At 70.4% G+C, this 43,765-nt stretch carries 41 protein-coding genes, 1 tRNA gene and 2 pseudogenes (1 of these 44 only partly in view); 15 read left to right on the top strand and 29 right to left on the bottom strand.

Going from position 1 to position 43,765, the window contains the following annotated elements:
• Positions 1-373: 373 nt before the first annotated feature.
• The 6 genes and pseudogenes from I6A81_RS44700 to I6A81_RS05110 form a co-directional block, all read right to left on the bottom strand.
• Positions 374-499: a hypothetical protein gene (locus I6A81_RS44700; protein WP_285222826.1), complete on the bottom strand. Its 126-nt coding sequence runs from the start codon at positions 497-499 to the stop codon at positions 374-376.
• Positions 500-831: 332 nt separating this feature from the next.
• The gene (locus I6A81_RS05130; protein WP_203007411.1) at positions 832-2,112 is read right to left on the bottom strand and encodes an ABC transporter substrate-binding protein; all 1,281 of its coding nucleotides are present in this window, start codon (positions 2,110-2,112) and stop codon (positions 832-834) included.
• 1,007 nt (positions 2,113-3,119) lie between these two features.
• Positions 3,120-3,584, bottom strand: a complete 465-nt coding sequence (locus I6A81_RS05125) for a hypothetical protein (protein ID WP_238430956.1) — start codon at positions 3,582-3,584, stop codon at positions 3,120-3,122.
• Between the two features lie 260 nt (positions 3,585-3,844).
• Positions 3,845-4,414, bottom strand: a pseudogene (locus I6A81_RS05120) (cytochrome P450); the annotation flags it as partial.
• A 663-nt stretch (positions 4,415-5,077) separates the two neighbouring features.
• The gene (locus tag I6A81_RS05115; RefSeq protein WP_238430955.1) at positions 5,078-6,133 is read right to left on the bottom strand and encodes an integrase core domain-containing protein; all 1,056 of its coding nucleotides are present in this window, start codon (positions 6,131-6,133) and stop codon (positions 5,078-5,080) included.
• A gap of 375 nt (positions 6,134-6,508) precedes the next feature.
• Positions 6,509-6,958: a hypothetical protein gene (locus I6A81_RS05110; RefSeq protein WP_203007410.1), complete on the bottom strand. Its 450-nt coding sequence runs from the start codon at positions 6,956-6,958 to the stop codon at positions 6,509-6,511.
• Between the two features lie 352 nt (positions 6,959-7,310).
• Here I6A81_RS05110 and I6A81_RS05105 point away from each other — a divergent pair, with 352 nt between their 5' ends.
• The 3 genes from I6A81_RS05105 (at position 7,311) to I6A81_RS05095 (ending at position 8,245) form a co-directional block, all read left to right on the top strand.
• Positions 7,311-7,547 carry a hypothetical protein gene (locus I6A81_RS05105; protein ID WP_203007409.1) on the top strand — a complete coding sequence of 79 codons (237 nt, stop codon included), beginning with the start codon at positions 7,311-7,313 and terminating at the stop codon, positions 7,545-7,547.
• A 33-nt stretch (positions 7,548-7,580) separates the two neighbouring features.
• Complete coding sequence (locus tag I6A81_RS05100; protein ID WP_203007408.1) at positions 7,581-7,871, top strand: hypothetical protein; 291 nt, start codon at positions 7,581-7,583, stop codon at positions 7,869-7,871.
• Between the two features lie 236 nt (positions 7,872-8,107).
• On the top strand, positions 8,108-8,245 hold the full coding sequence (locus tag I6A81_RS05095; RefSeq protein ID WP_238430954.1) for a hypothetical protein: 138 nt from the start codon (positions 8,108-8,110) through the stop codon (positions 8,243-8,245).
• Between the two features lie 304 nt (positions 8,246-8,549).
• Here I6A81_RS05095 and I6A81_RS05090 read toward each other — a convergent pair.
• The 4 genes from I6A81_RS05090 to I6A81_RS05075 form a co-directional block, all read right to left on the bottom strand.
• Positions 8,550-8,622: transfer RNA gene (locus I6A81_RS05090), tRNA-Lys, on the bottom strand.
• Between the two features lie 329 nt (positions 8,623-8,951).
• Positions 8,952-9,863 (bottom strand): hypothetical protein, encoded by a 912-nt coding sequence (locus I6A81_RS05085; protein WP_202999505.1) that lies wholly within the window; start codon positions 9,861-9,863, stop codon positions 8,952-8,954.
• A gap of 552 nt (positions 9,864-10,415) precedes the next feature.
• A complete protein-coding gene (locus I6A81_RS05080) occupies positions 10,416-11,540 on the bottom strand; it encodes a SpoIIE family protein phosphatase (RefSeq protein WP_202999504.1) in 1,125 nt (374 codons plus the stop codon).
• A 481-nt stretch (positions 11,541-12,021) separates the two neighbouring features.
• Complete coding sequence (locus tag I6A81_RS05075) at positions 12,022-12,678, bottom strand: ester cyclase (protein WP_238428164.1); 657 nt, start codon at positions 12,676-12,678, stop codon at positions 12,022-12,024.
• Positions 12,679-12,779: 101 nt separating this feature from the next.
• Here I6A81_RS05075 and I6A81_RS05070 point away from each other — a divergent pair, with 101 nt between their 5' ends.
• Together I6A81_RS05070 and I6A81_RS05065 are read left to right on the top strand one after the other, a co-directional pair.
• Positions 12,780-13,433 carry a TetR/AcrR family transcriptional regulator gene (locus I6A81_RS05070; protein WP_307874484.1) on the top strand — a complete coding sequence of 218 codons (654 nt, stop codon included), beginning with the start codon at positions 12,780-12,782 and terminating at the stop codon, positions 13,431-13,433.
• Positions 13,434-13,503: 70 nt separating this feature from the next.
• The gene (locus I6A81_RS05065) at positions 13,504-13,722 is read left to right on the top strand and encodes a hypothetical protein (RefSeq protein ID WP_407661249.1); all 219 of its coding nucleotides are present in this window, start codon (positions 13,504-13,506) and stop codon (positions 13,720-13,722) included.
• On the opposite strand, the gene I6A81_RS05060 is transcribed toward I6A81_RS05065, so the two are convergent.
• The 4 genes from I6A81_RS05060 to I6A81_RS05045 all read right to left on the bottom strand — a co-directional run bounded on the left by I6A81_RS05060 (position 13,674) and on the right by I6A81_RS05045 (position 17,770).
• Positions 13,674-14,798, bottom strand: a complete 1,125-nt coding sequence (locus tag I6A81_RS05060; RefSeq protein ID WP_202999502.1) for a hypothetical protein — start codon at positions 14,796-14,798, stop codon at positions 13,674-13,676. The two genes, I6A81_RS05065 and I6A81_RS05060, sit on opposite strands and share 49 nt — an antisense overlap.
• Positions 14,799-15,110: 312 nt before the next feature.
• Positions 15,111-16,412, bottom strand: coding sequence for a TolB-like translocation protein (locus I6A81_RS05055; RefSeq protein WP_202999501.1), 1,302 nt, complete (start codon positions 16,410-16,412; stop codon positions 15,111-15,113).
• Positions 16,409-17,131, bottom strand: a complete 723-nt coding sequence (locus I6A81_RS05050) for an RNA polymerase sigma factor (protein ID WP_238428163.1) — start codon at positions 17,129-17,131, stop codon at positions 16,409-16,411. Before I6A81_RS05050 ends, I6A81_RS05055 begins: the two co-directional genes overlap by 4 nt.
• Positions 17,132-17,266: 135 nt before the next feature.
• Entirely contained in the window at positions 17,267-17,770 is a 504-nt protein-coding gene (locus tag I6A81_RS05045; RefSeq protein ID WP_202999500.1) for a hypothetical protein, read from the bottom strand.
• Positions 17,771-18,296: 526 nt separating this feature from the next.
• Here I6A81_RS05045 and I6A81_RS05040 point away from each other — a divergent pair.
• The 3 genes and pseudogenes from I6A81_RS05040 (at position 18,297) to I6A81_RS05030 (ending at position 23,357) form a co-directional block, all read left to right on the top strand.
• Complete coding sequence (locus I6A81_RS05040) at positions 18,297-20,750, top strand: lamin tail domain-containing protein (RefSeq protein WP_202999499.1); 2,454 nt, start codon at positions 18,297-18,299, stop codon at positions 20,748-20,750.
• A gap of 468 nt (positions 20,751-21,218) precedes the next feature.
• Positions 21,219-22,096, top strand: a pseudogene (locus I6A81_RS05035) (SAM-dependent methyltransferase).
• Positions 22,097-22,496: 400 nt separating this feature from the next.
• Entirely contained in the window at positions 22,497-23,357 is an 861-nt protein-coding gene (locus I6A81_RS05030; protein WP_202999497.1) for a helix-turn-helix domain-containing protein, read from the top strand.
• 126 nt (positions 23,358-23,483) lie between these two features.
• Here the strand turns inward: I6A81_RS05030 and I6A81_RS05025 are convergent, their stop codons facing one another.
• The 4 genes from I6A81_RS05025 to I6A81_RS05010 form a co-directional block, all read right to left on the bottom strand.
• Entirely contained in the window at positions 23,484-24,305 is an 822-nt protein-coding gene (locus tag I6A81_RS05025) for a hypothetical protein (RefSeq protein ID WP_202999495.1), read from the bottom strand.
• Positions 24,302-25,213 carry an ABC transporter ATP-binding protein gene (locus I6A81_RS05020; RefSeq protein ID WP_202999494.1) on the bottom strand — a complete coding sequence of 304 codons (912 nt, stop codon included), beginning with the start codon at positions 25,211-25,213 and terminating at the stop codon, positions 24,302-24,304. Before I6A81_RS05020 ends, I6A81_RS05025 begins: the two co-directional genes overlap by 4 nt.
• The gene (locus I6A81_RS05015; RefSeq protein WP_202999493.1) at positions 25,210-25,602 is read right to left on the bottom strand and encodes a GntR family transcriptional regulator; all 393 of its coding nucleotides are present in this window, start codon (positions 25,600-25,602) and stop codon (positions 25,210-25,212) included. The genes I6A81_RS05020 and I6A81_RS05015 overlap by 4 nt, the downstream gene beginning before the upstream one ends.
• Before the next feature lie 88 nt (positions 25,603-25,690).
• Positions 25,691-26,014, bottom strand: a complete 324-nt coding sequence (locus tag I6A81_RS05010; protein WP_202999492.1) for a hypothetical protein — start codon at positions 26,012-26,014, stop codon at positions 25,691-25,693.
• Between the two features lie 100 nt (positions 26,015-26,114).
• On the opposite strand from I6A81_RS05010, the gene I6A81_RS05005 reads away from it, so the two are divergent.
• Positions 26,115-26,312, top strand: coding sequence for a hypothetical protein (locus I6A81_RS05005; RefSeq protein WP_202999491.1), 198 nt, complete (start codon positions 26,115-26,117; stop codon positions 26,310-26,312).
• 43 nt (positions 26,313-26,355) lie between these two features.
• Here the strand turns inward: I6A81_RS05005 and I6A81_RS05000 are convergent, their stop codons facing one another.
• Positions 26,356-26,838 carry an SRPBCC domain-containing protein gene (locus tag I6A81_RS05000; protein WP_202999490.1) on the bottom strand — a complete coding sequence of 161 codons (483 nt, stop codon included), beginning with the start codon at positions 26,836-26,838 and terminating at the stop codon, positions 26,356-26,358.
• Positions 26,835-27,170: an ArsR/SmtB family transcription factor gene (locus I6A81_RS04995; protein ID WP_202999488.1), complete on the bottom strand. Its 336-nt coding sequence runs from the start codon at positions 27,168-27,170 to the stop codon at positions 26,835-26,837. The genes I6A81_RS05000 and I6A81_RS04995 overlap by 4 nt, the downstream gene beginning before the upstream one ends.
• Before the next feature lie 216 nt (positions 27,171-27,386).
• Between I6A81_RS04995 and I6A81_RS04990 the strand changes: the two genes are divergently transcribed.
• A complete protein-coding gene (locus I6A81_RS04990; RefSeq protein ID WP_202999487.1) occupies positions 27,387-28,403 on the top strand; it encodes a CobW family GTP-binding protein in 1,017 nt (338 codons plus the stop codon).
• A 198-nt stretch (positions 28,404-28,601) separates the two neighbouring features.
• Here I6A81_RS04990 and I6A81_RS04985 read toward each other — a convergent pair whose 3' ends face one another.
• From I6A81_RS04985 to efeU, 4 genes are all read right to left on the bottom strand, one after another.
• Positions 28,602-28,997: a DoxX family protein gene (locus tag I6A81_RS04985; RefSeq protein WP_202999486.1), complete on the bottom strand. Its 396-nt coding sequence runs from the start codon at positions 28,995-28,997 to the stop codon at positions 28,602-28,604.
• An 85-nt stretch (positions 28,998-29,082) separates the two neighbouring features.
• Positions 29,083-30,333: an iron uptake transporter deferrochelatase/peroxidase subunit gene (gene efeB / locus I6A81_RS04980; protein ID WP_202999485.1), complete on the bottom strand. Its 1,251-nt coding sequence runs from the start codon at positions 30,331-30,333 to the stop codon at positions 29,083-29,085.
• Positions 30,330-31,523, bottom strand: a complete 1,194-nt coding sequence (efeO, locus tag I6A81_RS04975) for an iron uptake system protein EfeO (RefSeq protein WP_202999484.1) — start codon at positions 31,521-31,523, stop codon at positions 30,330-30,332. Before efeO ends, efeB begins: the two co-directional genes overlap by 4 nt.
• Entirely contained in the window at positions 31,520-32,419 is a 900-nt protein-coding gene (efeU, locus tag I6A81_RS04970) for an iron uptake transporter permease EfeU (protein ID WP_202999483.1), read from the bottom strand. The genes efeO and efeU overlap by 4 nt, the downstream gene beginning before the upstream one ends.
• A 361-nt stretch (positions 32,420-32,780) precedes the next feature.
• On the opposite strand from efeU, the gene I6A81_RS04965 reads away from it, so the two are divergent.
• The gene (locus I6A81_RS04965; protein ID WP_202999482.1) at positions 32,781-33,719 is read left to right on the top strand and encodes a DUF3710 domain-containing protein; all 939 of its coding nucleotides are present in this window, start codon (positions 32,781-32,783) and stop codon (positions 33,717-33,719) included.
• 128 nt (positions 33,720-33,847) lie between these two features.
• Here the strand turns inward: I6A81_RS04965 and I6A81_RS04960 are convergent, their stop codons facing one another.
• Complete coding sequence (locus I6A81_RS04960; protein ID WP_202999480.1) at positions 33,848-34,747, bottom strand: tetratricopeptide repeat protein; 900 nt, start codon at positions 34,745-34,747, stop codon at positions 33,848-33,850.
• 495 nt (positions 34,748-35,242) lie between these two features.
• Positions 35,243-35,974: a DUF4332 domain-containing protein gene (locus I6A81_RS04955; protein WP_202999478.1), complete on the bottom strand. Its 732-nt coding sequence runs from the start codon at positions 35,972-35,974 to the stop codon at positions 35,243-35,245.
• Between the two features lie 647 nt (positions 35,975-36,621).
• Between I6A81_RS04955 and I6A81_RS04950 the strand changes: the two genes are divergently transcribed.
• The 3 genes from I6A81_RS04950 (at position 36,622) to I6A81_RS04940 (ending at position 38,986) form a co-directional block, all read left to right on the top strand.
• Positions 36,622-37,161: a DUF5994 family protein gene (locus I6A81_RS04950; protein ID WP_202999476.1), complete on the top strand. Its 540-nt coding sequence runs from the start codon at positions 36,622-36,624 to the stop codon at positions 37,159-37,161.
• A gap of 144 nt (positions 37,162-37,305) precedes the next feature.
• The gene (locus tag I6A81_RS04945) at positions 37,306-38,106 is read left to right on the top strand and encodes a GAF and ANTAR domain-containing protein (protein WP_238428162.1); all 801 of its coding nucleotides are present in this window, start codon (positions 37,306-37,308) and stop codon (positions 38,104-38,106) included.
• A gap of 196 nt (positions 38,107-38,302) precedes the next feature.
• Complete coding sequence (locus I6A81_RS04940) at positions 38,303-38,986, top strand: ANTAR domain-containing protein (RefSeq protein ID WP_202999472.1); 684 nt, start codon at positions 38,303-38,305, stop codon at positions 38,984-38,986.
• 141 nt (positions 38,987-39,127) lie between these two features.
• Here the strand turns inward: I6A81_RS04940 and I6A81_RS04935 are convergent, their stop codons facing one another.
• Positions 39,128-40,459 carry a PP2C family protein-serine/threonine phosphatase gene (locus I6A81_RS04935; protein ID WP_202999470.1) on the bottom strand — a complete coding sequence of 444 codons (1,332 nt, stop codon included), beginning with the start codon at positions 40,457-40,459 and terminating at the stop codon, positions 39,128-39,130.
• Positions 40,460-40,645: 186 nt separating this feature from the next.
• The gene (locus tag I6A81_RS04930) at positions 40,646-40,873 is read right to left on the bottom strand and encodes a hypothetical protein (protein ID WP_202999468.1); all 228 of its coding nucleotides are present in this window, start codon (positions 40,871-40,873) and stop codon (positions 40,646-40,648) included.
• Between the two features lie 439 nt (positions 40,874-41,312).
• On the opposite strand from I6A81_RS04930, the gene I6A81_RS04925 reads away from it, so the two are divergent.
• Positions 41,313-42,560: a hypothetical protein gene (locus I6A81_RS04925; protein ID WP_202999466.1), complete on the top strand. Its 1,248-nt coding sequence runs from the start codon at positions 41,313-41,315 to the stop codon at positions 42,558-42,560.
• A gap of 240 nt (positions 42,561-42,800) precedes the next feature.
• Here the strand turns inward: I6A81_RS04925 and I6A81_RS04920 are convergent, their stop codons facing one another.
• Positions 42,801-43,765 carry the 3' portion of a 1-acyl-sn-glycerol-3-phosphate acyltransferase gene (locus tag I6A81_RS04920; RefSeq protein ID WP_202999464.1) on the bottom strand. Its footprint extends 52 nt past the window's final position, so 965 of the gene's 1,017 nt are visible here — the last part of the coding sequence; its start codon lies beyond the right edge, outside the window; its stop codon occupies positions 42,801-42,803.

Raw genomic sequence — 43,765 nt, 5'->3', positions numbered from 1 at the left:
GTCCGGGCCGCTCGGCGCGACCCACTCGCCGCCGATGAACAGTTTTTCCTGTACCTGCATGGTGCTTCCTCCGGTGGGAGCGGGATGCGCTGGCGGGGTGGCGCACGATGGGGCGGGTTGCCCCGGCCTCGTCGTTGCTGGTTGGTGGTCGCCCGGACCCGTTCGACGAGCCCGGCGAGCGATGCCCGGTGCGGCACGTTGACGGCCAGGCGCATGTGAGCCGTGTCAACGAGCCGCCCGATCGCGCCGACATCGGGTTCTCTCTGGACGCAGCCTCGTCAGTGGCGTGTCGGCCAATGAACGGTTCCGGTGGCTCGAAGTGCTGGGCCTTCTCGATCGCGCCGGGGAGGAGAGCGAGGAGGGCGGAGCCATGTCAGCCGACAGACCGTCCGGTCGACTCGTTGCCAGCGCCGGCGACGAAGGTCATCACCTTGTCGCGGGTGGCGGTGCGGATGATGCTGTCCTCTTCCCCGAACTCAGCGGTGAGCAGCTTGGTCATCAGGCGCTCGCCGCCATGTTGGTCTCCGCATCCCTTCACGGCGCTGGCAAAAAAGTATACGGCGATGTAGATATACGGCAATGGCACTTGGGTATGGCCTCTGACCGACCCCCGCGTCCAAGCTGTGCTGACCGCGGTCCTCGTCTTCCGCCTGCTACCCCGCGGCTTCACCAATCGCGACCTGCGCGCCCACCTCGCGCCCTTGCTCGGCCGCGAGCCGAACGCGACCACCAGCGGACAGATGAGCTACGACATACGCCGGCTACGCCTGCACGGGATCATCGAACGTATCCCCGGCAGCCACCGCTACCAGCTCCCGCCCAAGCCCTCCGCTAGGCGACGCCGAGCAGTTGGTTCATCCGCTCGGGCGTGATCGGGTCACCGCACAGCGGCTTGGCGTCGAACAGCGGGACGAACGCCGTGCCCTCAGAGTTGACCCGGACGATGCTGTAGCAGGAGTTGGGCTCCCGGTAGTTCGTGCTCAGGTCGACGGGCTGGGGGATCAGGCCCCCGCCCTCGTACGTCGTCGCGGCGCGTAGCGCCGCGATGAACGCTTCCCGGGTCGGGCACTCGCCGGCGAGCTTCAGGCCCTCGACGAACAGGTCGGCGGAGACGTAGCCGTCGACGGCTATGTCCGTGGTCGCTGGCTGGATTTGCGGGGCGTAGATGTTCATCGCCTCGAGGAAGGTCTGCTGCTCCGGGGTGTTCGCCTGCCAGGGTTTGATCTGGTTGACGATGACCGCGTTCCGCAGGCTTGCTCCGTTCTCTTGGAGGACCTTGTCGTCGTAGCCCAGTACCAGTATGGGGGCCTTGAGCTCGACGCCCCGCTCGCGCAGCGCCGGGAGGATGTTGACGGCCGTGGCGGGCAGGACGGTGCCGGTGAGGGTGTCGATGTCGTTCGCCTTGATCTGGTCGGCGATGGCCTCGTAGTTGGTGATCGCCTCGGCGATGTTGTACGTCTTGACGATCTCGACGCCGGATTCCAGCAGGCTCGCGGCGAGCTGGCGGTTGAAGTCGGAGTTGGACTGGCTTCCCGAGATCGCGATCACCGCGGCTCGCGTACCGCCCAGTTCGCGGACGAGCTTGCCCCAGGCGGTGTTGGAGCCCTCGCCGAGGTAGTAGAAGGAGAACATGTTCCCGCGGTTCTCCCAGCCCGGGTCGCTGCCCATGCCCGTGACTGGGATGTTCTGCTCGGCCAGCCACTCGATCGACCCGCCGGAGCCCCCGGGGGCCATCATCATGCCGAAGACCCCCTCGTCCTCGACCAGCTCCCGGGCGACCCGCGCGTTGACCTGCCGGTCGGCCTGGTCGTCTCGCCAGGCATAGGTGATCCTGCGGCCGAAGATGCCGCCCTCCTTCTCGTTGGCGAGGCCGAGCCGGGCGTCGACCCCGCCGCGGAACGCGGCGAGGCTGGCCGCACCTTCGCCGGTGTCACTCCAGGTCAACCCGAGCTTGATCTCCTTGTCGGTGACGCCGGGCGCGGAGGCGTCGCAGGACACCCCGCCGGCCGTGCCCGAGCCGGCCTGGCCACAGGCGCTGAGGCCCATGGCGAGGGTGCTCGCGCTCGCGGCCAGCGCCGCGCCGCGCACTAATCGCTTCTGGAATAACCACATGACGTGGCTCCTTGGTTGTGATCACGAGGACATTCCTGAGGCACTTCCCACGCGTCGGGAGGGTATGCGCCGATAACGTCATAGCCTGGCGCCAAAGCAGAGTCGACAGGTATACGCGCGGAGGTGGCCCTCCTCGCTGACTCTTCCGTAGCGAACCGGATACTGGCGAACCTTCCATGAGACAGCGAAGAGGCGCTCCCGACAACTATTGGGAGCCCCCAAGCTCGCTGACCACGGAGATCGGCCGCCGTCGTCGCAGCGGCGTCCAGGTTGAGAACTCCAACTATTTGACCCTGGCGAGCGAAGTGCCTGCGCACGAACAGGACCAACCCCGCCGCCCCGCCGGTGGCGACCGTGACGCGACCCAACCTGTCCGTCCTCACTCCTGTCCGTCCTCACTCCTGTCCGCGACCGCTCCGTCGCGGAAGCCTGGTCGGTTCATGCGGATGCGTCCTACATGAACGTATCGCCTCATGCTATACGTTCGTGCAGCGATGTCCAGGGGACGAGGAGGCTGAGTGACCTCTACTGCCACCCGTACGACATCGGGATCGACGCCGACCCGCACCGCCTACTGGCTGCTACGGGACGACGCGCCTCTCTACTGCAACGAACGTCTCGACTTCTGGGTCTGGATCCGAGTCGATTCGACGATGTCGTCGCCGCTCTCAAGGACTCGAAGCGTCTGATCTTGGCGAGAGGCGATATCCTCGAGGTCGTCAAGGCGGCACCCGTCATGCTGCCGGGATTTTCATCAACGAGGACACGCCGCGACATGCCATTCACCGCTCCCTGGTCTCCCAGGTGCTTACGTCCAAGAGGATCAAGGAGCTCAAGGGGAAGAGGCGGCCTTTTGCGCTTGCGAAGGAGCTAGCCCGCCGGAGGCCCTTAATATAGATGGCAAGCTGAGGCCTGGGGGAGAGATTCGCGCGAGTCCCCACGGACTCGTCGCCCGGTATCCCTGAGTCGGTTTGCGGTCTGCCTGTCTGCTCGGAGATCCGGATACCCTAGTACCTATGGAGGATGGCCGGGTTGGGGAGCGGAATCTGAAGGTATACATCGAGGTGTCGAATCTTGCCAAATTCATTGAATTCGTAGACCGATAGTGAGTTGCTGGCGCGCACGTTGCCATCGAGGCGACTGCGTTCTTCGAGTTCTAGATATACCACCCCAGGCCGTTCGGTGAGGCGCTTGAATGAGCACTCCCAGTTGGTCGAGATTGCCCAGAGTGTGAGGAATTTGACGTAGTCTTGCCAGGTCATGGCTTCTTTGAAGTTGCCGACGCGTTCGAACTCGTCGACTGCGACAAGTTCGGCGAGCGGCGCCCAGCTCTCGACCGAGAAACCAGGCTCCTTCGCTCCGTCCAGTAAGCGCTTCACGGTCATGCTATATTCCAGCACTGTGCGGGCGTTCCCCGTGTATTCCCCAACGACGTCGCGCACTTCCCGTAGATCCATCAACTGATCCTCCATTCGATCGGCATCGTGCTTGGCTATGGAGTTCTAGGCCAAGTGGAGGCGTTTCCGCCCCACATCGCGCGGAGCGGTTTTGGGTCGGCCGTGGTCGGGGTTGAACCGATGGCGCCCGCGTCGCGCGGCGATCTAACCGGCTTCAGGGGCCGCTGGTCGAAAATCCGCGGGTAGACGGGCCTCGCCGGTGGCGACCTCAATCAGCCGGCGCCGATGAGGCAAGGCCGTGAAGGAGAATCTGCGGGCCGCCACTTGCTTTGGTCGGAGCCGATCTGGCCGGGGCTGACAGTGAGACCGGAACCTTCACGGAACCGCTGGCGGTCGGCCTCGGGCACGCCGAGCAGGTCGGCTGTGACGAGCATGGCGAACGGCTGGGCGTATGCCCCGATGAACTCACACCTGCCATCCGCGGTGAAATCGTCGAGCTGCTGGTCGGCCAGGCGCCAGATGGAGTCCTCGTTCTCCTGGAGTCGCTTGGGGGTGAGAAGCCGCATCAGCAGCCCTCGTTCGCGGGTGTGCGTGGGCGGGTCCATCGTGACCATGTGCTCTTTCAGTGGAAGACGGTCACGATATCGGTCGATGAGCTCGCTGACGTCCTCACCTTCGAGCGGAACCGGAAACGGCGCGAACGGCCCGACCGGAGAATTGCACGAGGAGAATCTCTCGGCGCCGCAGTATACCTCGATCGTCTCGTCGTAGCCGGTGACGGCGACTACCCCCAAGTGAGGTAACGGCAGCACCGGACTCACCGCGCGCAGCTCATCGAAGGAGGGGTACGGATTCTCAAGGAGTGACTCATTGCCGAAAAAGTCGACCGCCTTCCAGTCCGGCAACTCGCTCTCTCCCTTCGACCGTCATGACGCTTACCAGCCCTGCGCTGCGCGTCCCGGTCACGCCCGCATGCTATACGCTCGTACGAGAGCTTTATCTAGCACATGAGGGGTGGCTGCGTCAAGGTCTAGGTGTTTGAGTCTTCCTCCGGTTCGGTTGGGTCGTCACCTGCGAGGATCGTGTGCTCGCTGGAACCCCACTGTTGTCTAGTAGTGCGCATGTCCTATTCGGTTGACGAGTGCAAGCGCGGTGCGGACGTCGATCGGGAGTGCTCCTCGGAGGTGAGTAGGTGTCGGTCGGCGCGGATCCGGACGGTGCGGTACCGCCAGACGGCGCGGATGAACTCCTTGATCGAGCAGGCGGTGCGGTCGTGTCCTGCGGCTGCCGCCCGGGCCGGGACCCATAGGAGGCCGGCAGGAAGTCGGCCTCGACAGTCGGTTCCGGCATGAGCTTCAACGCCATCTGAGCCACCCGCCGGTGACTGTCGGAAACCAACCTGCGGGCCTTCCTCCACCCGCCGGTTCTCGGAACCAGCGGCTCACACACTGGCGGCGGGTAAAACGTCCCCGTCTTCGGCGCCGCGCGGGGTCCTCCAGGACCCGGGTTACCTCGAACCGGCCGACCTGAAGGGTGCAAGTATGCGGTTTCGCTGGTCGGGTGCTTGATCAGGCGGCTCGGTGATATTCGTGGAGGAGGCCGCCGAGGCGGTCGATGCGTCCGATCGGGCCGCTCGGTCCGCCGGGTGAGGTCGGCAGGTCGGGGATGCCGAGGTCGAGGCCGCGGTGGGGCCGGGCCGTGTTGTAGTGCTCGACGTAGATCGACAGGACCTGTTCCGCGTGGCGTCGGTTCCAGATCAGGATCCAGTCGAGGCACTCGGCGCGCACGGTGCGGACCCAGCGTTCGGCGAAGGCGTTCGCGCGCGGAGCCTGGATCGGTGTCTTGAGGATGCGGATGCCTTCGTCGGCGAAGACGTCGTCGAAGCCGGCGACGAACTTGGCGTCCCGATCGCGGATCAAGAACTTGTACGGCCCGCTCTCGCCGAGCTGGTAGGTGAGGTTTCTGGCCTGCTGGGTGACCCAGGCGGCGGTCGGGTGTTCGGTGACGCCGGCGAGCCAGACGTGGCGGCGGTCGAGTCCGACGAAGAACAGCACGTACAGCCTGGCTAGGGTGACGGTGTCGATCGTGAAGAAGTCGCAGGCCAGCACGCCGCGGGCCTGGGCGCGCAGGAACTGCGACCAGCTCGGCCCGGAACCACGTCGGGGTGCCGGGCCCAAGCCGTGACGCCGGAGGATGGTGCGCACCGAGGTGGCTGACACCTGGACCTGCAGCTTGCGGCACTCCCCGACGATGCGCAGGTAGCCCCATCGCGGGTTCTCCCGGGCCAGGCGGAGCACCAGCTGCACCGTCGCCCCCTCGAGCCGGCGACCACGACGCGGCGGCGGATAGGTCCACCGGCGGCGGACCATGTCGCGGTGCCAACGCAGCAGCGTCGCCGGGGTCACGAGGAAGGCCGACCAACGAGGACGCGGCAGGAGCCGAGCCAGGATGGCCAGCAGCCTCCGATCGGACGGGGTAAACCGCGGCCGGGCGACCTGGCGATGCAACACCGCCAACTGATGGCGCAGCACAGCGATCTCGATGTCCTTCTCGTCCGGCCGGCCACCGAGACCGGCCGCCCCGAGCAGCCTTCGGACCAGTAGGAACACGACCGTCGACACCATGGCCCCATGATCCTGGAAGCGCTGTTCGCCCAGCTCACAGCCCTGACCGTCCAGTTGCACCCCACAAGGTCGTGCGCGGTCCCCAACAGATCGTGTGGCGCGGCCCAGACGCTTCCTGGTCCTGCCCTTCCTACTGGGAGGGCAGCCCGCATCGCGACGACTGCCTGGTCGAGGTGCCAGGCAAGGTCCAACGCCGGATTCGACGACCCGGCCCCACGACCGAGGAAACGAGCATGCCTACCGGCCAGCGCGAGTACCCCGAGCAACTCGGCGGCGTCGCGGAAGACCTCCTCCGCCCTCGCCGGCGACGGGGCTGCGGCGGCCGCCGCGGCCTGGGCGCAGGCGGTCTCGGCGAGCTGGCCGTAGGTCAGCGGATCAGCCATCGCCCAGCGCCGTCAACGCCATCCGGGTGTGGATCACCGCCCGAGCCGCCGGCATCGGCTCCGGCTCCGTCTCGACGCAGGGATACAGCGTCTCGACTGCGGCGCGCAGCACCTGCCGGACGTCCTCCCAGCCCACCGGTTCGGCACGGGCGCCGGACGAGGGGGTGGGGGGTGGCGCCTCGCGTACCCCGGCGAACTCCAACTCCGCGACCGCCCAGGTGATCTCGGTGCGGGCCGTCCGCGCCCGCCGGTCGCCCGCCAGCGGATCGAACAGCAGCCCGGCCAGCGCGTGGTAGAGCAGCCCAAGCCCCGCCGCCAACCCCGGTTGAACAGCCTCGAGCCGTGCCGCCGCCACGCCCCGCCACCGCACCGGATCCACCCCATACGACGGATCCAGCTCACCCGTCGGCCCCGCCCCGGACTGTGTCGTCTCCCCGTTCATCGCTCCTCCTCGCACGGCCTTGATCAGACAGGTCCAGCGCACCACGACGCCCGGACAAGGGCCAGCGCGGCGACGGTGCTGTGGATAACCCTGGACGGCCCGAACACCGCACCGGCCCTCGCGCGACACATCGCCAAGGCCATCCACTGGTTCGATCCACGGGCGATCGCAGGAGATGGCTGTAGGTTCCCCGGCTGATCTAGCAATTCCCGGCGATCTTTAGCACCTCCCGGACAGTTGCCAGTACACCGAGCCCCGAGGAACACGGGCGGCCGCTGTCACAGCGCGGACTCCCGCACGGCACGCACGCTCCGCGGCTTCGGGCGCCGCTCAGGTGGCGCAAAATGGACAGGTGGCGAAGGGGGCGCACCTGAACCCGGTCGTCGCTGTGGCGGCGCGGCGGTACCGGCGCCGCCGGGTCGCGGTCCCGATCGTGGGACAGATCGTGCTGATGCTGCCCGCGCTCGGATGCACGCTCGCCTGGCTGCCCTCACTGATCCACGAGCTGGTCCGGCTAGGGACCGTCGCCGGCCTGGCGACGGTCGGTGGCGGCGCGGGAAACGCGTTCTACCGCGACCGGGCAGCCTGATGGCTGGACCGGGCGCCGCTGGCACGCCCCGCGATGCGTATCGCCTACCACGCCCTCGCGCTGCAGACGATGATGCGCAACCCGGACCTGACCGCGCTGGAACGCCAGGACCACGCCACCCGCACGCTCACCCTCCTCGCGGATGCGGCCCGGCGCCTCGCACATGGCTACGGCGACACGGCCACCGGCACCCTCGCACGGAACTACGCCGCCACCGCCGCCACCGCCGCGCGCCAGCACCTGGAGGCTGGCTTGGACGCGCATGCGCGCCTCGTCCGCTGGACGCCCTCCCGGACGTCGCCGTCCAGCTGGATCGCGCGATGAACACAGCGCTCGACCTCGCCACCTTCGCGCTCGCCCCCGCGAGCGGTACCACACCCAAGCGCTAGGCCGGACACTCCTGACTGCCCCCGCCGTCGACGATCCACCGCGTCGATCGCGATGGGCCGTCGAGGACCTGCCCGACCTTTCACCGCATCCGCCGCCAGGACCCGTGGCTGGGCGACCGACCGCATGCTGATCTTCAGCGAACAGCGTCCGCGAGCCGTCCTGTCGAATACATGGCCCACTACAACGGACGACACCCCCACCGCAGCTGCGGTCTTGGGCCACCATGGCCCGACCACCTCATCGCCGACCTGACCAAGGCACGGATCGAGCGTCGCCCGGTCCTCGGCGGCCTGATCAGCGACTACTAACGAGCCCCATCAAAGCCCAGGCCAACGCAGGTGGCCGAGTTCTGAAACCCAACAGGCGGTGTGTCGTCTCTCGATCATGCCTCTGCCGCCGATGCGAGCCGTGGCATCGATGCGAGTGACAGAACCACGGCACGCTCTTCGACCATCTGCTCCGGTCAACCGGACAGCGCGCCGCGGAGGCCGTGGCGGACGCGATCCCACGCCGCGTGCAGGATCTCACCCACATCTCACCCACAACGATCAAGAAACAGAAAGGCCGGCACTGGGCCGGCCCAAACCTGCTGGTACATAAGAACTTTCCGGGTGCGCCGCCAGGGACTTGAACCCCGAACCCGCGGATTAAGAGTCCGCTGCTCTGCCAATTGAGCTAGCGGCGCATTAAATTGTGCTGCCTTAGGTGTTGCAGTCGTTCGCGTCTCCGCGTCGATGTGGACGACTGTACCAGCTCCGAGCCCGGTCGGGTGGGGCGGGGGCACTCGGTTCGCGCAACGCCGGCCACAGCAGTCTGCGCCGAATCGTCCCGTTATGTCACCGCCTCCACCGCCCGGTACCCGACTCGTCGCCGGGGAGGGAAGCGACACGACCGGCCGGGTGCGTGTCGCACCCGGCCGGTCGGACGTACCGAGCCGCCGTAGCCGTAGCCGTAGCCGTAGCCGTCGGCGGCGGGCCTCACCTCGTCACGGCATCGTCGTCACGAGTGTCGCGGTCAGTAACGCCGTGGCGAGGAGTCGACGCCGGGCATCTCCTCCATCCGGCCGGCGGTGGCGTCCGAGGCGATCTCCTCGTCCATCGATGCCGGGAAGCTGGTACCGGTCGTGGACGAGGCCGGTGCCGACGGAGTGGCCGTCGTCGACGGCCGAGGACCGGACGTGCCGGCACCGGCTGACGTCCCTGTGCTGGTGGTCACCGGGGGCGTCGAGGGGGTCAGGTCGTCCTCGTGGCCGGGGCTTGTCGGCGCGTCCGCCTTGCCCTGCTGGCCGGAGCCGGCGAGGTACCTGCGGGCCGCGACGGTCCCCGCCGCGCCGCCACCCAGCAGCAGCATCGTGACCATGCCGCGACGGCGGCGCCGGTGTACCCGGGCCAGCTTCCGTTCGGCCTTGGCCAGCCGGTTCTCCAGCACCTGCTGGGCTTTGTCGGCCCGCTCCCGGGCCTTGCGCTCGGACCGGATGGCACGGCCAGACCTGGCCTTCTCGACCCGAAGCTCGGTGGCGGCGAGCGCGCGTTCGGCCGAGAGCTCCGCCGCGCCGCGTGCCTTCTCAACCCGCCGGGCGGTGCGGCCGGACGCGGCCGCGGCCTTGGATGCCGTCTTGGACGCCGTCCGGGCCGGGACCTTCGCCGCCTTGCCGGCCTGTCGGCTGACCGAGTCGACGCCGGCGCTCGTGGTGTCCGCCACCTTGCTGGCCAGCGCGCTGCCGGCGTCGCGGGTGGCGGTCGCGGCGGTGTGCCCCGCCCGGGCCGCCCCATGGCCGGCCTTGGCCGCGGCGTCAGCGACGGCGTGCCCGGCCCGGTCGGCGGCGTGTCCTGCCCGGTCGGCGACGGAGCGGGCCGCGTCGGGGATCTCGCTCACCGGGACGGCGTCAGTGACGTGCGAGAGCCGGTCCTTGATCGTGGTACTCATCGGTCTCCCTTCGTGGCGTGCCCCGAGCAGTGGAGTCGGCGCGGGGTCGGGGCGGGTGACCCCGCCGCTGGCCTCCAAGATCTGACGACCTTGCCGTACCCTCCGTCGCGGCCAACCAACATTCCCACTCTCCGTGTTGTGGCACTCACTCTCGTGCCGCGTTGGTCGCCCTACCCGGCCAACCACCAGTTTTCCCCGCCGACCGCCAGGCCATCACCATCGATCCAGCAACGAAACGTGACTGGTCCATCGCGTCGCGATTACACCTCAGGGCCGGTGAGCCGCCCGTCCGTCGCGGCGGCACGTGCCGCCGGCGGCCCGCGCGCAAAGGGCCCGCTCCAAGGGGGACCGCCAGTCGGTGGGGTCCAGGAGTCCGTCGAGACCAGTAGTCGAGACCAGTAGTCAGGCAGGTCCGGTGGTCGCGGGTCCGCTGGGAGTCGTTCCAGCGAGATCGTTCGTCATCGGTGATGCGCCGGAGCCTGGCGCCGGAGCCTGGCGCCGGAGCCTGGGTACGAGGGGTTGATCGCCTCGACGGGTGGCCGCGCGGACCGCTCAGGGTTTCGACGAGAAGGTTCGGGGTGTCTGGACGGCCAGGAGGCACAGGTCGTCCTCCCGTTCGGCCGGGCCGGCGACGTGGGTGAGGATGCGGTCACAGAGGTCGGCGAGACCGTCGCGTTCGCGCGGCATGTGGTCGGCGGCGACGTTCGCGAGGGTGCTGAGCCGCTCGGTGATCGAGATGCGCCGGCGTTCGACGAGTCCGTCGGTGTAGAGGATGAGCCGCGAGTCCGGCGGCAGTCTCAGGTCGGTCTGGCCGTAGGAGAGCGCCGGATCGGCGCCGAGCAGCGGGCCGTGCACGTCGTCGAGGTAGTCGGCGTCGCCGCCGGCGATCAGCAGCGGCGGGGGGTGGCCGGCGCAGGACCACGTCAGCCGGTGGGTGACCGGGTCGAGCTGGGTGACGATGGCGGTCGCCGTGGTGCCATCCGGGTCAGGGGCGAGATTCGCGGACAGCTGGGTGGTGATGCCCGCCGGTGAGAAGCCGGCGAGCGCGTAGGCGCGGGCGGCGTGGCGCAGCTCCGCCATCGCGGCCACGGCGGGCAGGCCGTGCCCGGCGACGTCGCCGACCACCAGCAGGATCCCGCCGCCGGGCAGCACTCCCGCGTCATACCAGTCGCCGCCGACCCCGGCATCGCCGGCCGCCGGCAGGTAGCGGGCGACGAGGTCGATGCCGGGCAGGTCGGGCAGGGTCCGCGGCAGGATCGCGCGTTGCAGCATCTCGACCATCGTGTGCCGCCACGTGACGTCGACGACGACGCCGATCACCCGGGTGGCCTGGCCGGCCGCGCTGGACACGATCCGCCCCAGTCCCTGGATCCACACCTGGGACCCGTCCGGCCGGTTCACCCGGTACTCCGCCAGGTACGACCCGCGTTCCGTGACCGCCGTGTCGACGGCGGCCTGGACCCGTGGGAGATCGTCCGGGTGGATCGTGGCGAAGAAGGCCTCCATCGACTCGCCGAAGGCGTCCAGGTCGACACCGTGCAGCTCGGCGGTGCGGCGGTCCCAGGTCAGGCGCCCGGAGACGATGTCGCGGTCCCACATCCCGACCTCGGCGTCCGCGCGCGCGATGTCCCCGGCCTCGGCCAACGCCCACCCCCGCCCGAGCCCCGTCGCCTCCACCCGGTTCACCATCGCGCCTGCCTCTCTGCGCGCGTCCTGATCCCTTGCCGTGGTCCTCGGCGGGCGCGCGCCGGTCACCGGCCGTCTCCGGACGCTGGGCGCATCCGCGCGCCGCGCTCAGCCGTCCTGCCGGCACGCGGCGCGGCGAGCGTGGAGGCGGGGCGGCCGGGCACGGCCTGGCGCCCGTCGGCCGGCATGGTCTCGGGCCATACCGCCACGGACCACCTGGCCACGGACGTCATCGCCACGGACCACCGGTCGTCCTGGATTTCTCGGGCCACGCCGACCGCTCCTGCCTCCGCAGTTCAGCGTAGGGCTCGCGGCGCGTCCCGGCCTGGGCCAAGCGCGCCGGAGGTGGCTTCTGCCCGGCGCCTGCCGACCACCGCGACGTCAGGCGGTGGGATGGGGTGGCCGGCGGGCGCCGGGCGCCGGGTGTCGGGTGTCGGGTGTCGGGTCGAGGGGGTTGGTCACGCTCGGGGCGTCAGGCGCGGCCGGTGCTGGCGGCCTTCGCGGCGCGCTTGGCCCGCCGGGTGGCGATCGCGCAGCGCAGCAGGAATGCCGGCGTCGGCGGGATCCAGCCGGCCTGCATAGCCAGCCCCTGGTCGTCGCGCACCGCCCAGTGCTCGACGACCACGCCGTCGCGGAACCGCAGGAAGTGCGCGTGGTTGACGGTGAACGAGCGGCCGGTGGGCGCGAAGGCGCGTTCGACCTCGCCGTTCGGCGTCCACACCACCAGCTCGCCAGTGTGCCGGCCCGACATGGTGCCGTGGGTCACGACGAGATCTCCCTCGACCACGATCTCCTCGATCGTGAAGGACATGTCCGAGAACGCCGTGCGCAGCCAGTGAGCGGTGGCGAGGAACGCCTTGGGGCCTAGCCCGCGAGCGGCGGGTGGCTCCCTCAGCGCCTCGCGGTTGACGGCCTGGGGATGGGTGAGCGCGATGAAGTCGTCGAGGTCGCCGTCGATCATCGCCCGGATGTGGCGGACCGTCACGTCGACCAGCACGCCGCGGTCGAGCCCCGGGGTCGCCGGCCGGGGCGCCCGGACGATGACGGGGGTGGCCGCCGGGGCGGTCGCGGCGGCCGAAGCGCCGGTGGGGGTGGTCGAGTTCCACGAGGCGGTGGTGACCATGGCCATGAGGTGATCTCCTCGTCGTCTATTCGGTACAGCTCGCTGTATCCAAGAATGACAGTAGGCTGTATCGAATTCCATGGTCATCGGACCTCGAGGTGGGTCGCGTGTACGACAACCGGTCACGCCGGGCGGCCGCGGGACAGACCCGGCAGCGTGTCCTGGCCGCTGCCCGCGAGTCTTTCCTGACTCATGGTTATGCCGGGACCACGATCCGGGCGGTCGCGGCGGCGGCCGGCGTCTCGCAGGAAACCGTCTACAAGCGTTTCGGGGGAAAGGCCGGCCTGCTCAAGGCGGTGTACGACGTCACCCTCGCTGGTGACGACGAGCCGATCAGCTTCGCGGACCGACCGGAGGCGCGGGCGATGCGGGCGGCGAGCGGCGCCCGGGACTCGGCCCGGGCGTACGCGGCGATGGCCGCCGGCGTGGCCGGCCGCATCGGCCAGCTGCTCGACATCGTGCTCAACATCCGCGGCGGCGACCCGGAGCTCGAGGCGTTCGCGGCACGGATCGACCAGGAACGGCTGCTGGGGGCGACGGCCGCGGTCAGTCACTGGTCGAGCCTCGGCCTGCTCCGGGACGACCTGTCCGTGGACGCGGCCCGTGACGTGGTCTGGATGCTCATCTCACCGGCCGTCGACGGCATGCTGCGCCAGCGCGGCTGGAGCCGCGCCGACTACCAGGAATGGCTGGCCCGCACGTTGCTGGCGACCGTGCTGCGCGACGAGGTCACCGCCACGGCGAGCGACGCCCCGAGCTGATGCCGGTCACCGCGGCTGACCGGGTGGTTGCGCCCCCAGCCGCGCTGTCCGCCTGCTGGGGGCAGGACGGGTGATCGGCTCAGCGGGCAGCCCGGACAACGTGCGCTACCTGCTCGACGAGCTCGGATTCGACGCGGCCTTCGACAGTCACGACGGGCAGCTTGTGGAGCGGCCGCGACACGCGGCGCCGGACGGGATCGACGTCTACTTCGACAACGTCGGCGGGCCGCGGACGCGTGATCAGTTGAACGCGGGGCACACCAGCACAGGGAATGTCAGCCCGCAGTAGCTCTCGCGGGCGACCTTCCAGCCGTCGGCCAGACCCATCATCCGCGCCGATGTGGTGACAGGACCGCCGGCCACGTGCCGGCCGATCGCGCCGACGCCCGGGTCGCCATGCTCGGCGACGACGTCGACGAGGATGCCGACCAGTTCGGCCGAGCTGGTGCCGAGCCACACGACCTCGCTGGCCGGGTCGAACCCGGCGACGGTCAACCCGCGCACCGCGGCGGGGTGGGCGACGAGCGCCGCGTCGAACGCGGGCCCGACGACGTCGATCTCGGTGACGGCGTCGAGCATGCCCTCGCCGAGGGAGCCGTCGAGAGCGGTCTGGACGGAGGCGCGGATCCGCGCCGCGGCGTCGTCGGGCGCGGACGGGCCGGTGGGCCGGGCGCCGACGGTCATGCTCTCGGCGATCCGCAGGACCGCGTCCCGGTCCGGTCCGGTGACCTTGACGCCCACCTGGTCGCCGGCCGTCTCGACCCGCCAGTAGACGCTGTGATCGACGACCTCGGCCGGCGGGGGTTTGTCACCGGTCCAGCTGCCCGGCGCGGTGTTGACGGTCCGGGTGAGCAGCGCCGGCCCGCCGCCCACCGTCGCCTGCTCGTAGGCACGGGTGAGCGTCCCCGCCGCGGCGGCGACCTCGGCGTCCAGATGGGCCCGCCAGGCGTCGACGTCGGGCACGGCGCCGCCGGGTTCGCGGGTGCGCAGCACCTCGACCTCGTGGGCGGCGTAGGGGTCGAGGGCCGAGCCGCCGGCGTCCAGCTCCCGCCGGATGTCGACGCCGGCGTGGAAGGACGCGGTCTGCCGGTACCAGGAGCCCGGGAACCCGTACAGGTTCTCCCGGGCGTCGAACGTGTCCCAGCTGAGCGCGACGCCGTCGGGCAGCCAGCCGACCTTCGCGCCGTAGACGACGGCGAGCACGTCGCCGGAGCCCGGCGTCGGCGGGCCGGTGGCGGTCACGTCGAGGGTGCCCGACGCCGCCGCGGAGGGGTTCACGGCTGGGTCGGCCGTGCTGCCGCAGGCCGTGACGGTGAGCGCGACCGCGAGCGCGCAGGTCAGGGTGAGTTTGCTCCTGGTCCGCACGGCCCCGGACCGTAACCCGCCGCGCCCACCGCCGACCCCGGCCTGTCGGCTTCCCGTCCACGACCGGGCTGCTGTTCGGCGAGAGCACGCCGGCTGTGGGCTCCCATTGGTTCTGAGGTCCGGCGTTGGCCGGCCACGTGGGGCTACGGGAAATCGCTGATGGCTGGCCGGTCCTGGAAACGGTGCATGGGTTGTGGTGCCAGACGGGGCGGTTTTCGGCACCACGGCCTCTGGGATCATGGTCGAACTCCCCGCAGGTCATGACCAGCCGCTCGTCGGGGCCGCCCCGCTCACCGGTTGCGAGGTTTCCCGTCAGGCGATGGAGGAAGGGTTGCCGTGGGCGAGCGGCACGCGGGAGTGTCCGCCGCCGCGCGGGTCGATGTCGTAGACCGTGGCGCCGGAGCCGTCGCCGTCGAGCAGGAGCAGGTGCCCGGAGGGTTTGCGCGCCAACGCGATGGTGGCGATCGGCCAGGCGCCGGTCCATTCCCGGCGCAGCTCCAGCAGGACCCGCAGCTGGCGTCCGGTGGCCGCGTCCAGCTCGACCAGCCGGGTCGTCACCCGGCCCGGCAGTTGGTTCCACGAGGCGAGCGTGACGTACAGCCGGTGGCCGTCCGGGCCGAGAACCGCCGCGGCGGCGTCCGCGCCGAGAACCGACAGGTCGTCGTCCGGCGTGGCCGGGACCACCTGCCGGGAGTTGGCGAATAGGTCCTCGCCGCCCAGGCGGGTGTCGAGAATCCACAGGCCTTCCCGGCCCGAGGACGTGTCGGGGTGACGGGCCGCCTCGAAGACCAGGTAGCGGCCGTCGGCGGACCAGCTCAGGCCCTTGAAATAAAAGAGCACGTCGTTTGGCTGGTAGGTCCGTACCTGCCGGTCGTCGAGGCTGACGATTTCGATCGTGTCGCTCATGAAGAAGTTGCCGGGCTCGTCGGATCTCGCCACGGAGGCGACCCGACGACCGTCGGGCGACACGGCGAACCCGTCCCCCTGGTAGCGGGCTCCCGCGACGTCGACCTCGGTGAACGACGCCACCTGGCCGACCCCGTCGACGACCAGCCGGTACAGGCGCCCGTTCGCGACCGCGAAGAACACCGACGGGTCGGCTGTCCCGGAGACGGGGCCCCACGCGCAGCCGTCCTTCAGCTGGTCCGTGCAGAACGGCTCGGCGTTCGGCATCGGCACGGCCGCCGTCACCTCGCCCGTCCGGGCGTCCCGGATGGTCAGCTCCGGCGCCGGCTGGCCGGGCGGTATCAGGCCGCCGCCCGGTCGGGCCGTCACGAAGAAGCGGGTGGCGGTCACATCCACCACGCCGGGATCCGCCGTCGCGGTGGGACCCCCGGCCGGGACGGGCCGGTCCCCGTCGGTCCAGGCGAGCCGGGTCAGCGCCGTCGTGCCGCCGACGACGGCCAGCACGACCGCTATGACCAGGACCGGGACCAGCGGCCGACGGCGGCGAGGCGGCGGTTCCGGCGCGGCCCGGCGCGGACGCCGCCGGCCCGCCTGGGCGCGTCGCCGCGTCGCGGTGAACGACCGGTCCGGGTCGAGGGTCTCGGGCGTCACCAGATGGGCGCCCGCGCGCAGCGCCTCGCGCAGCCGCTCCTCGCGCGCGCTCGTCATCGGTCCTCCTCCCCGAGCAGGTCACCGAGCGCCCGGACGGCCCGGGTCGCGGTGGAACGGACGGTCGCCGGGGCGATTCCCAGCGCCTGCGCGATCTCGTCGTCGCTCAGGTTGAGGTAGTACCGCAGCACCAGGACGAGCCGGCGCCGCGGCGGCAGGCCGCGCAGCGCCTCCAGCACGGCGCGCCGCTCCTCGCCGACCAGCGCCGCGGCCTCCGCCGACCAGACCGGCGGCTCGTACCGAACCCCGACGCGCCGCGCCACCGCCCGCCGGCGCAGCTGACTGCGGGCGCGGTTGACGACGCTCGCGCGCAGGTACGCGAGCGCGCTCTCCTGGGCACGCAGCCGCGGCCAGTTGCGCAGCAGGCCGACGAACGCGTCCTGCACGACGTCCTCGGCGCCGCGCCGGTCGTCGAGCAGCAGCAGCGCGAGCCGGGTCAGCTCGAGCCGGTGCTCGGAGTACAGCGAGCCGACGGCCGCGTAGGGGTCCGTCTCGACGGCGTCGTCGGGGTCCACCGCCCGCGCTGGCGTCCCACCCTCGGGCCGGCTGGATGTGATCATGACCTCCGGGGCTTCGACGACCTGGGTGACGGTGAACGCGGCGAGGCGGACCGGGGCCCGAACGGGCGCGGCCCGGCCGGCGGCGCGGGCGCGCGGCGCGCGGGCCGTCCGCGCGGGCCCGGTGCGCGGGCCGGGCGGTCGGGCGTGTGATGGTCGCATACCCACTAGACGCGGCGGCCGCCCCCGTGCTGCTCGACCGGGCCAGGCGATCGCCGCCGCTCGCCATCGGTGACGCCTGCTCGACCGTGGCCGAGCCGTCCTTCGCGGTCGCCCTCGAGCCTCCCAGCAGATGATCTAGGGGGATGGCGGGGTCTTGAGGGCGGTCCACGCGGTCAGCAGCCGGCGCGCGCTGACCTGGCCCGCCGCGACCTGCAGCCAGACGCCGGAACCGTCAGGGAAATGCAGGCCCACCCGGTACATCGCGCCCTGTTCGAGCGTCATCTCGGTGATCTCGTGGGGTGCGTAGGCGACGGCGAACCTCGGCACCATCCGGTACATGCCGGCCTTGCGGTAGATGACGACGCGGGCGGAGGTCACCGCGACGAAGACCAGGCCGTCCGGGAACCCCGCCGCGATGCCGGTCGGTCGTTCGCGCCCGGAATCGAGGACCGCCTTCGCGATGCCGCCGGCGAGGTGGCCGATGACGGGGACGGCGCCGCCGAGGCCCTCCGCCAGGTCGGCTCCCAGCGTGCCCCACGGCCGGCAGAGATGGACGCAGACGACCTGCTCGCCCGGCGACAACGTCTGGCGTGCCCGCCGGGCGACCGCCCGTTTGTAGTTGAAGAAGGGAAACCCCACGGCCTGCGCCCCCGACCCCGACACGGGAACACGGGGCCGCCCGCCTCGGGCCCGGCGGTCACTCCCGGCTCGGCCTATCAAAGCACCCCCGCCGGTGGGCGTCCCATCGCCTTGTCGATTGACGCGCGCCCCGGCCGCGCCCGTGAGCCAGACGGAGCCGACCGCGCGTTCTCGACATGCGCACGGCGCTTTCGATATGGGTAATTCCGATACCCGTACTTCCCACATCCGCGCAACGGTGGCCCTCGGCCCGTGGTGCGTTCGCACGCCGCCAACTGGTTGGCCCGCGAGCGGGAAGGTGGCCGTCCGCGCGCTGGTGGCGGACGGCCACTGGCTGGTCACCATCGCACCAGGGCGCTTGCCAACCGCTGACCTCGGTACTGCTTCTCACCTGGAGTGAAACGTGATGGAAACAAACGAGGAACACCTAGGGTGACCACGGAAGTTCGCCAGGATGGGTACTTCCACCAGATCGCGCCGACCACCATGCTCCTGGAGAGAACCTTCCCTTAGGAGTAGAACAGCTGTGGCAAACCCCAGAGCACGCCGCTTGATCACGGCGGCGAGTCTGCCGTTCGTGGTCGCGGCTACCCTGACGACCATCCCGGCGCCCGCGAACGCGCTCTCGACCGACGTCGTCATCTCCGCCGTCTACGGCGGAGGCGGCAACTCGGGCGCGACGATCAAGAACGACTTCATCGAGCTGGCGAACCTCACGAGCAGCCCGATCGACGTCAGCGGCTGGTCCGTTCAGTACGCCTCGGCGGCGGGCGCCGTCTTCCAGATGACGAACCTGTCCGGCACCATCCCCGCCAACGGTCGCTTCCTGGTGCAGCAGGCCGCTGGCGCGGGTGGCACGCTGAGTCTGCCGACCCCCGACGCCACGGGCAGCGTCCCGATGTCGGCCACCTCCGGCGTCGTCGCCCTGGTCACCGCCCAAATTCCGCTGGTCGGCTGCGGCATCTCCTGCGCCATCGCGCCGAACGTCAAGGACCTCGTCGGCTACGGCGCCACCGCGAACGTCGAGACTCTCGCCGCTCCCGGCCTGACCAACACCACGGCCAACGCCCGCGGCGGCTCCCTGGTCGACACCGACAACAACTCGGTCGACTTCACCTCGGGCGTGCCGAAGGCCACCAACTCGGCCGGCACCACCGTGACCGCCACCGACACGGGCGGCCCAACCGACCCGACCCCCGGCTCGGTGCGGATCCACGACATCCAGGGCAGCGGCCGGATCTCCCCGATCGTCGGCCAGAGCGTCACCAACGTGCCCGGCATCGTGACCGCCGTTCGCACCACGGGTAACGCTCGCGGTTACTGGATGCAGGACCCGTCGGCCGACGCCGACCCGCTGACCAGCGAAGGCATCTTCGTCTTCATGGGCAGCACCAGCCCCACCGTCGCCATCGGCGACTCGGTGCTGGCCACCGGACGGGTCACCGAGTTCCGGCCCGCCACCGGCGCGCAGTCGCTGACCGAGCTCGGCGGCCCGGTCAACACCGTCAAGCTGACCAGCGGCAACGCGCTGCCCGCGCCGATCCCCGTCAGCTTCGCCGACACCTTCACCAAGACGGGCAGCCTCGAGGCCCAGCCGCTCGAGCCGAGCTCGTACGTGCTCGACTGGCTGGAGGTCCACGAGGGCATGCGGGTCACCGTCGCCGAGGACACCCGCCTCGTCAGCCCGGTCAACACCGAGTTCGACGAGCTCTGGGTCACCCTGAAGCCGGCCCAGAACCTGACCCCGCGCGGCGGTACGGCGTATGTCTCCTACGACGACCCCAACAGCGGCCGTCTGATGCTCTTGGCCCTGAACGGAGCCCCCGCCGCCAACGTCGGCTCCACCCTCGCGGGCGGTTCGGTCGGCGTCGTGGACTACCAGTCGTTCGGTGGGTACGTCATCCAGACCACCACTCTCGGCGCCATCACCGAGGGCAGCCTCAAGCCGCAGAAGGTCACTCCGCCGAAGAAGACCGGCGACCTGTCGATCGTCACCTACAACGTTGAGAACCTCACCGTCGGCGACTCCGACGCCAAGTTCGCGCGTCTGGCCGAGGCCATTGTCGTGAACCTCGGCAAGCCCGACATCATCGCCCTGGAGGAGATCCAGGACAACAACGGCACCGCCGGTGGCGGTGTCGTCGCCGCCGACCAGACCATCGCCAAGTTCATCGCGGCGATCACGGCGGCCGGTGGCCCGACCTACGAGTCGCGGTCGATCGACCCCAACGACGGCACCGACGGCGGCGCCCCCGGCGGCAACATCCGCCAGGTGTTCCTGTTCAACCCGGCCCGGACCACCTTCGTCGACCGTCCCGGCGGCGACGCCAACACGGCCGTGACCGTGCAGAAGGTGCGCCCGACCAGCAACCAGATCCTGCTGTCGGCCTCTCCCGGCCGCATCAACCCGGCCAGCTCCGCCTGGAACGCCAGCCGCAAGCCCCTGGTCGGCGAGTTCCGGTACGACGGCGACAAGCAGCTGTTCGTCATCGCCAACCACTTCAACAGCAAGGGTGGCGACTACCCGCTCAGCGCCGCGGTGCAGCCGCCGAACCGGATCACCGAGGTCCAGCGCGGCCAGCAGGCGACCGAGGTTCGCAACTTCGTCGCCGACCTGGCCGCCAAGAGCGGCAACACCGCTCGCGTGGTCGTGCTGGGTGACATCAACGACTACCAGTTCAGCCCGACCATGGCGACGCTGACCGACAACGGCGCGCTGCTGAAGCCGCTGATCAACGACCTGCCCGTGAACGAGCGGTACAGCTACGTGTTCGACGGCAACTCGCAGACGCTGGACCACATCCTGATCAGCCCGAACACCATCAAGGGCTACTCGTACGGTGTGGTGCACATCAACGCCGAGTTCTCCGACCAGGCCAGCGACCACGACCCGCAGATTCTTCGGATTCTGACGGGGTGTGGGTCCGAGCCGCTGCCCGAGCGCTGCCGTCCCGGTAGCCCCGTGGTGGATGTCGAGTAGCACTCGCGCGCGGTAAGAAAGCGCCCGTCCTCTTCCCGGGGGACGGGCGCTTTCGTTTCGCGGTGGGGGTTGATGAGACGACGGGACCGGGCCCGCGAACCCCGGCCGGCACCGATATCGACACCGATGTCGGCACCGGCACCGGCACCGATACCGGCATTGGCGGACGGGCGATACGTCGGCCCGTCGCGCGTTCCTGACGGCCGGCAAGCGCCGCGTCCCCGCCGCGGCTGAGGGCGGCGGTGCCAGCCGTCGGCTCTCAGATCGGCGCGAGTGGCGGGCCGGAGGCGGCAGGGCCGCGGAGGGTATGGCACTCCGCGGCCGGTGGGGTGGCAGCCCTTGCCTTCCTCCTGTCGGTTCGGCCTGTCAAGATCTGGTCCCCTCCGGTCAGGGGTCGATCGGGGCGAGATGGGTGCGTAGCGGAGCAGATCGGCACTGTTAGGGTCACACCGGGACATCCGCCAGGACATGAGGGGGCTTACTGCGGTGAGGGGCTCGGATGGTCAGAGGGCGGGGCTCATTGACTGGCGCGAAGCCCTGACGGGGACCCCCGATTCGGCGCGGCTGAAGGCCGACCAGCCGCATTCGGCCCGGACGTACGACTACTATCGCGAGGGCAGGGACGATTATCCCGCCGACCGGCAGGTGCCCCAACAGGCGTCGGGTGCCTTTCCGGACGCCCGCCTCGTCTCCCAGCAGAACCGGGCGTTCATGATTCGCGCGACGCGGTACCTGGCCGGTGCCCGCGGTATTCGTCAGTTCCTGGACGTCGGCACCGGCATTCCCGCGTCGCAAAACCTGCACGAGGTCGCCCAGAAGATCACCCCGGACGCGCGCGTCGTGTACGGGACAATGACCCGATCGTGCTCGCTCACGCCCGTGCGCCGCGGACCAGCACCCCTGGTGGACGTACCGCCTACCTCGACGCCGACATTCGCCATGTCGACGGGATCCTGCGCGCACCGGACCTGCGGGAGACCCTCGACCTGAATCGGCCGGTCGCTCTTTTCCTGATCGCGGTCCTGCATTTCCTCGCGGACTCCGACGACCCCAACGGCATCGTCCGCGCGCTCCTGGACGCGGTGCCGTCGGGTAGCTACCTCGTTCTCACCCATGGCACCGCTGACTTCGACCCGGAGGCCGAGCGGCTCGCCGCGGCCCGCGGGCAGCGCGGCGTCCACCTTCAGCCCCGCGACCGCGCCGAGTTCACCCGGTTCTTCGACGGGCTGGACCTGGTCGAACCCGGAGTGCGGGTCGTGCACCGTTGGCGGCCCGACGCCTCCGTGCCGGCGGGCCTGACCGACGCGCAGGTCAGCAGCTACGGAGCCGTCGGGCGCAAGCCGTAGAAGCCGGCGGGGCGACCCCGCCGCCGGCCGCGGCGGCGGGTCCGGGCGACGGGCCCTCCAGGGGAACCTGCGGGCCTTCGGCTGCTCGACGAGGAAGCACACGAGCCGGACCGGCGCCTTCCGAGACTTCCCGGCGGCCGTCACGGTCGCGAGATATGCGGGGACAGCCGTCTCGGCAACGCCCGGTTCTCCAGGATGTCGTCCTTCCGCCCACCCGGCGGTTCCCGTTTCCTACCTTGGCTTGGCATGACCGGTTCGGTACGTGATGACCATAGCCGGCTACGCTGTGACCAACTCGTCACGTCCGGCGCTCCGGTACCACCAACAATGGCAACTGGGGAACGATAGTGTCCCGACAATCTGACCGACTGTCACGTGAGTGGGATCGGGGGAACCGGGCGTGACTGTTCCGGCGGGTAGCGGGCCGACCGTGCGTCGGATCCTGCTCGGTTCCCAGCTCCGGCGGCTCCGAGAACGCAAGGGGATCAGCCGTGAGGACGCCGGGTATCACATACGTGCCTCCGAATCGAAGATCAGCCGGCTCGAGCTGGGCCGGGTCGGTTTCAAGAAACGCGACGTCGAGGACCTGCTCACCCTCTACGACGTGACCGACGAGACCGAGCGGGCCCAGGTGCTGACCCTGGCCCGTGAGGCCAACCGGCAGGGCTGGTGGCAGCCCTATGCGGACGTCCTTCCTCACTGGTTTCAGCCGTATATCGACCTGGAGGAGTCGGCCTCGCTCATCCGGGCCTACGAACTGCAGTTCGTGCCTGGGCTGCTCCAGACCGAGGACTACGCCCGCGCGGTCATGTCGAGCAGACCGGGAGTACCCCCGGACGTCGTCGATGGCCGCGTCGATGTCCGGATGCAACGACAGAAGGTGCTGGCCCGGCCGGACCCGCCACGGCTGTGGGTGGTGGTCGACGAGGCGGCGGTGCGCCGACAGATCGGCGGGCCGAAGGTCGCGCGGGCACAGATCCGCCACCTCCTCGACCTGACCGACCAGCCGTGGCTGACCCTGCAGGTCACGCCGTTCACCGTCGGCGGCCACGCGGCCGACGGCGGAGCGTTCACCATCCTGCGGTTCCCCGACCCCGACCTGACCGACATCGTCTACCTGGAACGGCTGACCGGCGCCGCCTACCTCGACAAACGCGAAGACGTCGACCAGTACACGATCGCCATGACCCAGCTGTCCATCGACAGCAGCACCCCAGCCAAGACGATCGAGATGCTCCACAAGATCGCCGCGACCCTGTAGACCGGCAGCCACGCCTGAGCCGGGCGCGGCACCACGAGCAGAGATCATGCGTGGCCGCGTCTGGTGGCGAAGCCGCGGGTCGACCGCCCGACATCGAGTTCTGGCACCCTCGACGCCTGGCGTTCGTCAGCGGGAACGGGTACGGATCCGCCAGACCGCGATGCCGACGAGGCAGGCCGCCGCCGCGACGAAGGTGACGGTCTCGATGCCCTGGAACAGCCAGAACCGGTCGGCGGGCTGGTAGGTCGTGGACGGTCCCGAGCGGATCATCCAGGCCAGCCGCGGCGCGTCGGCCGAGTCGCCGGCCAGGTGCACCGCCGGCTGGTAGTGCGGGCGGACGTAGGTCTCGACCAGCACCCGGACCGTGACGAACAGGACCGCGGCGACCCCGATCGCCGGCACCGGCCGCCGCAGTACCGTGCCGGCGGCGAGAACGAGGCCTACCGCGAACAGGGTGTAGGCGATCGGCACGATGCCCTCGAGCTGGAAGGCGGCCGGCCGCAGCCGTCCGTACAGGTCGTCCACCGGCGCGCGCCACCAGGTGATCAGGCCCGCCAGCAGCGCGGCGTACGCGGTGGCGCCGACCGTGATCAGGCCCAGTTTCGTGACGAGCCACCGCCGCCGGGTGATGCTCTGCGTCCACGCCAGGCGGTGGGTGCCCCGGTCGAGCTCGACGACGAGCGGCGCGGCGAACAGGACCCCGATCAGCAGCGGCAGCAGGCTGAACCAACCGGTCGCGTCGATGATCCCCTCGAAGCGGCGTTCGAAGGAGTCGAGCGCGCCGAGGCAGGTAGGCGTGGTCTGCCCGAGGCAGCCGGCGAGCTCGTCGCGGTCGAACGCCCAGGCCATGCCGAGACCGGTCGGTACCAGGATCGCGGTCAGCAGAAGCAGGATCGCCGTCGCGGCGAGGATCTCCGACCGCTGCTGCCGCCAGGCCAGCCAGGTCACTCGGTCACGTCCTTTCCGGGTGCCGTTTGGCTCAGGTAGCCGAGCACGATCTCCTCCAGCCCGATCTCGTCGACTCGCCAGCGGGAGTCGTAGACATGCCTGGTGGACCGGACCAGCAGGGTCGTCTGCCGATCGGTGTGGTTCTCGCTGACGACGTGGTGCATCCGGGCGACCGCCGTCGGCTCCGTCCGTGGGCCGCTCAGCAGCCGGTGCGCGGCGACGACCTCGTCAGTCGGACCCGTGAGCCGCACCTCGCCCGCCGCGAGGATCACCAGATGGTCGCAGACACGTTCGAGGTCGCTGATCACATGCGAGGACAGCAGGACCGTCAGGCCGGTGTCGGCGGCCGCGCCCATCAGCATCCGCAGGAGTTCCCGCCGGGCCAGTGGGTCGAGCGCGGCGGCGGGCTCGTCGAGCACGAGGATCTCGGGGCGCTTCGCGAGCGCCATCGTGAGCGCGACCTGTGCCCGCTGGCCGCCGGAAAGCCCGCCCACTCGCTGGCCGAGCGGGATGCCCAGCCGAGCGAGGTGTTCCCTGGCGAGCGCGGCGTCCCATCTCGGGTTGAGCCGGCGTCCGACCTCGAGCATGTCCGCGACGCGGAACCGCGGTTCCAGTGCGTGGTCCTGCGCGACGAATCCGAGGCGCGGCAGGACGTCTCGGGGTTGCCGCCTGGCGGACGAGCCGAGGATCTCGACGCGTCCCGCGGTCGGCTCGGTCAGCCCGACCGCGAGGTGCAGCAGCGTGCTCTTGCCAGCGCCGTTCTGCCCGACGAGCGCCGTGACCGACCCGGCCGGAAGGTCGAAGGTGCAGTCGCGCAGCGCCCAGCGCGAGCCGTATCGCTTGCCGAGCCCGACCGCTCGCACGGCGCTCCTGGTGGTCGGGCCGGTCACGGTCACCGGCGCGGTCATGCCACTCGCCCGGTGAACGCCTCGCGGGTGACCGACGCGACGAGGGCGTCGATGTCCTCCTCGTCGAGCCCGGCACCCTGGGCCCGCCGGACCCAGCTCAGCAGCTCCTCGCGCAGCGAGCCGTCATCTGCCGCCGTGGTCGCGGCGATTCCCTGCGTGACGTAGGTCCCCTGGCCGCGACGGCCCTCCACGAGACCTTCGCCGTCGAGCTGCCGGTACGCCTTGAGCACCGTGTTCGGGTTGATGGCCAGCGTTTCCACTACCTCCTTGACGGTCGGCAGTTGGTCACCTGGGCGCAGGACACCGAGCCTCACCGCCTGTCTCACCTGGAGCACGAGCTGCATGTACGTCGGCACCCCCGATCGCGAGTCGAGCCTGAACTGGATCATGATGCTTTAACTATAACACTAGTGATTGAGAATTTTAGACATAGCCTCGGTCGGCGGGCTGACACCTCCGGCCGGTGCGACAGCGCCGTCACGGGTTGTCGAGGCGCATCCAGTCCTGAGGGACGACGCAGTGGCCGGTTCCGGCACGCTTGGCGGCGTACATCGCGATGTCGGAGGCGTTGAGCAGGCGGTCCGGGTCGGCCAGTCCGGCGTCGGAGATGGCCACGCCGGCGCCGGCGGAGGCGCGGACGGTGGCGGCCGTGAGGGCGACGGGCCGTCGATGGCGGATCTCCGGTTCGGTGGCGAACCGGTCGGCCGCCGAGCCGAGCACGCCCGCCACGGCGCCGAGGAACTCCACGTCTCGATCGCTGAGGGATTCCGCGTCGGACGAGGGGCGGTACACGGCGATCACGGCTGTATGGCTGCCGGGTCGGCCTACGGGCGCAACCAGGACGGACAAGCCGGCCGACGATGCTCGCGCGGGCCCGGGACGCGCGATCGGCGTGGAGCGCATGGATGAGCGCGTCGTCGGCAACGCGGTCCGGGATGGCCGGGCCGGCATGGGCCGGCGGGTTTCGAACGGTGCCATCGCCACGGGTCGGGAGGCGGTCGTCGCCGACGGGGCGCGCCGCGCGCTCGGCCGAGAGCCAATCGACTCCACCGACTTCACGCGAAGCGCGACCGCCGCGTGGATGTTCGAGACCGAATAGCGGATGTCTGACCAGGGTCAGGCGAGCGTCGCTGGATGCGACATTAGTTCTCCTGGGCGGAGCCGCTCTCGGCGAGTCGCGCGAGTTGTTCCGTGACGGCGCCCCAGCCCTCCAGGAAGCCGAGGTCGCGGTGCCGGTCGCGGGCGGCGGGGTCGCCGTGGCGTACGACGACGCGGTAGTCGGTGCCGTCGGGGTGGTCATGGAAGGTGATCTCGGCGGTCATGGGTACCGGCGCGGGGACCGCGGGGCGCCAGGCACTGTCGATCGCGTTCGTGAACACGATGCGTTCGAGCTCGTCGACGACCAGGAAGCAGGCGTCGAGGTGGGGGGTGAACGCGGTGCCGTCGTCGCTGAGGCGGGTGACGAACGCGCCGCCGGGGCGTATCTCGAGGCGGTCCACGCGGCACAGCGTCGGGGCTGGCAGCCACCAGCGCTCCAGGTTGGCCGGGTCGGTCCAGGCCTTCCAGACGGCGGCGCGTGGCGCCTGGATGAGGCGTTCGAGCGTGAGGTCGAGTTCGGGATTCATGCCTGCTCCTGTTGGGAGGTGATGAACTGGGTGAGGCGGTCGGCGCGGCCTTCCCAGACACGTCGCTGCTCGGCCAGCCAGTCCTCGAGCGGCGCGAGGCCGTCGCGGTCGAGCTCGCAGGTGCGGACCCGGCCGGACTTCGCCGTGCGGATCAGGCCGTTGTTCTCCAGCGTGCGGACATGCTTCATGAACGAGGGCAGCGCCATGGGGAAGCCCTCGGCAAGGTCGCTGACGGTCGCCGGCCCGCGGCCGAGGCGGCTGAGCACGGCGCGCCGGGTCGGATCCGCGAGGGCGGCGAGCAGCCCGTCGAGTCGCGCCGAATACTGTTCCACGTGGCTAAGTTTTGCATGGCGACACGCTTAGCTCAAGGGCTAAGTACCTCGCGTCTCCTGATCGTCCGGCTCGGCACGTGGAGGCGCGGCACCCGGCCGAAGTGCTGGTTGGCGCGGGATGGCATGGTCTTCATGGCCCGCTGCCCGAGGCGCGCCGACCAGGCGACCCGGCTCCAGGCCACCGGCTGACGCGCCCAGCGAGGGAGGCATGTCGACATGAGCGTGCGGGTGCCCGTGATCGCGCTCACCGGCTACCTGGGCGCGGGCAAGACGACGGTGCTCAACCGCCTGCTCCAGACGCCGGGTGCGCGTCTGGGAGTGGTGGTCAACGACTTCGGAGCGATCAACGTCGATGCCGCGCTGGTCACCGGCCAGGTCGACCAACCAGCCTCGATCGCGGGCGGTTGCCTGTGCTGCCTCCCGGACACGGACGGCCTGGACCAGGCGCTCGAGAAACTGTCCCATCCCCGGCTGCGGCTGGACGCGGTGATCGTGGAGGCCAGCGGCGTGGCCGACCCGCCGGCGCTGGCGAGGCTCATCCGGTTCAGCGCGGTGAATCGCGTCCGCCCCGGCGGCCTCGTCGACGTGATCGACGCCGCCTCGTACTTCGACACCGTCGACCGAGGCGGGCTGCCACCGGCCCGGTTCGCGTCGGCCTCGCTGGTCCTGATCAACAAGACCGACCGGGTTCCGCCCGCGCGCCGGGCCGAGACGGTGGCGCGGATCTCCAGCCGGGTGCGCGCGAGCAACCCGCACGCGCACATCGTCGACACGACGCACGGCCGCATCGACCCGGCGCTCGTGTTCGACGCCGCGAACCCGCACGACCCCGTCGACGAGCTTCCGCTGGCCGCCCTCGCCAGGCATGACCACGACGACGAGCCGCATCCGCGCGTCAGCGCGGTCACCGTTCCCGCCGCCGGCCCGATCGATCCCGGCCCGCTGGTCGACCTGATCGAGAACCCGCCCGCGGACGTCTACCGGCTCAAGGGCACCGTGACCGTGGAGACGGGACGGGGCCCACGCGGCCATGTGGTCAACATCGTCGGGCGACAGGTCCACGTCGCGTCGCGGCCCGTGACGGAAGGTCCCGCCGGTCTGGTCGCCATCGGCATGCACCTCGACGAGCCCACCGTCCGCGCCCGTCTCGAGGCCGCTCTCCAGCCCTGCTCCGGCCGCCCCGCCGCGGACGGGGTACGCCGCCTTTCCCGGCTCCGCCGCCTGAGCGGCTGAGGACACGGCGCCCCTTGCCGCGGATATCCCCGCGGGAAAGGCGGTGACTCCGCGTCAAGACCCCCACGGCCCCGTCGCGCCGGCACCGCGAACTGGCCCTGAAGAGCGCAAGCAGGCGATTTGCTGGTCAGGCCTCCTCCGAGGGCCACCTGTCTGAGATCGCCCTAACCTGGCGCGCCCGGCGTCGCCCGCGGCTCGTCACCCTTCGCTACGGCGAGTGGACAGGACGGCGCGGATCATCGGGACCTGCAGTGGCATGCGAGCCCACGCCACCGCCGCCAGCGCGACGTCGCGCGGCCGGCCGCCGTCACGGGCCCGGGTCGTGGCGTCCAACGCCATCTGGAGATTCCCCGGCCACACGCCCACGAGCAGCGCGGCGCTGGCCGGTCCCGCCCAGGAAGTCTTCGCGATCAGCCCCGCCGCGCAGACCAGCTCGGCGACCCCGCTGGCGTAGACGATCTCACGAGGCCGCGGCAACGCCCGCGGTATCAGCGGTTCGAAGACCGACGGCCGCACCAGGTGGATCACCCCGCTGGCCAGGAGCGCGCCGGTCACCATCCGCGGGCCCGGCCTCGTGAACCGCCTGAGATCCATGAGCCACATCGAATCACCACGGGCGGCCACACGCACCAGGAACACCGCTCAGCTCAACCGCCGGCTTCCTGGAACGGACGCCGCGCTAGGCGAACAGGTCCTGGGCGACGTGCTCGCCGCCGCGCACCCCGCGAGGGACGGCGAAGAAGCCGGAGGCGACGTGGCGGATGTACTCGTTCAACGGGTCACGGGCGAGCGCGTTCTGGATGTCGATGAACTGCCGCGGGCTCTTCTGGAACGCGATGAAGAACAGGCCGGCCGAGGTCTGGCCGAGCGCGTTGTTGCCCTCGACGTAGTTGTAGCCCCGGCGCAGCATGCGCTGGCCGGTGTTGAAGTCGGGGTGAGCGAGGCGCACATGTGCGTCCATCGGGATCGCCTTGTCCCCGGTCGCCGTGGAGACGGCCTCGAAGTCGGGCTCGGTGAACTCGGTGTCGCCCGACAGCGGCGCCCCCTTGCCCTTGTCGCGGCCGATGATCGCCTCCTGCTCGTCGAGCCGGGTGCGGTCCCACGACTCGATGAGCATCTGGATCTTGCGTGTGACGAGGTACGTGCCGCCCGCGAACCAGTCCTGACCCTCGCCGCCCGACCAGACGTGCGCCGCCAGCTCGTCCGCCTCGTCGGCCTTGATGTTGCGGGTGCCGTCCTTGAAGCCCATGAGGTTCCGCGGCGTCGCCTGGTCGCGGGTCGTCGACGACGTGCGCCCGTAGCCAAGCTGCGCCCAGCGGATCTGCGCCCGGCCGAACGCGATGCGCGACAGGTTGCGGATGGCGTGCACCGCCACCTGCGGGTCGTTCGCGCACGCCTGGACGCAGAGGTCGCCGCCGCTGGTGGCTTCGTCGAGAAGCTCCAGCGCGAACGACGGCAGCGGCTCGAACAGCGCCGGGCGCTTCTTCTCCAGGCCGAGCCGGCCCGGCTCGAACAGGGCCGGGCCGAGCCCGAAGGTGATCGTGAGGCCGTTGGGCCCGAGGCCGAGCGCCTCACCGGTGTCCTCGGGTGGGGCGAGCGGCGACCCGCCCACCGCCCCCGTCTCGCCGACCTCGCGGCCCTGGGCAAGGTGCCGCGCGGCCTCGGTCCAGTCCTCCAGCAGGGTCCGCAGGTCGTCGCGCGTCGCGTTCGCGGTCAGGTCGTACGCCGCGAAGTAGAGGTGCCGTTGAACCGGCGTCGTGATGCCGGCCTGGTGCTCCCCTTCGAAGGGGTACGTCGCCTGCTCGTCGGCGTCGGCCGACGCTGGCGCGTCCCCGTCCCGAAGCGCGAGTGCCACACCGCCGCCCCCGAGGGCTGCTCCGCCGGCGGCGGCGCCACCGAGGAGCAGCCCTCGACGGGAGACTCTGGTCACGACACTCCCAGCACCTGCGACGTCAGCTTGGACAGGGGCTCGGACAGCGCGTTGAGCTGCGCGCCGAGGGCGTTGCGCTCTTCCTGACCGACGGTGTCGTACGAGACGAACCCACTGTCGTAGTCACCGTACTTCCCCAGCAGGGACTTCATGGCGCCGAACTCCTTGTTCAGCGTGGTCACCAGCTCGTCGCCTCCGTCCTTGCCCGCGGCGATGTCGCGGACGTTGAGGTAGGCCACCTCGGCGCCTTCCACGTTGGCGTAGAAGTCGTAGAGGTCGGTGTGGGAGAACTCGTCCTCCTCGCCGGGCAGCTTGCCGTCGGGCGCGGCCACCTCGTCGAGCAGGCCGATCGCGCCGTTGGTGATGTCCTCGATGCCGAGCTTGAACGAGTCGGAATGGACCTGTTCGTAGAGCGTCTTCACGTCGGCGACCAGCTGGTCGGCCAGCGTGGTGCGCTGCTCCGGGGTGAGCGCCGTGGTGATCGGGTCACCCGGGTAGTTCTTCTTGGCCTCGTCGAGCCACAGGTCGGCCTCGATGCGGTGGAAGCCGGTCCACTCCAGGCCCTCGGCGTCCGCTCCCGGCTTGCGGTAGTCGATCTTCGGGTCGAGGTCGCCGAACTGCTCGGCGGTCGGCTCGATGCGCTCGTAGTTGATGCGCGTGATCGGGAAGAGCTTCTTGGCGAGCTCGTCGTCACCGGCCTTGTAGGCGTTGGTGAACTCGGTGACGTTGGTGACGAGCTCGGCCACCTGGGTCTTGGTGTACGCGGTGTAGTTGGTGACCGCGGCCGCGAACGCCTCCTCGTCGTCGACGGCGACCTCCACCGCCTCGCCCGTGACGGTGAACCCGGCCTCACCGATGCCGTCGCCGACCATGCCGGGCTTGCAGACCGTGAAGTAGGAGCCGGGCTGCGCCACGAACGTCAGCGTGCGGGAGGTGCCGGGGGCGATGTTCTCGACCTCGCCGATGATGCGGAGCTTGTCGTCGCCGAGCATGTAGAACTCGGTGACCTGGTTGCCGTCGTTCTTCACCTCGAACGCGAGCGTGCCGCTCTGGGCGGTGTTGGTCGCGACCTGACAGCCGTCGGCGGTACTCGTGACCGCGATGGTCTCGGCGTCCTCGTCCGCGTTGTTCTGTACACAGGCGGTGAGGGCGAGCCCCGCCAGCGCGACAAGGCCCAGGGCCCTTTTCATGCTGCTCCTTGTGTCGTGGCCATGGGCGCGACCGCGCGGGGCCGGTTCTTGAGGTGGCGGTAGAGATAGGCGGCCATCACGGCGACCAGATAGATCGCCCAGACGATCACCTCGAGCTTGGTCATCTCGGGGGAGAAGCCGACGGTGCCCTTGAGGAGGACGCCGATCCAGCCCGTCGGGGAGATCACGTCGCCCACGCGGAAGGCCCAGGCGTCCGCGCCGTACCAGCCCTCGACGAAGCCGGACGCACCCGCAGGCGCGGCCTCGAACGGACCGGGCAGGAAGCGCGCCTCCTGCAGGTCGTGGATGGCGTAGGCGAGCACACCGGCCGCCACGACGATCAGCAGGAAGCTGGTCCAGGTGAAGAACTTCGCGAGGTTGATCCGCACCATGCCCGAGTAGATCGCCCAGCCGAGGGTCACCGCCGCGAGCAGTCCGAGCACGGCTCCGAGCCACGTGGTGTGCGAGTCGCTCGACTCGACCGCGCTCCAGAGGAACAGGGCGGTCTCGACGCCTTCGCGGGCTACCGAGATGAAGCCGATGAACACCAGCGCCCAGGCGCTCTTCTCCAGCGCCGCGTCGATACCGGACTCGAGCTCGTGCTTGAGGGTGCGGGCCGTCTTCTGCATCCAGAAGACCATCCAGGTCACCATCGCCACGGCCACGATCGACAGGCTGCCGCCGATGAGCTCCTGGGCCTCGAACGTGAGCCCGTAGGTGCCGAACGTGAGGGCCGCGCCAAGGCCCAGGAAGAGCAGGACCGCGCCGCCGACGCCGAGCCAGATGCGGGGGATCACGTCGTCGCGCCCGATCTTGCGGACGTACGCGAGGAGGATGCCGACCACCAGCGCGGCCTCCAGGCCTTCGCGCAATCCGATCAGGAACGTGGCCAGCACCGGTGTACTCCGTCACTTCAGATCAAGGACTAAGGGAAGACTTACCTTAACCATCCTTCGTCGGACACGTCATGATCAGGCCGAGAAACGGCCCCGAAGTGCCCTCTATGCGACTGAGCAGGGACTCCCGCCGCCGGGCGTAGCGGCCCTTGCGGTCGATCCCGCCGGGACCTGTGTCTGCCGGAGACGCCATCCGCGCTGCTCATGGCGGTCGCGGCCACGATCGGGCGCGGCGACGAGCGGCACTGGGCGACGCTGGGTGGGCGGCGGGTCGGATCGGTGCGACCATGGGCAGGCGCCGGACCGCGGCGGTGGAACACAGGTCGAGGCACTGGCCTCACCCGGTGCGGGGAGGATCGCGATGATCCGCTGGAGATGGTCGCGCCGCCACGACGAGCCGCGCCCGGCAGTCGTCCAGAGATCGCCCTGGGGGCGGGACGCGCCCGGCGAGGCGGAACCGGAGCCGGCCTCGGCGTCGCCAGCCAGCAAGGACGGCCCGCACGACATCACCGACCCGCCGCGCCGGTCGGTCCGCCGCCTCGACCTCGGTTCCCTGCTCGTTCCGGTACTGCCCGACGTCGACTACCGGTTCGAGGTCACCGGCTCGGGTGACGATCGGCGGGTGGTCGCGGCGGTCGCGGTGGCGGTCACGGACGGGTCATCGATGCGACTCACCGCCCACGCCGCGCCGCGCGGCGGCGGTCTGTGGGACGAGATCCGCGCCGAACTGCTCCGCTCGACGCCAGCGACACCTTCCACGCCAGCATCGGGGACGACACCGGCGAACGTGACGACGTCGGTGAACGTGACGACGTCGGTGATCGACGGCCCCTTCGGACCCGAACTGTGGACCACCACCGCCCCAGCCACCCGGCCGGAAGGACCAGCCGGATCGTGCCGGCTGCTCGGCGTCGACGGTCCGCGCTGGCTTCTCCGCGCGAAGATCACGGCACCAGCCGGCGCGGCACCGGCCGTGCACGGCCAGACCGTGCCCAACCAGGCCGAGGCGACCTCCATGGCCCGCGGCACGGCGGTACTCGAGGAGGTGCTGCGCGCCACCGTCGTGGTGCGCGGCGAGCAGGCCATGCCGGCTGGCGCCGACCTGCCGCTCAAGCTGCCCACCGAGCCCGACCTGCCCGACGCCGACGTCGACGACCGCGGCGACCCGAACGCGCGCGCCGACGAGTTCGGCCGGCTCCCACCGACCGGCGCCATGACCGGCGACCCCCGCCGCGTCAGCTATCAGGTCATCGCGGGGCCACCCGGAGGACTCAGCCGCGACCTCACCACCTGGGGGTAACCGGCAGGAGGCGAGCCGGTCGATCATCGCCGTTGGGCCAGGTCACGAAATCCGTTTTCTCGGGCTGACGCGGTGGCGGTCAGCCCCCGCACCGGCGCCACGCGAGCGAACGGCCAGGCGCGCCGGCCTCACTCGCCACGGCCGAGGGCCTCCAGGATCTCGACGCGGTTCTGGTGGTCGATCGAGGTCGCGCCGCCGCCGGCGATCGCGGCGTCGACCGCCGCCAGCGCCTCGGCGTGGCGGCCGAGGTCGAGCAGGATCGCCGCCTTGACGCTCTGGCCGGTGGCCTGGTTCGTCCGGTCCGGCAGCGAGCCGACTCCCGTGCCGGCCCGCTCGATCTCCATGCCGCGCGCGCAGGCGGCCAGGGCCTCGTCGAGCCGGTGCATCAGGTGCAGGACGACCGCCCTGTCCAGGTGGCCGAGCACGAAGTTCGGCTCCGCCCGCAGCGTCTGCTCGCAGACGGCCAGCGCCTCGTCCAGCTGGCCCCGCCGCATGCACAGCCGTCCCAGGTTGAGCAGGGTGCCCAGATGGCCCGGGTCGATGCCGAGGACCTGGCGGTAGGCGGCGACCGCCTCGTCCGGACGGCCGAGATCGTTGAGCATCAGGCCCTGGTAGAAGTGCGCGTCGATGTAGCGCGGCCGCAGCTCGATCGCCGCGGTGAACGCGGCGAGCGCCTCGCTGTCCCGGCCGGAGCGGGCCAGCTCGTTGCCCCGCTCGACGAGGTCGAGCTCGGCCGGGGCCGCCCGGTCCCTGACCTCCGGCCAGTCGGCGGGGTCGGTGAGCGTGCCGAGACAGCGGGAGCACAGCGCGGCGTCGAACCGCCGCGCGTTGGCCCGTACACACTGGTAGCAGAAGCGGCGTTTGCAGTCGCCGCAGATCATGTGCTGGCCGGCGAACGATCCCGGGTTGGCGCGGGCCACCGGGTTGCCCCCGGGGATCACCGAAACCGAGATCATCCGGTCGCAGAAATAGGCGGAACAGTAGTAGACCGCCACGCTCGCCTCCAGCGGCGCGTCAGCACCATCCACCCGGTGCGGATGGGGCCCGCGCCGATCGACGCGGCAAGACTCCCACGCGCCCGTGGCCCCCCACGGCCGGCGTCGGCTGCGCGACAGTGCCTCACCGGACCGTGTCGCCCGCGCCCGGAGGGATCTTGCCTGACGCTCGCCCCGACGATCGCGGTGATCCACGTCGACAGGCTGAAGAACGTGACGAGCGAGTCGACATTGGAGATCATTTTGGCGAGCCAGCCGCCGAGCGGGGCGCCGGCGATTCCGGAAATACCTGCGACCACCCGGCCCGTCCGTTCTCCGGTGAGCTTTTCGGCGATCAGGCCGGCGATGAGCCCAACGCGACCAGGCGACGATACTTATGGTTTTCCCTGCTGTTTGTCGTTGGCCGGCTGTTTGTAGCGCGCCAGCGGGCACCTGCCGCGCCGTCCGGATTTTCGTGCGACGGAGCGGTGTTGCAGGGCGTGCTGGTACCAGGCGGCCCGCGGTTGGTGACCGGATGGACCGCGGATGTCAGACGGGACGCGATTCTCCGGCGGCCCTGGCCCTGTCGATCCAGGTTTGGACCTGTAGCTCGGTGAGTCCGATGACCGCTCCGTGCCTTTCCTCGATCATCGCCTTCAAGTTGGTGGCGTTACGACGACGTAGTTCCTTGATCGAGGTAACCCCGACTTCCTCCAGGATCGCCCTGTACTTCATACCGATGCCTTTGATCTTGTCGAGATCGCCTTCGCGAGCCTCGTGGCCATCGATGTCGGTTGTGCTCATGAGATTCCCTTTCCTGGGAGTTCGGCGTGCGGGATGGACATCGAGTCTCGCAACCAAGCCGGCGGTGACGAACTCCTCGAATACCGCGGGCTGGGCGCGGCGGACGGCGATCCGTTTCCCGCGGCGAGCCGCCTGGAAAGCGGCGCCGACCAGCACGTCCAGGCTCGCCGCGTCGAGGGACGACACCTCGCCGAGGTCGACTACCAGTCGAGGCTCCCCCGCGTGCATTCCGTAGTCGAGGGCGGTATGGAACGCGGCGGCGGCCAGGTCGGCCGTGCTGTGGATGTAGATGATCGTGACCCGGTCGCGGTGCGAGGTGAAGATTTGAACTCCTGCCGCGGATGGAGCCGCCCTACCGCGAGTCATCTTGCTTCGCTGAGCAGCGTCGTGCGCCTTGATCTGAGCGAGGGCGCGGGTCCGGTCGGCATTGTCCAGCCTTGCCAGGAGAACGTCGAGGACGTCGCGTCGATACTCCACTCCGCGTCACCGGATGCCATCGGTCAGCCGATTACTCGCATTCACCTGGTCGACCGGCGGTGCCCCATGCGGCAGGCCCCACGCGAACAACGAGGAAACCCAGGTGGGGACAGTGGTACACCAACGCGCGAATAATTCGGACATTCTCACGGGCGACGCCCTATGGACGATCACTGGCGGCGCTCGAGCGTGAGTCACACACTCGCGGTCTCGCGGCAGTTACGCGGCGTTTCCGATCCCGAGCCGGCTATGTCCTAGCCTTCGGAGCGTAGCGCGAAAAACTCCGGTTGTCGACCGGCGCGAAATGCCCGGGATCCCACGGCACCTCTGGCGGCGCCAGCCGGCTGATCGGCGCACGCGGGTTCCCCGCCGGTAACCAGGTCACGCCTTGCGCTCCTTCCCCCGACGGTGCCGACCGACAGCGGCCATGCTCGCCCGCCCCGCCCGCTCGCTATGGCCGCCAGCCTGGCGGGGTAGGAGCGCGGAAGGCCTGAATCATTCGGGTCAAAAATCCACCATCATACGAGTGCGGACGCGCTGTGGTACAGTAAAAATCGGTCGGACTCTTACAAATGTTGACGCCAGATCGGTGTCAGCGCCGGCCATGGCCATCCGGCGGCTCTTATCGCCGGGGTTAGGCGGCCGTCATGACGACGGGCCGAACTTCCGCGCTTCTCGACCAGGCCGACGCCGCGCGCTTTGACGACGACGGCGGCGCACCCACCAGGCTCCAGGTCGCTCCGGCGGGCATGCGTCCCGAGCCGGCCGCCGGCGGCGCGCTACGGCTGTCGCTGGCCCCGGCCCACGGCCGAGGATCCTTTGACGGCGCCTGGTGGCCACGGACCTGGCACCTGGCCAGCGAGCTTCCCGCGCTCGTCGCCGCGTTGTCCGCCACGGGTGAGACACCCAGCCGGATGTCGGTCAACGGTGACATCTGGACCGACATCCCCCATCTGCTTCCGCGACCAGCCCGCCCGCCGCTGCGGATCAGCTGGTTTCGCGCCCTCGACCCCCACACGGTCACGCTGAGCAGCGGCAACCGAAGGCGCGTCTTCCTTCTCGTGATCCCCCCCGACGCGGCCCCGGAAGGAGGGGAAGAGGTACTCCAGATGGCCGCCACCGGCCGGCTGTCCGGTCCATCCGGTCAGATACTGCGCCACGCGGGCGCCACGCCGCCGCCAGAATGACCACCGATCTCCCCGCCCGCTGACACCCGGTGGGGGCCGGTATGCGCCCGCCCGCGAAAAGCGATCGTCAGTCCAGCGCCACGCAGGTCCCGAAATGTCATGTTCGGCACGAACCTGAGGGCAACGCATGCTGGTGACGCGACCATGACCGAGTTCGACGAGGACATCGCCAGGCTGACGCCGGGGCTGAGTTCCGAGCAGGCGCGGGCGGATGCCCTCGACCTGCGGGCGGGTCTATCCGGTCTCGCTGGTCTGGTATCCGGTTCCCTGGACCTTCAGGAGTTGCTGACCCGGGTGGCGAGCTTCGCCGCCCAGGCGATTCCCGGCGCCGACGGCGCCGGGGTGACGTTGCTGTGCCTCGACCGGGATGACAACCGGATCGAGGCTCTGGCAGCCAGTGCGCCGTTTGTTCGGGACATCGACGAAATCCAGTATGCCGTCCTCAACGAAGGTCCCTGTATCACCGCCACCCTTGACCGGCGCACGGTCCGTTCGGGATCACTGGGCGGTGAACGGCAGTGGCCCCGTTTCGGCCCTCGGGTCGGCCGCCTCGGTGTGCACAGCGTGTTGTCACTGCCGTTGCTGCTACCCGATCAGGTGGTTGGCGCGATCAACGTCTACGCCCGTGGCAAGGACGTCTTCGACGACCACGCCGCCGAACTCGGCGAGCTGTTCTCGGCCCCGGCCGCGGTCGCGGTACACAACGCCCAGGTGCTGGCCCAGGCGCTGAACCTCACGATCCAGCTGCAGACCGCCCTGTCAAGCAGGCCGATCATCGATCAGGCGATCGGGCTGCTGCGTGGCCGCACCGGCGGGACCGCGGAGGAGGCGTTCGCGCGGCTGCGCGCGATCAGCCAGCGCGAGAATGTCAAACTCGCCGCCGTCGCCCAGCGCATTGTCGACGAGGCGGTCCGCCGCGCCCGAGCCCGCAACCGCGAGACGTAGCTCGGCCGTCGGTCCGCCGCGGCCGCGCGGCTGGCTCGACCGAGTAGCCTGAAAGACCGAGTAGCCTGAAAGACGGCACCCCAGGATCCGGGGCCCTGACTCGTGTCTGGTGCCCCACCAAGCACCGCGACCCGCGGTACTCGGCTTTGTGGCCGAAAAAAGGCGTTCGGGGACGCCGCTTCGGAGTAACCACGCTGTGGATATTTCCACTGCCTTAGCCGCGGATCTTGCCGCTCTCACCGAATCACTGGACGAGCCCGGTGCGGATATCTCGCAAACCCTGCGAAAAATCGCCGCTGACACCAAGATCGCCGTGCGCTCCTACCTCGGGCTCTCGGTCATACTCTCTGTTGCCGGGCGCCGCCTCACTTTCACCGCGCTCGAGGAGGATACCGAGCCCGAAGACATCCGTTCCTCGCTGAGGATGTCGCTTCCACCGGACGTCCCCGCGCCCGAAGATCCGGCGGCCACGATCTCCCTGATCCTCTTTGCCGCGGCTCCCGGAGCATTCCTCGGCCTCGCGACCGACCTGAGCTGGCTGGCCGGCGACGGCGGCGGCCTCGGCGCCATCGGATTCGTACTCGACGAGGACCTCGCGGTGCCCCACGATCCGGCGGCGCCCAGCGGGCTGAAGATCCTGTCAACGATCGACCAGGCCATCGGCGTGCTGATCGGCCAAGGCGACACTCCCGAGCAGGCGCGTCAGCGCCTCGAGATGCTGGCCACCGACACCGGCATCGACCGGCCCACCGCGGCCGACGTGATCCTCGCCGAGTTGGACAGGCCGAGCTGGACAGACCTGGGCGCCGGCGACGGGCGCCCAGCGCGCGCACACGGACCCGGCGGGGAGCTGCCCACCCGGTCGCCGCGAGACCCTTAGCGCCGACCCCGGCCACCGGAATCGGATGAGGTGACGCAGGGCAAGCGATCCGGTCGGAGAAGGCGAGCCCACACGCTGCCGTCTCCGCCCGAACACCGATCGGCCGGCGAGGGGCCTCACACAGGCCACAGGCCGTCACACTCAGCCAGACGTGCTCCCGACCGGGGGCGCGGGACAGTCCTGTCGAATCTGGTCGGCCACGTCGGTGGAGCGCAGGGCGAGAACGGCGATGTCATCGGCATGGGAACCACCGGCGAAGGCGAGCACATCCTCCTCGACGGCGTCCACGAGGTCGTGCGCGCTGAGCTGTCCCACCGCGGCGAGGAGAGCCCGGAGGCGTTCCTCGCCGTACTGTTCACGGCCCTGTCGGGCTTCGGTGACACCGTCGGTGTAGAGAAGCAACGTGTCTCCCGGCCGAAGGAGCACTCGTACGTTCTTCAGACCGGACTCGTCGAACAAACCCAAAGGCAGTCCGTGATACCCGATGGCGCGCACCGAACCGGCGGAGGTCCTCAGTAGCGCGGGCATATGCCCCGCCGACGCGAGGAGTGCGCGGACTCCGCCTGGGTCGGGAAACAGCATGACGTAGGTGGCGGTGAGGAAACGCTCGCTGCCGAGACTCCGGGCCAGAAGCGCGGTATTGAGGCGGTCGAGCACCCCAGCCGGAGTCTTCTCGGTCATCGCGACGGCGCGGATCATGCGGCGTGCCAACGCCGCGACCACCGCGGCTTCCGGGCCGTGGCCGCTGACGTCTCCGATCACGACGTCCCACCGGTCCGCTTTGGACTCACGCCGCACGTGTACTCGGTCCGCGCAGGGCCTGGAGGCGGTGCCACCGCGCGACCACACCGGGAACACGTCGTAGAAGTCGCCGAGCGCCCTCAGGCCGTCAACTGCCGGGAGACCGCGCGCGGCGACCTGCATCCCCGGGACGCCGGACGTCCGCGGGAGCAGCAGGCCCATGCGCGGGGCCGGCTCCTGGGCCGTGGGCGCTCTGAGCCGCTCTGCCGCGCGGCCCGCGCGGGCGGTGTCCTCGCGCCATCCCAGTTCGCCCGCCGCGACCCGCGCCAGACCTCCGAGGATCTCCAGGTCGTGCTCCGTCCACCTGCGCGCGGCCGTGTCCAGCACACAGAACAGCGCGAGTGTTTCGCCGGCCGGACCGTCGACGCCGGCGCACGTCCACGCGGCAACGCCCGTGGCGCCGAGGCGCGGGTCGTCGCGGGTGCTCGGGTCGGTTTGGACGTTGTTCACCGTCAGAGGGGCGCCGCCGGCCAGGATCTCACGCAGAGCGTGGGCCAGGGTGTCGGGCGCGAGATCCGATGCCCAGGAGGGCCCACGGGGGGCGTCCGGCAACCCCGCACCGGACTCACCTGCCGGCGCGACGAACGCGACCGGCACGGCCAGCACGATCCTCGCCAGCGCCGTGAGCCGCTCGAACGGGCGGTCCTCGTCCAGCACGGGAGCCGGCGGCATCCTGGGCAACTGTGTCGGCACGACCGGCAACCGGTGCGAGAGCTGCTCATCGACGTCGGGCGCTACCCACGCGCGATCGCGATCGCATGAGCCGTCTGTCCGCCGCGCCGCGCGTGATCCGGACCGGTCGACCGCCCCACTCGCCACCTTCGCGTCGGCGCCGTTGTCGGACATCGCGGCGCGGGCTCAGGACAGGCCGGTGGCGGCGGATGCCTCCGACAACGTCGGCCAACCGGAGCCGATCATCACCCAACCGTCGTGGCCGGCGCGTGGATTGCTGGGATCATGCACCTTGACCTGCCAGCTACCGGGGCTGGTCTCCCTGGCGAACGCGGACTTGCCGCCGCAGGTGCCGTATTGGCTACCGAGCACGGGTGCGGGCCGCGTGGAGGTAGAGCCGTTCTCAACGGACATGGGGTGCCTCTACAGGAGAGATCACCGACGTGCCCGGCACTGAGCCTGAAGCTCGTGAGGTCGCGACGCTGACACGCGGCAACCCCGGCCCGGGCTGGCTGTTTCCCAGCGGCGTCATCTTACGCCGTCCCTGTCCGGCAGTCCCGCCCTAGACCGCGCGATCAGCCCGTCAAATGCGGGTAGGCGGCGTGCGGCCTCGACCTGACAACCATGTCAATGGCGAATTGTGGTCTCAGTGTTCTCTGTCCAGAGAGGATCATTTGGACTGGCACCGCCGACTGGCCCGCCGACGATGGACCTGACCCGTGCTGGGCAGGCGGCCCACCGCGCGAATCGACTTTCGGCACGCCGCAGAAACGCGACCTCAACCTCGCGGTGGTGTGGATGTTGATCCAGGCGGTCTACGAAAAGTCCCGTTCGCCGGACTACCGTTCGTCGCATGCGCGCGAAGGCAGGCAGGTCACGGACGCCCGTGGCGTCGGTCCTCGCTCTGGTCTGCCTCCTGGCCGGCTGCGCGGGCGCCTCTGGCGCGGGTGACGCCGTCGCGGGCTCGACGGCCACCTCGTCGGTTCGCCCGACACGAGGCCTGACCGCCGCCACGGCCCAGCCCACCTCACCGAGCGCCTCGCCGAGTTCCCCGCCGGCCGCGTCGGCGACCCAGCTCTCGACAGCCCCCGCGCCCGGCCCGACCCGCGGACCGGCTCCTGGCGGACCGCTCGCCGGAAACCCCACCGGGACGGCCGCCGTCCCGGCAGAGGCGGCCGCTGTCGACACCTCCCACCCGACCCGGGTCATCGGCGACGGAAGACCGGCCAGTTGCACCTCCGACGCGGTGGTGGCGGCCGTCGCCGCCGGCGGGGTCATCACCTTCGACTGCGGGCCCGCCCCGGTCACGATCACCCTGACCACGACCGCCAAGGTCGTGAACGCGGCCAACCCGCGGGTCGTCCTCGACGGCGCGGGCCTGGTCACGCTCAGCGGCGGTGGCCGGCACCGCATCCTCTACATGAACACCTGCGACCAGGCCCAGGGGTGGACCACCTCGCACTGCGACGACCAGGACCACCCGAGCCTCACCGTGCAGAACCTGACATTCACCGGCGGCGACTCGACCGGCGACCACGCCGCCGGCGGGGGCGGGGGAGCGATCTTCGTTCGCGGCGGACAGCTGAAGATCGTGAACTCGCTGTTCACCGACAACCGGTGCGACCCGACCGGCCCCGACCTCGGCGGAGCGGCGGTCCGGGTGCTGGACCAGTTCCAGGACCGCCCTGTCTACGTGGTATCCAGCACCTTCGTCGGCGGATCCTGCTCCAACGGCGGCGCGCTGAGCAGCATCGGCGTCTCCTGGACGGTGCTGAACAGCGTGTTCCGGGACAACGAGGCCATCGGGTACGGCGCGAACCCGGCCCGCGCCGACGCGCCGGGCGGAGGCAGCGGCGGCGCGATCTACACCGACGGCAACCTGTTCCGTGTCCGGATCGCGGGCAGCGTGGTCGAGGACAACCGCGCCGCCGAGGGCGGCGGCGCGGTCTTCTTCGTCAGTAACGACCGCTCCGGAACTCTCACGATCGAGGGGTCGACGCTGCGGAACAACCCAAGCGAAGGTTTCGAGACCCGGGGCTACCCGGGCATCTTCTTCCTCGGCTCGGGCAGCCCGTCGGTCAGCGGGTCGACGCTGCACTGACGCCACTGCCACCGCCACTGCCACTGCCAGCGAGCGCGGGCCGATATGCGTTAGGTGAACGATTGTCGGCGGTGGCGGCGTGACGATTGGCACCGGCCACCGTGGGCGCGACAGCCTGGCCAGTGGCGTGAGACGCCGAGGCATTGTTCGGTGGTGGGCCGAGACGGGACCATGCCCGCGAGTACGGGGCTGACGAAGACGAGCTGGATCGCGAGCGGCGCCCCCGCGTGGATCTCGTCGTCAGTCCTGGGGCGACAGCGGGCCGGTGGGGTGGCGGGCGTCGATCCAGGCGTCCACCACGGCCCACTGCATGGTCAGCCAGTCCGCGCGCTCCGTGCCCGTCGCGGGCAGTTCGTCGGCCGGGAACCACCACCAGCGCACCTTCATCGGCGCCGCCAGCGGCAGAGCCCGCCAGACCAGGCCCGGGGTGACCAGATGGTCCAGGCCTGTGTGGGCGACCACGACCGTGCCGGCGACGGTGCCCGCGTCCAGCGCGGCGAGCAGCCCGGCGGGCCGCGGGGGGAGCACATGGGTGAGATCCTCGGCGACCTCGGCCCGTGCGCTGTGCCCCCGGCGGCGCAGGCTGACGATCAGACGGCGGCGGCGCCGGGCCGTGAAGTTCGCGCCCTCCGGGAAGATGACCAGGGCGTCCCGGCCGGTCAGCCGCGACGCGAGCGCGTTCACCCGGGCCACAGCCGTCGCGTCGGCGCCGTTGGTGCGCAGGAAGCAGGCTCCGAGCCGGCCGAGCAGGATGTCGATCCCCGGGTCGAGCTGGAGGCTGGCCAGGCCGACGACCCGTGGGGCGCGCCGGTAGTGGTTGAGAACCAGGTCGACGAGCGCGAACGAGTCTCCGGCACCGGCATGCCGGCTGGCCACCAGCACGGGGCGGGCACCGTGCTCGAACGGCCCCGTGGGCGGCTCCTGCACGGTCAGCCGGAACCGCAGCAGTCGGCCGGCCGCCGTCCTGAGCAGCCCCAGCGTCGCGCGCAGCAGCGCGAGATGCGCCTGTTCCCACCGCGACCGCATCAGCGGCCGGATCAGCCACAGCCCGAATCCGGTGACGATCACGGCGACTTCCGCGAGGAGGTAGGTCGCGGCGAGCGTGGCCACCCGGCTCAGTCGTAGCCGCCGGTCGACCGGCGCGCTGGCCAGTCCCACCAGCGTCACCGCGACGCCGAGGGCCACCACCGCGACCGCGACCGGGA

Source organism: Frankia nepalensis, from assembly GCF_016786325.1.
Lineage (GTDB): Bacteria > Actinomycetota > Actinomycetes > Frankiales > Frankiaceae > Pseudofrankia > Pseudofrankia nepalensis.
This window is presented reverse-complemented; position numbering and strand designations above follow the sequence as displayed.

Excerpts from the sequence above, each read along its gene's own strand:
- I6A81_RS44700 (WP_285222826.1), bottom strand. The coding sequence starts at position 499 with ATGACCAAGCTGCTCACCGCTGAGTTCGGGGAAGAGGACAGCATCATC.
- I6A81_RS05130 (WP_203007411.1), bottom strand. The coding sequence starts at position 2,112 with ATGTGGTTATTCCAGAAGCGATTAGTGCGCGGCGCGGCGCTGGCCGCG.
- I6A81_RS05125 (WP_238430956.1), bottom strand. The coding sequence starts at position 3,584 with ATGGAGGATCAGTTGATGGATCTACGGGAAGTGCGCGACGTCGTTGGG.
- I6A81_RS05115 (WP_238430955.1), bottom strand. The coding sequence starts at position 6,133 with ATGGTGTCGACGGTCGTGTTCCTACTGGTCCGAAGGCTGCTCGGGGCG.
- I6A81_RS05110 (WP_203007410.1), bottom strand. The coding sequence starts at position 6,958 with ATGAACGGGGAGACGACACAGTCCGGGGCGGGGCCGACGGGTGAGCTG.
- I6A81_RS05100 (WP_203007408.1), top strand. The coding sequence starts at position 7,581 with ATGCGTATCGCCTACCACGCCCTCGCGCTGCAGACGATGATGCGCAAC.
- I6A81_RS05095 (WP_238430954.1), top strand. The coding sequence starts at position 8,108 with ATGGCCCACTACAACGGACGACACCCCCACCGCAGCTGCGGTCTTGGG.
- I6A81_RS05085 (WP_202999505.1), bottom strand. The coding sequence starts at position 9,863 with ATGAGTACCACGATCAAGGACCGGCTCTCGCACGTCACTGACGCCGTC.
- I6A81_RS05075 (WP_238428164.1), bottom strand. The coding sequence starts at position 12,678 with ATGGCCATGGTCACCACCGCCTCGTGGAACTCGACCACCCCCACCGGC.
- I6A81_RS05055 (WP_202999501.1), bottom strand. The coding sequence starts at position 16,412 with ATGACGAGCGCGCGCGAGGAGCGGCTGCGCGAGGCGCTGCGCGCGGGC.
- I6A81_RS05050 (WP_238428163.1), bottom strand. The coding sequence starts at position 17,131 with ATGCGACCATCACACGCCCGACCGCCCGGCCCGCGCACCGGGCCCGCG.
- I6A81_RS05020 (WP_202999494.1), bottom strand. The coding sequence starts at position 25,213 with ATGACCGCGCCGGTGACCGTGACCGGCCCGACCACCAGGAGCGCCGTG.
- I6A81_RS05015 (WP_202999493.1), bottom strand. The coding sequence starts at position 25,602 with ATGATCCAGTTCAGGCTCGACTCGCGATCGGGGGTGCCGACGTACATG.
- I6A81_RS05005 (WP_202999491.1), top strand. The coding sequence starts at position 26,115 with ATGGATGAGCGCGTCGTCGGCAACGCGGTCCGGGATGGCCGGGCCGGC.
- I6A81_RS05000 (WP_202999490.1), bottom strand. The coding sequence starts at position 26,838 with ATGAATCCCGAACTCGACCTCACGCTCGAACGCCTCATCCAGGCGCCA.
- I6A81_RS04990 (WP_202999487.1), top strand. The coding sequence starts at position 27,387 with ATGAGCGTGCGGGTGCCCGTGATCGCGCTCACCGGCTACCTGGGCGCG.
- I6A81_RS04985 (WP_202999486.1), bottom strand. The coding sequence starts at position 28,997 with ATGGATCTCAGGCGGTTCACGAGGCCGGGCCCGCGGATGGTGACCGGC.
- efeO (WP_202999484.1), bottom strand. The coding sequence starts at position 31,523 with ATGAAAAGGGCCCTGGGCCTTGTCGCGCTGGCGGGGCTCGCCCTCACC.
- I6A81_RS04965 (WP_202999482.1), top strand. The coding sequence starts at position 32,781 with ATGATCCGCTGGAGATGGTCGCGCCGCCACGACGAGCCGCGCCCGGCA.
- I6A81_RS04950 (WP_202999476.1), top strand. The coding sequence starts at position 36,622 with ATGACGACGGGCCGAACTTCCGCGCTTCTCGACCAGGCCGACGCCGCG.
- I6A81_RS04945 (WP_238428162.1), top strand. The coding sequence starts at position 37,306 with ATGACCGAGTTCGACGAGGACATCGCCAGGCTGACGCCGGGGCTGAGT.
- I6A81_RS04935 (WP_202999470.1), bottom strand. The coding sequence starts at position 40,459 with ATGCCGCCGGCTCCCGTGCTGGACGAGGACCGCCCGTTCGAGCGGCTC.
- I6A81_RS04930 (WP_202999468.1), bottom strand. The coding sequence starts at position 40,873 with ATGTCCGTTGAGAACGGCTCTACCTCCACGCGGCCCGCACCCGTGCTC.
- I6A81_RS04925 (WP_202999466.1), top strand. The coding sequence starts at position 41,313 with ATGCGCGCGAAGGCAGGCAGGTCACGGACGCCCGTGGCGTCGGTCCTC.